Annotated in this window: 54 protein-coding genes (1 of these 54 running past the window's edge); 22 read left to right on the forward strand and 32 right to left on the reverse strand. The window is 63.5% G+C overall.

The genetic code is table 11. From position 1 onward, the window contains the following. Positions 1-135 precede the first annotated feature (135 nt). On the reverse strand, positions 136-2,400 hold the full coding sequence (locus ACP7B7_RS22555) for an OPT family oligopeptide transporter (protein WP_426078158.1): 2,265 nt from the start codon (positions 2,398-2,400) through the stop codon (positions 136-138). 187 nt (positions 2,401-2,587) lie between these two features. On the opposite strand from ACP7B7_RS22555, the gene ACP7B7_RS22560 reads away from it, so the two are divergent. Further along, entirely contained in the window at positions 2,588-4,915 is a 2,328-nt protein-coding gene (locus ACP7B7_RS22560) for a penicillin-binding protein 1A (RefSeq protein ID WP_426078159.1), read from the forward strand. Positions 4,916-4,963: 48 nt separating this feature from the next. On the opposite strand, the gene ACP7B7_RS22565 is transcribed toward ACP7B7_RS22560, so the two are convergent. Next, complete coding sequence (locus tag ACP7B7_RS22565) at positions 4,964-5,656, reverse strand: TetR/AcrR family transcriptional regulator (RefSeq protein WP_426078160.1); 693 nt, start codon at positions 5,654-5,656, stop codon at positions 4,964-4,966. A 130-nt stretch (positions 5,657-5,786) separates the two neighbouring features. On the opposite strand from ACP7B7_RS22565, the gene ACP7B7_RS22570 reads away from it, so the two are divergent. The 3 genes from ACP7B7_RS22570 to ACP7B7_RS22580 are packed head-to-tail and all read left to right on the forward strand — an operon-like array spanning position 5,787 to position 7,822. After that, positions 5,787-5,975, forward strand: coding sequence for a hypothetical protein (locus ACP7B7_RS22570; protein ID WP_426078161.1), 189 nt, complete (start codon positions 5,787-5,789; stop codon positions 5,973-5,975). Positions 5,976-5,985: 10 nt separating this feature from the next. Next, a complete protein-coding gene (locus tag ACP7B7_RS22575; protein WP_426078162.1) occupies positions 5,986-6,903 on the forward strand; it encodes a lipase family alpha/beta hydrolase in 918 nt (305 codons plus the stop codon). Between the two features lie 10 nt (positions 6,904-6,913). Continuing rightward, positions 6,914-7,822, forward strand: coding sequence for a lipase secretion chaperone (locus ACP7B7_RS22580; RefSeq protein WP_426078163.1), 909 nt, complete (start codon positions 6,914-6,916; stop codon positions 7,820-7,822). A gap of 8 nt (positions 7,823-7,830) precedes the next feature. Here the strand turns inward: ACP7B7_RS22580 and ACP7B7_RS22585 are convergent, their stop codons facing one another. The 3 genes from ACP7B7_RS22585 to ACP7B7_RS22595 form a co-directional block, all read right to left on the reverse strand. Further along, a complete protein-coding gene (locus tag ACP7B7_RS22585) occupies positions 7,831-10,581 on the reverse strand; it encodes an ATP-binding protein (protein WP_426078164.1) in 2,751 nt (916 codons plus the stop codon). A gap of 95 nt (positions 10,582-10,676) precedes the next feature. Further along, positions 10,677-11,453, reverse strand: coding sequence for a putative bifunctional diguanylate cyclase/phosphodiesterase (locus ACP7B7_RS22590; protein ID WP_426078165.1), 777 nt, complete (start codon positions 11,451-11,453; stop codon positions 10,677-10,679). Next, positions 11,453-13,030, reverse strand: a complete 1,578-nt coding sequence (locus ACP7B7_RS22595) for a methyl-accepting chemotaxis protein (protein WP_426078166.1) — start codon at positions 13,028-13,030, stop codon at positions 11,453-11,455. The genes ACP7B7_RS22590 and ACP7B7_RS22595 overlap by 1 nt, the downstream gene beginning before the upstream one ends. Here ACP7B7_RS22595 and ACP7B7_RS22600 point away from each other — a divergent pair. Continuing rightward, positions 13,002-13,412, forward strand: coding sequence for a hypothetical protein (locus ACP7B7_RS22600; RefSeq protein ID WP_426078167.1), 411 nt, complete (start codon positions 13,002-13,004; stop codon positions 13,410-13,412). The two genes, ACP7B7_RS22595 and ACP7B7_RS22600, sit on opposite strands and share 29 nt — an antisense overlap. On the opposite strand, the gene ACP7B7_RS22605 is transcribed toward ACP7B7_RS22600, so the two are convergent. After that, positions 13,409-15,121 carry a methyl-accepting chemotaxis protein gene (locus tag ACP7B7_RS22605; protein ID WP_426078168.1) on the reverse strand — a complete coding sequence of 571 codons (1,713 nt, stop codon included), beginning with the start codon at positions 15,119-15,121 and terminating at the stop codon, positions 13,409-13,411. The genes ACP7B7_RS22600 and ACP7B7_RS22605 overlap by 4 nt on opposite strands. A gap of 339 nt (positions 15,122-15,460) precedes the next feature. Here ACP7B7_RS22605 and ACP7B7_RS22610 point away from each other — a divergent pair, with 339 nt between their 5' ends. The 3 genes from ACP7B7_RS22610 to serB all read left to right on the forward strand — a co-directional run bounded on the left by ACP7B7_RS22610 (position 15,461) and on the right by serB (position 20,822). Further along, positions 15,461-16,405: a 5'-nucleotidase gene (locus ACP7B7_RS22610; protein ID WP_426078169.1), complete on the forward strand. Its 945-nt coding sequence runs from the start codon at positions 15,461-15,463 to the stop codon at positions 16,403-16,405. A gap of 87 nt (positions 16,406-16,492) precedes the next feature. Beyond that, a complete protein-coding gene (mfd, locus tag ACP7B7_RS22615) occupies positions 16,493-19,936 on the forward strand; it encodes a transcription-repair coupling factor (RefSeq protein ID WP_426078170.1) in 3,444 nt (1,147 codons plus the stop codon). 43 nt (positions 19,937-19,979) lie between these two features. Then, complete coding sequence (gene serB, locus ACP7B7_RS22620) at positions 19,980-20,822, forward strand: phosphoserine phosphatase SerB (protein ID WP_308925782.1); 843 nt, start codon at positions 19,980-19,982, stop codon at positions 20,820-20,822. A 9-nt stretch (positions 20,823-20,831) separates the two neighbouring features. On the opposite strand, the gene ACP7B7_RS22625 is transcribed toward serB, so the two are convergent. Beyond that, positions 20,832-22,289: a mechanosensitive ion channel family protein gene (locus ACP7B7_RS22625; RefSeq protein ID WP_426078171.1), complete on the reverse strand. Its 1,458-nt coding sequence runs from the start codon at positions 22,287-22,289 to the stop codon at positions 20,832-20,834. A 174-nt stretch (positions 22,290-22,463) separates the two neighbouring features. Between ACP7B7_RS22625 and ACP7B7_RS22630 the strand changes: the two genes are divergently transcribed. The 4 genes from ACP7B7_RS22630 to ACP7B7_RS22645 are packed head-to-tail and all read left to right on the forward strand — an operon-like array spanning position 22,464 to position 25,201. After that, positions 22,464-23,192 (forward strand): hypothetical protein, encoded by a 729-nt coding sequence (locus ACP7B7_RS22630; RefSeq protein ID WP_426078172.1) that lies wholly within the window; start codon positions 22,464-22,466, stop codon positions 23,190-23,192. Beyond that, complete coding sequence (locus tag ACP7B7_RS22635; RefSeq protein WP_426078173.1) at positions 23,189-24,118, forward strand: TIGR04222 domain-containing membrane protein; 930 nt, start codon at positions 23,189-23,191, stop codon at positions 24,116-24,118. Before ACP7B7_RS22630 ends, ACP7B7_RS22635 begins: the two co-directional genes overlap by 4 nt. Next, positions 24,108-24,947: a DUF692 domain-containing protein gene (locus ACP7B7_RS22640; protein ID WP_426078174.1), complete on the forward strand. Its 840-nt coding sequence runs from the start codon at positions 24,108-24,110 to the stop codon at positions 24,945-24,947. Before ACP7B7_RS22635 ends, ACP7B7_RS22640 begins: the two co-directional genes overlap by 11 nt. Next, positions 24,944-25,201 carry a hypothetical protein gene (locus ACP7B7_RS22645; protein ID WP_426078175.1) on the forward strand — a complete coding sequence of 86 codons (258 nt, stop codon included), beginning with the start codon at positions 24,944-24,946 and terminating at the stop codon, positions 25,199-25,201. The genes ACP7B7_RS22640 and ACP7B7_RS22645 overlap by 4 nt, the downstream gene beginning before the upstream one ends. A gap of 11 nt (positions 25,202-25,212) precedes the next feature. On the opposite strand, the gene ACP7B7_RS22650 is transcribed toward ACP7B7_RS22645, so the two are convergent. After that, entirely contained in the window at positions 25,213-27,072 is a 1,860-nt protein-coding gene (locus ACP7B7_RS22650) for a serine hydrolase domain-containing protein (protein WP_426078176.1), read from the reverse strand. Positions 27,073-27,158: 86 nt separating this feature from the next. Here ACP7B7_RS22650 and ACP7B7_RS22655 point away from each other — a divergent pair, with 86 nt between their 5' ends. Then, positions 27,159-27,518, forward strand: a complete 360-nt coding sequence (locus ACP7B7_RS22655; RefSeq protein WP_308921646.1) for a DUF4870 family protein — start codon at positions 27,159-27,161, stop codon at positions 27,516-27,518. Between the two features lie 39 nt (positions 27,519-27,557). Here the strand turns inward: ACP7B7_RS22655 and ACP7B7_RS22660 are convergent, their stop codons facing one another. From ACP7B7_RS22660 to phaC, 4 genes are all read right to left on the reverse strand, one after another. Then, on the reverse strand, positions 27,558-28,730 hold the full coding sequence (locus ACP7B7_RS22660; protein ID WP_426078177.1) for a cystathionine beta-lyase: 1,173 nt from the start codon (positions 28,728-28,730) through the stop codon (positions 27,558-27,560). Between the two features lie 96 nt (positions 28,731-28,826). Beyond that, positions 28,827-30,182 carry a 30S ribosomal protein S12 methylthiotransferase RimO gene (gene rimO / locus ACP7B7_RS22665; protein WP_426078202.1) on the reverse strand — a complete coding sequence of 452 codons (1,356 nt, stop codon included), beginning with the start codon at positions 30,180-30,182 and terminating at the stop codon, positions 28,827-28,829. 172 nt (positions 30,183-30,354) lie between these two features. Continuing rightward, the gene (phaR, locus tag ACP7B7_RS22670) at positions 30,355-30,921 is read right to left on the reverse strand and encodes a polyhydroxyalkanoate synthesis repressor PhaR (RefSeq protein ID WP_094445143.1); all 567 of its coding nucleotides are present in this window, start codon (positions 30,919-30,921) and stop codon (positions 30,355-30,357) included. A gap of 223 nt (positions 30,922-31,144) precedes the next feature. Beyond that, positions 31,145-32,887: a class I poly(R)-hydroxyalkanoic acid synthase gene (gene phaC, locus ACP7B7_RS22675; RefSeq protein ID WP_308921648.1), complete on the reverse strand. Its 1,743-nt coding sequence runs from the start codon at positions 32,885-32,887 to the stop codon at positions 31,145-31,147. Between the two features lie 80 nt (positions 32,888-32,967). Between phaC and ACP7B7_RS22680 the strand changes: the two genes are divergently transcribed. Further along, positions 32,968-33,177 carry a hypothetical protein gene (locus ACP7B7_RS22680; protein WP_374694195.1) on the forward strand — a complete coding sequence of 70 codons (210 nt, stop codon included), beginning with the start codon at positions 32,968-32,970 and terminating at the stop codon, positions 33,175-33,177. A 26-nt stretch (positions 33,178-33,203) separates the two neighbouring features. Here the strand turns inward: ACP7B7_RS22680 and pgeF are convergent, their stop codons facing one another. Continuing rightward, on the reverse strand, positions 33,204-33,986 hold the full coding sequence (gene pgeF / locus ACP7B7_RS22685; protein ID WP_308921649.1) for a peptidoglycan editing factor PgeF: 783 nt from the start codon (positions 33,984-33,986) through the stop codon (positions 33,204-33,206). Beyond that, positions 33,986-34,999, reverse strand: a complete 1,014-nt coding sequence (locus ACP7B7_RS22690; RefSeq protein ID WP_308921650.1) for an RluA family pseudouridine synthase — start codon at positions 34,997-34,999, stop codon at positions 33,986-33,988. Before ACP7B7_RS22690 ends, pgeF begins: the two co-directional genes overlap by 1 nt. Positions 35,000-35,100: 101 nt before the next feature. On the opposite strand from ACP7B7_RS22690, the gene ACP7B7_RS22695 reads away from it, so the two are divergent. Continuing rightward, positions 35,101-35,904, forward strand: coding sequence for an outer membrane protein assembly factor BamD (locus ACP7B7_RS22695; RefSeq protein WP_308921651.1), 804 nt, complete (start codon positions 35,101-35,103; stop codon positions 35,902-35,904). Between the two features lie 38 nt (positions 35,905-35,942). Here the strand turns inward: ACP7B7_RS22695 and yaaA are convergent, their stop codons facing one another. Then, a complete protein-coding gene (yaaA, locus tag ACP7B7_RS22700; protein WP_308921652.1) occupies positions 35,943-36,713 on the reverse strand; it encodes a peroxide stress protein YaaA in 771 nt (256 codons plus the stop codon). Positions 36,714-36,742: 29 nt separating this feature from the next. Here yaaA and ACP7B7_RS22705 point away from each other — a divergent pair, with 29 nt between their 5' ends. From ACP7B7_RS22705 to ACP7B7_RS22725, 5 genes are all read left to right on the forward strand, one after another. Next, on the forward strand, positions 36,743-37,180 hold the full coding sequence (locus ACP7B7_RS22705; protein WP_308921653.1) for a putative toxin-antitoxin system toxin component, PIN family: 438 nt from the start codon (positions 36,743-36,745) through the stop codon (positions 37,178-37,180). A 25-nt stretch (positions 37,181-37,205) separates the two neighbouring features. Then, positions 37,206-38,384 carry a pyridoxal phosphate-dependent aminotransferase gene (locus tag ACP7B7_RS22710; RefSeq protein WP_308921654.1) on the forward strand — a complete coding sequence of 393 codons (1,179 nt, stop codon included), beginning with the start codon at positions 37,206-37,208 and terminating at the stop codon, positions 38,382-38,384. A 101-nt stretch (positions 38,385-38,485) separates the two neighbouring features. Further along, a complete protein-coding gene (locus tag ACP7B7_RS22715) occupies positions 38,486-39,061 on the forward strand; it encodes a hypothetical protein (RefSeq protein WP_308921655.1) in 576 nt (191 codons plus the stop codon). Next, positions 39,051-39,674, forward strand: a complete 624-nt coding sequence (locus ACP7B7_RS22720; protein WP_308921656.1) for a type II toxin-antitoxin system MqsA family antitoxin — start codon at positions 39,051-39,053, stop codon at positions 39,672-39,674. Before ACP7B7_RS22715 ends, ACP7B7_RS22720 begins: the two co-directional genes overlap by 11 nt. Before the next feature lie 2 nt (positions 39,675-39,676). Continuing rightward, positions 39,677-40,141, forward strand: a complete 465-nt coding sequence (locus ACP7B7_RS22725) for a hypothetical protein (RefSeq protein ID WP_308921657.1) — start codon at positions 39,677-39,679, stop codon at positions 40,139-40,141. 240 nt (positions 40,142-40,381) lie between these two features. Here the strand turns inward: ACP7B7_RS22725 and ACP7B7_RS22730 are convergent, their stop codons facing one another. Beyond that, the gene (locus ACP7B7_RS22730; protein ID WP_308921658.1) at positions 40,382-41,488 is read right to left on the reverse strand and encodes an AAA family ATPase; all 1,107 of its coding nucleotides are present in this window, start codon (positions 41,486-41,488) and stop codon (positions 40,382-40,384) included. Positions 41,489-41,613: 125 nt separating this feature from the next. On the opposite strand from ACP7B7_RS22730, the gene ACP7B7_RS22735 reads away from it, so the two are divergent. Both ACP7B7_RS22735 and ACP7B7_RS22740 read left to right on the forward strand, forming a co-directional pair. Then, positions 41,614-42,459, forward strand: coding sequence for a histidine kinase (locus ACP7B7_RS22735; RefSeq protein ID WP_308921659.1), 846 nt, complete (start codon positions 41,614-41,616; stop codon positions 42,457-42,459). A 106-nt stretch (positions 42,460-42,565) separates the two neighbouring features. Then, entirely contained in the window at positions 42,566-43,363 is a 798-nt protein-coding gene (locus tag ACP7B7_RS22740) for an alpha/beta fold hydrolase (RefSeq protein WP_426078178.1), read from the forward strand. A 7-nt stretch (positions 43,364-43,370) separates the two neighbouring features. On the opposite strand, the gene ACP7B7_RS22745 is transcribed toward ACP7B7_RS22740, so the two are convergent. The 16 genes from ACP7B7_RS22745 to ACP7B7_RS22820 form a co-directional block, all read right to left on the reverse strand. Further along, positions 43,371-43,709 (reverse strand): hypothetical protein, encoded by a 339-nt coding sequence (locus ACP7B7_RS22745; protein ID WP_426078179.1) that lies wholly within the window; start codon positions 43,707-43,709, stop codon positions 43,371-43,373. Between the two features lie 50 nt (positions 43,710-43,759). Next, complete coding sequence (locus ACP7B7_RS22750) at positions 43,760-43,984, reverse strand: hypothetical protein (RefSeq protein ID WP_426078180.1); 225 nt, start codon at positions 43,982-43,984, stop codon at positions 43,760-43,762. A 93-nt stretch (positions 43,985-44,077) separates the two neighbouring features. Beyond that, entirely contained in the window at positions 44,078-45,178 is a 1,101-nt protein-coding gene (locus ACP7B7_RS22755) for a tetratricopeptide repeat protein (protein ID WP_426078181.1), read from the reverse strand. A gap of 14 nt (positions 45,179-45,192) precedes the next feature. Beyond that, positions 45,193-46,092 carry an ExeA family protein gene (locus ACP7B7_RS22760; RefSeq protein ID WP_426078182.1) on the reverse strand — a complete coding sequence of 300 codons (900 nt, stop codon included), beginning with the start codon at positions 46,090-46,092 and terminating at the stop codon, positions 45,193-45,195. Further along, positions 46,093-47,868, reverse strand: a complete 1,776-nt coding sequence (mshL, locus tag ACP7B7_RS22765; RefSeq protein WP_426078183.1) for a pilus (MSHA type) biogenesis protein MshL — start codon at positions 47,866-47,868, stop codon at positions 46,093-46,095. A gap of 16 nt (positions 47,869-47,884) precedes the next feature. Further along, a complete protein-coding gene (locus ACP7B7_RS22770) occupies positions 47,885-48,244 on the reverse strand; it encodes an MSHA biogenesis protein MshK (protein WP_308921666.1) in 360 nt (119 codons plus the stop codon). Continuing rightward, positions 48,241-48,978, reverse strand: a complete 738-nt coding sequence (locus tag ACP7B7_RS22775; protein WP_308921667.1) for a hypothetical protein — start codon at positions 48,976-48,978, stop codon at positions 48,241-48,243. Before ACP7B7_RS22775 ends, ACP7B7_RS22770 begins: the two co-directional genes overlap by 4 nt. Next, positions 48,975-49,784 carry an MSHA biogenesis protein MshA gene (locus tag ACP7B7_RS22780; protein WP_308921668.1) on the reverse strand — a complete coding sequence of 270 codons (810 nt, stop codon included), beginning with the start codon at positions 49,782-49,784 and terminating at the stop codon, positions 48,975-48,977. Before ACP7B7_RS22780 ends, ACP7B7_RS22775 begins: the two co-directional genes overlap by 4 nt. Continuing rightward, positions 49,781-50,722, reverse strand: coding sequence for an agglutinin biogenesis protein MshI (locus ACP7B7_RS22785; protein ID WP_308921669.1), 942 nt, complete (start codon positions 50,720-50,722; stop codon positions 49,781-49,783). The genes ACP7B7_RS22780 and ACP7B7_RS22785 overlap by 4 nt, the downstream gene beginning before the upstream one ends. Before the next feature lie 169 nt (positions 50,723-50,891). Beyond that, on the reverse strand, positions 50,892-51,329 hold the full coding sequence (locus ACP7B7_RS22790; protein WP_308921670.1) for a PilX N-terminal domain-containing pilus assembly protein: 438 nt from the start codon (positions 51,327-51,329) through the stop codon (positions 50,892-50,894). Further along, positions 51,326-52,225, reverse strand: a complete 900-nt coding sequence (locus ACP7B7_RS22795; protein ID WP_308921671.1) for a prepilin-type N-terminal cleavage/methylation domain-containing protein — start codon at positions 52,223-52,225, stop codon at positions 51,326-51,328. Before ACP7B7_RS22795 ends, ACP7B7_RS22790 begins: the two co-directional genes overlap by 4 nt. Then, positions 52,222-52,812 (reverse strand): prepilin-type N-terminal cleavage/methylation domain-containing protein, encoded by a 591-nt coding sequence (locus tag ACP7B7_RS22800; protein WP_308921672.1) that lies wholly within the window; start codon positions 52,810-52,812, stop codon positions 52,222-52,224. The genes ACP7B7_RS22795 and ACP7B7_RS22800 overlap by 4 nt, the downstream gene beginning before the upstream one ends. Continuing rightward, complete coding sequence (locus ACP7B7_RS22805) at positions 52,802-53,374, reverse strand: prepilin-type N-terminal cleavage/methylation domain-containing protein (protein WP_308921673.1); 573 nt, start codon at positions 53,372-53,374, stop codon at positions 52,802-52,804. The genes ACP7B7_RS22800 and ACP7B7_RS22805 overlap by 11 nt, the downstream gene beginning before the upstream one ends. Before the next feature lie 153 nt (positions 53,375-53,527). After that, positions 53,528-53,980: a type II secretion system protein gene (locus tag ACP7B7_RS22810; RefSeq protein ID WP_308921674.1), complete on the reverse strand. Its 453-nt coding sequence runs from the start codon at positions 53,978-53,980 to the stop codon at positions 53,528-53,530. A gap of 75 nt (positions 53,981-54,055) precedes the next feature. Beyond that, on the reverse strand, positions 54,056-54,580 hold the full coding sequence (locus ACP7B7_RS22815) for a type II secretion system protein (protein ID WP_308921675.1): 525 nt from the start codon (positions 54,578-54,580) through the stop codon (positions 54,056-54,058). Between the two features lie 8 nt (positions 54,581-54,588). Continuing rightward, on the reverse strand, positions 54,589-55,793 hold the 3' portion of the coding sequence (locus ACP7B7_RS22820; protein WP_308921676.1) for a type II secretion system F family protein. 28 nt of this gene lie beyond the right edge of the window; 1,205 of the gene's 1,233 nt are visible here — the last part of the coding sequence; the start codon falls outside the window, past its right edge — the gene reads right to left on this strand; its stop codon occupies positions 54,589-54,591.

A 55,793-nucleotide genomic window follows, 5' to 3' on the forward strand; every position in this document is an offset into this window, starting at 1 on the left:
GACCTTGGACAGCAACGCGCTTCAATAGTGCCCGCGGGAGAGGTAAGCAGAATGTGCCGCCCTAGAAAAAAACCGCCCGTATCAAACAATGATGCGGACGGTTTTCGTGACAGCAGCAATGATTCAATTAACCCATCAATCCTGCACGCCCTTCTTCTTCTCTCGCGCCACCACATACAGCAGCACGATCATCACCGCATACGGCAGCAGCGACAGCGCGTCCGAGCTGGCACCGGCGTAGAACGGGTTGCCATGCTCGGCCCAGTCGGCCATCATCTGGTCGAAGTGCGTCAGCACGCCCGCGGTAATGGCGATAATGATGCCGGCCAGGGCGCCGCCGGCGATATAGCCGGAAGCGAGCAGAACGCCCGAGCTGCGGTCGCCGGCCAGCTGGCGTTCTTCCTCGTTCAGCTTCGCGTTGTGTTCCAGCTTGTTGTTGCGGCGGTCTGCCAGCCAGCGGATCACGCCACCGACCATGATCGGCAGGGTCGACGACAGCGGCAGGTAGACGCCGACCGAGAACGCCAGCGAGGCGATGCCGGCCATCTCCAGCACCACGGCGATCATCACGCCGAACAGCACCAGCGTCCATGGCAGCTGCTGGTCGAGGATGCCCTTGATAATGTAGGACATCAGCACGGCTTTCGGCGCATCGTATTTTTTCACTTCCGAGCCGTCCGGGCGCTTGTTGTAGGCGCCGTTGATGCCCGGGTCGACCAGGTAGGCCAGTTGGCCGTCGTCCCTGACGAAATACTTGCCGGCCGGGCCGCCGACGGTATCGGTCTTCTGCCAGACTTTATAGGTGTTGTGGTCAGTTTCGGCCTGCGGGCCATGCAGCTCGCCCGTCACCGTCAGTTTGGATGCGTCGACCGTGAGGCCGGGCGCCACCTGCGCGGCCGGCACGTAGACGGTGCTGGCCTCGTTCAGTTTCAGCAGGATCGGGCCCAGAATCAATGCCGACGACAAGGCGCCCGCCAGGATCGCGTATTGCTGCAGGCGCGGCGTGGCGCCGATCAGGTAGCCGGTCTTCAGGTCCTGGGACGTCGTGCCGGCATTGCTGGCGGCGATACACACGATGGCGCCAACCGACAAGGCGGTGACGTAGTAGCGGCCACCGGTCCAGCCCATCAGCAAAAAGATCAGGCAGGTAAACAGCAGGGTGGCCACCGCCATGCCCGAAATCGGGTTCGACGAGGAACCGATCTCGCCGGTCAGGCGCGACGACACGGTGGCGAACAGAAAGCCGAACACCAGGATCAAGAGCGCGCCCAGCAAATTCATGTGCAGCGGGGTGGCGAAGGTGATCACGGCGATAATCGCCAGGCAGCCTATCATCACCCATTTCAGCGGAATATCCTGCTCGGTGCGCAAGGTCGCATTGGCCTTGCTGCCCTTGCCGATGCCGGCCAGGCCGGCCGACAGGCTGCGCCAGATCATCGGCATGGCGCGCACCAGCGAAATCAGGCCGCCGGCGGCGACGGCGCCGGCGCCGATATACAGCACATAGGCGCTGCGGATATCGTCGGCGCCCATCGCGCTGATCAATTTGGTACCGGGCGACAGCACGGTGGTGAGGTTATCGCCGAAAAATTTGATCATCGGGATCAAGAGCAGATACGACAGCACGCCGCCGGCCGCCATGGTGGCGGCGATGCGCGGGCCGATGATGTAGCCGACGCCCAGCAGTTCGGGCGAAATCTCGGCGCCGATCGAGCCGGCCTTCAGCGGTGCGCCGAATTCCACGCCCGGCGTATCCTTCCAGCCCTTGAACGAGATATTGAACACTTTATACAAGAGGCCGACGGCGAAGCCGCCGAAGATGATCTTGGCGCGGCGCTTGGCGTCCTTTGCGGCGGCCGAATCGGACGCTATGCTTTCGCCCGCGGCGATGCGCGATTCGTCGGTGGCGGCCGCTTTCAGCACTTCGGCGCAGGCCGTGCCTTCGGGGAATTTGAGTTCCTTGTGCTGGTCGACGATCATGGTGCGGCGCATCGGGATCATCATCAGGATGCCCAGCAAGCCACCCAGGATACCCACCAGCATCACGCGCGAGATTTCCAGGTCGAAGCCCAGGATCAGGATCGCCGGCATGGTCACGCCCAGGCCGAAGGCCAGCGATTCGCCGGCCGAACCGGCCGTCTGCGTGATGCTGTTTTCCAGGATCGACGAATCCTTGCCGCCCACTTTCTTGGCCAGGCCGAACAGGGTGATCGCGATCACGGCCACGGGAATCGAGGCGCTGACAGTCAGGCCCACCTTGAGCACCAGGTACAGCGACGACGCGCCAAATACCATGCCCAGGATGACGCCCATCAGCAGCGCGCGGAAGGTCATCTCGGGGAGCTGCGCGTCGGCCGGAATATACGGTTTGACCGTGCCCGGGTTTGCATCTTTCGACATAGGTTCCTCGTTATCTATAAACCAAAACAGCCCGGATTGGCGCCCGGGCTATTTTCTTGAAGCCGTGACTATCGCACAGCCGCGTTTCCCTGAAAAGGTTTTTTGCGTCGGCAGCCAGGCGCAAAGCCGCCGCTGTCATGGTCTATAATCGCTGCCACCGTGCCCTGCACGCTCATGCGAGACTGACTTGACTGCTAACCGATCCGGCTTCCCCTGGCCATCCCGCCGCGCCGTGGTGCGCGGCCTGCTCCTCACCGGCTGCGCCGCCCTGGCCTGCGCCATCGGGCTGGCCGTCTACCTGTTCCTGTATGTGAAACCTCGCCTGCCCGCGCTGGACGTGATTACCGACTACCAGCCGAAGATACCGCTGCGCGTCTATACGGCCGACAATGTGCTGATCGGCGAATTCGGCGAGGAACACCGCGACTTCGTGCCGATCGCGCAGGTGCCGGAAATGATGAAGAAGGCCCTGATGGCCATCGAGGACAGCCGCTTCTACGAACACAATGGCATCGACTTCGTGCGCGTCGGCGGCGCCGTGATGTCCAACCTGCGCCACGGCTTCGGCCATGGCGGCGGCTCCACGCTCACTATGCAGGTGGCGCGCAACTTCTTCCTCACGCGCGACAAGGTCGCCTCGCGCAAGCTCAATGAAATCATGCTGGCCCTGAAGATCGAGGCGGCCCTGTCGAAGGACCAGATCCTCGAGCTGTACATGAACCAGGTCTACCTGGGCCAGCGCTCGTTCGGCTTTGGCAGCGCGGCGCAGACCTATTTCGGCAAACCGCTGGGCGAACTGTCGATCGCCGAGATGGCCATGCTGGCCGGCCTGCCGCAAAACCCGTCGCGCCATAACCCGATCAGCAACCCGAAGCGGGCGCACGCGCGCCAGCAACTGGTGTTGAAGCGCATGCGCGACCTCGATTACATCAGCGACGGCCAGTACCGGCAAGCGCTGGCGCAGCCGCTGCGCTACAACACGCGCGGCAGCCAGGGCTTCGATACGCACGCCGAATACGTGGCCGAACTGGCGCGCCAGGCCGTGTTCGCGCAGTACAAGGAAGACAGCTACACCAAGGGCATCAGCGTCTACACCACTATCCTGAAAGCCGACCAGGATGCGGCCTATGCGTCCACCCGCCGCAACGTGATCGCCTACGACCAGCGCCACGGCTACCGCGGCCCCGAGACCTTTATCGAGCTGCCGCCGGAGCAGGAATTGCGCGACGACGCCATCGACGCGGCGCTGCAGAAACGCCCCGACAGCGACGGCCTGATCGCCGCCGTCGTGACCGATGTCGAAAATGGCAAGGTGACGGTCGATACGGGAGACGGCGAAGCGAAAGTCATCAGCGGCGCCGGCCTGCGCTTTGCCGCCCCTGCCCTGTCCGCCAAGGCGGCGGCCGGCATCAAGCTGCGCCCGGGCGCCGTGATCAGGGTCAGCAAGGACGCGAAAGACAACTGGACCATCACCCAAGTGCCGCTGGTGGCCGCCGCTTTCGTCTCGCTCGACGCCGACACCGGCGCCTACCATGCGATGGTGGGCGGCTTCGACTACAACCTGCAAAAGTTCAATCACGTGACGCAGGCGTGGCGCCAGCCCGGTTCGGCCATGAAGCCCTTCGTCTATTCGGCGGCGCTGGAAAAAGGCTTTTCGCCGGCTACCCTGATCAATGACGTGCCGCTGGAACTGCCGGCCGGCGGCAAGATCTGGTCGCCGCAGAATGACGATTTCAAGTTCGACGGCCCGATCACCATGCGCTATGCGCTGGCGCAGTCGAAGAACGTGGCCTCGGTGCGCATCCTGCGCGCGCTGGGCGTGTCGTACACCCACGACTTCATGGAAAAATTCGGTTTCGATCCGGCGCGCCAGCCGAGCAATCTGACCATGGCGCTCGGTACCGGTTCGGTCACGCCGGTGCAGATGGCCGGCGCCTATGCGCTGTTCGCCAACGGCGGCCACCAGGTCGAGCCGTACCTGATCGACCGCATCGTCGACGCCAAGGGCGTGGTGCTGATGCAGACCAAGCCGCCGGCTCCCGGCGACGACAAGACCCTGGCGCTCGATCCGCGCAACGCCTTCGTGATGGACAGCATGCTGCGCGAAGTGGCCCGTTCGGGCACGGGCGCGGGCGCCACCCGCAAACTGGGGCGCAGCGATATCGCCGGCAAGACCGGTACCACCAGCGACGCCGTCGACGGCTGGTTCGCCGGCTACAGCGGCGGCATCGTGGCGGTGGCGTGGATGGGCTACGACGAACCGAAGTCGCTCGGGGGACGCGAATTCGGCGCCACCCTGGCCATGCCGATCTGGATCGACTACATGCAGACGGCCCTGGCCAGCCGACCGCAAATCACGCGCGCCGTGCCGCCCGGCCTGAGCCAGATCGACGGTGAATGGATGTATGACGAATTCATCGACATGAATGCCGTCAGGACGCTGGACATGGACACCGAAACGCCGACCGATCCGGCGGCGGTGCCGGATGCGCTGCCGGTGGAAACGACGCAATAAATAAAAAGGCCGGGATCGCTCCCGGCCTTTTTCAATGGCGCGCGCCGATTACGCCGCCACGCTCAGATATCCGCGTACCGTGCGCACCGTGCTGTCGGCAAAATCATCGACGCTGACCTTGGCCGCGCGGTACTTCCAGCGTTTGACATACCAGTCCTGGAACAGCGCCAGGCAGTGCGAGGCGAGCATGGTCGCATCGCCCTGCGGCCGCGGGCTGATTTCAAGAATGGTATTGGCCAGCAAGGTCTGCACGTACAATTCGGACTGCTTGGCCATGCTGCGCTGCTCGACCTGCAGCACGCGCGAATCCATGTAGACAAAATAAAACCAGGGCTGCAGGATTTCGGACAGGTAGATCGACGAGCGTATCATCGCCTCTAACCGGTCCAGCGGCAACTTGACGTCGACGAACAGCTGCGGCAAGGCTTGCGTGGCGTGGCGCACCACGTCTTCGATCATTTCGGCCAGTTGATCCTTGCCGGTGATATAGCCATACAGGCCGCCCATCGACAGCCCCGTCTCGCGGCACAGGTCGCGCAAGCTCATGGCGCGAAAGCCCACGTCGTTGGCCAGTCTGAAGGTGGCGCCAAAGATGCGTTCCAGGTTTTCCAGCGCGGGCTTGCGGCGCTTGACGCCGATGCGGCCCGCATGGCGGTCGAGGATGTATTCCCAGATATTGACGCCATTCAAAGGCGTCATCTGCTGGAACTGTTCAAAGTTGAAATGGGTCGACAAGTGCATTCCCAAAAGACAGTGTAAAAACGGCGCCGCCGGGTAGTGCAACCATGACTGCAACCATGGCGGGTGCGCAAATCGGCCCTGATTATAGCGCAGCAAAATCGCCCTTGGCCGTTTCAATCCGGCCATGCCGATGAATCGCAACATCCCGGCAACAACCGTGCTCGTCATATTGCGCTGCAATATGGAATTGACAAGCTTTTCAGCCACGGCGGTGCTACATTTCAAAAACCGAGCGCTCGCTATATTAGCTGCAACACAGATTGCGGCGGATGGCGGCGCCGGTACCGCTACAGCATCGACATTTCCCATTAAAAAATAACGGAGACAAAATGAAGACTCGCTTCTGGCAATTGCTGTCCACCCTCGTCCTGGCCTGCTGCATCGGCCTGCCTGCCACCGCCGGCGCCGCCGGCTATACGCAAACCAAATATCCCATCGTGCTGGTGCATGGCCTGTTCGGCTTCGACAAGCTGGGCCCTGTCGAGTACTTTTACGGCATCCCCGCCGCCCTGCGCAGCGGCGGCGCCAATGTCTACCTGACCACCGTCTCGGCCGCCAACAGCACCGAAGTGCGCGGCGAGCAACTGCTGTCGCAGGTGCGGCAAATCCTGGCCGCCACCGGCGCGGCCAAGGTCAATCTGATCGGCCACAGCCACGGCGGCCCCACGGCGCGCTATGTGGCCTCCGTGCGGCCCGACCTGGTGGCCTCGGTGACCAGCGTGGCCGGCGTCAACAAGGGCTCGAAGGTGGCCGATATCCTGGCCGGCACGATACCCAATACCAGCGGCGCGCTGGGCACCGCCCTCGCCTCGCTGATCGGCATTATCTCCGGCAACCAGGGCTTGCCGCAAAACGCCGGCGCGGCGCTGGCCTCGCTGTCGACCAGCGGTTCGCTGGCCTTCAACAGCCGCCATCCGCAGGGCGTGCCGACCACCGCCTGCGGCGAAGGCGCCTACCAGGAACGCGGCGTCCACTATTTTTCGTGGAGCGGCGCCCAGCCCTACACCAATGCGCTCGACGTGGGCGACCCGGCGCTGGCCGCCATCAGCCTGGCCTTTGGCGGCGCGAAAAACGATGGCCTGGTCAGCAGCTGCTCCAGCCACCTGGGCAAGGTGATCCGCGACGACTACGCCATGAACCACCTCGATGAAGTCAACCAGTTCATCGGCATCGTCAACCTGTTCGAAACGTCGCCGGTCACCGTGTTCCGCCAGCAGGCCAACCGCCTGCAGGGCCTGGGCCTGTAAGGGAGCGGCCATGCGTACGCACACGACCCTGATCGCGGCCGGCGCACTGGCCGCCCTGGCGCTGTACTGGTCGCTGGCGCCCGGTGAGGCGCCGGCGCCGCCACCGCAAAAGGAAGACCCCGACCTGTTCGCGTTCGTGCGCTCGATGGAAGGCACGCGGCCCGACGGCAATCTCGTGGCTGCCGGCGAGACGCTGGTGGTCGATGCGGAACTGGGCCACCTGTTCGACTATTACCTGGCGGGCCTGGGCGAAAAGCCGCTGGCCGCGATCCGCAGCCAGATCGAGCTGGAACTGGAGCGGCGCCTGGCGCTGGCGCCGGCGCGCGAAGCGAAGCGCCTGCTGGGGGCTTATCTGGACTACAAGCAGGCGCTGGCCGGCATCGAGCAAGCCCTGGCGCCGTCTGGCGATGCGCTGCAGGCGGCGCAAGCGCGGCTGCAGGCCATGCGCGCGCTGCGCGCCACTTACTTCACGGCGCAGGAAAGCGCCGGCCTGTTCGGCCTGGACGACGCGCGTGATGATGACGCCGTGGCGCGCATGACGGTGCTGGCCGACGGCACACTGGGCGAAGAGGACCGGCGGCGCAAGCTTGCCGTGCTTGATGCGGCCCTGTCGCCGGCCCAGCGCCGCGAACGCGACGCGCCGCTGCAGGTCAGCGCGCTCGACGACGCGGTGCGCGCCCTGCGCGCGCAGGGCGGCGGCGACAACGAAGTCTACCGCCTGCGAGCGGCCACCTTCACGCCCGAGGCGGCGGCGCGGCTGGCCGAACTGGACCGCGAAGAATCGCACTGGCAGCAGCGCATCATCGCCTGGCGCGCGCAAAAGGCGGCGCTGGGCGCCGGCGATGCGGCGACCCTGCAGCAATTGACCAATACGCTGTTTTCGCCGGACGAGCAACGCCGCCTGGGCGCCTATGAGTAGTCGAGCGCTCATGCCAGCGCCGCCAGCAAGGCCGCCGCCGCCATCACGTCAGCGCTGGCGTGGCCCTGCGTGTAGCGGCCATGCACCGGCAGCAGCAGCGCGCGTGCTTCGCCGCTTTGCCCCTGCGCGCACATGACGGCCGCCAGGCTGGTGGCGCAGCGCAGCTCCCAGCCCAGCGCGCGCTGCGTGCCGGCCAGCCGCAAAGCCTCGTCCAGCAGCCGGCGCACCAGTTCCAGTCCTTCCGCGTCGCCGGCGCGCAGGCCATGCCAGCGGCGCAGCGCGGCGCGGCGCAGCACTTCGGGCGCGCTCCATGGCGCCTCGCCGGCGCGTGCGCGCCGCAGCGCTTCGCCGCTGGCCGCCGCGTCGAACAAGGTGGCCATCACATCGGCCTGCAGCGGCCAGGCCGAGGCCGCGCCTGACTGGCCGCCGCCGTCAAGCGCCGCCTGGTAGCTGCTGCCCCAGCCATGCCAATACAGCAAGCCGTGACGCGCCGCGTGCTCGCACAGCACGCCGGTCCAGGTGCGCGCCAGCGCGTGCTGGCCGCACCACAGGGCGACGGGGATGGCGCTGAAGGCCAGCGCCACGCACAGCGACACGCCGTTGTGGGCAAAGCCCAGTTCGACCGCCTCGCGGGCAATCTCCAGCGCATCGTCAGGGCGGCCCATCAGCCACAGGCAACGTGCCAGGTTGCCGCGCAGGCAGACCTGGTGATCGGCCAACAAGGCGTTGTTCAGGCTGCGCTGGCCGGCGCCATCGGGGTGATCGAGCACCAGGCGCGACAGCACCGCCGCCTCCGCATGCCGACCCTGCAAGTGTTCGCCGGCCGCCAGCATGCGCGCGCGCACCAGTTGCATGGCGGTATCGCCGTCGCGCTCGCACAGCGCCGCAAATTGCGCCGCGCAGGCGTCGGCGGCACGAAAGTCCGCCAGCGCCATCTGCGCGATCCACAGGCCGCACAGGGCTTCGGCGCACCCGCCAGATTCGCCCGCCGCCGGCGCCAGCCTGCTGGCGCGCTGGAATTGCGCCAGCATGGCGCCGCTCACGCCTTCGGTATGCAGCAGCAGATGGCCGAGCGACGCGCGCAGCCGCAGCTCGCTGGCCGCGTCATCGGCGCCCTGCTCGGCCATCCGCGCCAGCGCATGCTCCACCCGCAAGCGGTATTCATCCATCAGCGACAGCTGGTAAAACAGGGTGTGCGTGGCCAGGGTCAGCGCCACCCCCAGCGCCAGGTCGCCGTGCGCGCCAAAGGCCCAGTCGATGGCGGCGCGCATGTCGTCCACATGCCGCCGGTACGAGGCGCTCCAACTGGCGGCCGGCAGGCGTTCCCAGTCGGCGGCGATGCAGCGCGCCAGCGCCAGGCAATGCAGTGCGTGGCGGCGAAACACGGCCGCCTGTTCGCCGGCCAGCGCCAGGTGCGCGCAAGCATAGGCGCGCGTGGTTTCCAGCAGCCGGTAATACACGCGCTCGCAGCAGGTCTCGACGCTGACCAGCGACTTCGACGCCAGGTCGGCCACCGTGTCATACACGTCGCGGCCGGCCACGGCGATCGCCGATTCGAGCCGGAAGCGGTTCTTGAACACGCTCAGCGCCTGCAGCACGCTGCGCTCTTCCGCGTCAAGCAGGCCATAGCTCCAGTCCAGGGTGGCGCGCAGGGTCTGGTGGCGCAGCGGCGCGTTGCGCGGACCGCGCACCAGCAGGCGAAAACGGTCATCGAGCTGGCGCCGCAAGCCGTACAGGCCGAAATGGCCGATGCGCCCGGCCGCCAGTTCCAGCGCCAGCGGAATGCCGTCGAGACGGCGGCAGATCTCGACCACCACCGGCAGGTCGGCGTCGGCCAGCACGAAGCTGGCGTCGACGGCGGCGCAGCGTTCGGCAAACAGCTGCACCGCCGCGTAATGGCGCAGCGCCGCATCAAGCGGCGGCAATTCCAGCACGGGCAGGCGCAGCAACTGCTCGCACGAGATGCGCAGCGGTTCGCGGCTGGTGGCCAGCACCTGCAGTGCCGGTGCGCCCTTGAGCAGCATGTCGGCCAGGGCGGCGGCGGCGGCGATCACATGTTCGCAATTGTCAAACACGATCAGCATCTGGCGCTGGCGCAGATAGGCCAGCAAGGCCGGCATCGGGTCATGCGCCGGTACCGCCACGCCCAGCGCCGTGGCCAGCGCCAGCGGCGCCAGCTGGCCCTCGGCCACCGGCGCCAGGTCGACAAAGCAGACGCCATCGGCATGGCGGCGCAGCACCCGCATGGCCAGCGCCACGGCCACCGTGGTCTTGCCGATGCCGCCCGGGCCGACGATGCTGAGCAAACGCACCTGCAGCAACTGGCCGGCCATCGCCTGCACGATGTCGCCGCGCCCCATCATGCGCGTCAGCAGCACCGGCAGGTTGTGGCGCACCTCGGCGACGGCCGTGCCGGCGGCGGCCGCCTCGCCCGCGCGCGCCACCGGTGCCAGGAAGCCGTAGCCGCGGCCGGCCACGGTGGTGATATAGCGCTGGCCATCGCGCCCGTCGCCCAGCACCTTGCGCAGCGCCGCCAGGTGCACGCGCAAGGTGGCGTCGTCGACCACCGCATTGGGCCAGACGAGGGCCAGCAATTCATGCTTGTCGACGATGTCGCCGGCGCGCTCCAGCAAGGCCAGCAACAAGTCCATGGCGCGGCTCCCCAGCCTTACCGCACGTTCGCCTTCCAGCAGCCGGCGTTCGAGCGGCAATAGGCGAAACGGGCCGAAGACATAGGCCGGGACAGAGCTGTTCATCATGGTGCTTGGTGGAGAATGGTCTCAGGACATGCGGTGTGCCAGGCATTTTACGGAAATTCTGCGCGCCGCCGGCATGGCGCCATGTATGACCGCTGTTACATATGGCAATCAGGCGAAGCGCGCGCGGCGTCCAGCAAGGCCCGCACCTGCGCCTCCGGCGCGGGCCGGTGCAGGTAGTAGCCCTGTACCTGCCGGCAGCCCAGGCTGCGCAGCATGGCCAGCTGCACGCCATCTTCGACGCCTTCGGCCAGCACCTGCAGGTCCAGGCTGCGCGCCAGCGCGATGGTCGAGGCGACGATGATGGCGTCCTTGCCGTCGCTGCCGATGTCGGTAATGAAACAGCGGTCGATCTTGACCGTGTCGACCGGCAGCATCTTGAGGTGATGCAGGCCCGCATAGCCGGTGCCATAGTCGTCGAGCGCAATGCGCACGCCCAGCGCGCGCAGCTTCGACAGCACCGCGCACGCTTGCGCCGTGTCGTCGATCTGGCCGCTTTCCGTCACTTCCAGTTCCAGCAAGGTGGCCGGCACATCATGCTGGCGCAAACAGCGCTGCACGGTGGCCAGCAGGCGCGGATCGCTCAGCTGCTGCACCGACAGATTGACCGCCACCGGCACCAGCGCCAGCCCGGCGGCGCGCCACTGCGCCAGTTGCCGACAGGCGGTGGCGATGCCCCAGTTGCCCAGCTCGACGACGGTGCCGCGCCGCTCGGCCAGGGCGATGAACTCCTGCGGAAACGTCAGGCCGCGCCCGGGCTGCTGCCAGCGCAGCAGCGCTTCCAGGCCCACCAGGCGCAATTGCGCCGTATCGAACTTGCCGTGGTAGTGAAAGCAGAATTCATTGTTGCGCAGGGCGCTGGCCAGGCCAGCCACTAGGCGGACAGCCGCAGCACGGACTGCGCGCCGGACTGCCGTGCGGGCGGCAGGCGGGCAGGCTCCTGGTGCAGGCGAAATACGCTGACCACCTGCTGCAGCCGCGCCGCCTCGCTTTCGAGCGACTGCGAAGCGGCCGCCGCCTCTTCCACCAGCGCGGCATTCTGCTGCGTCACCTGGTCCATCTGCACCACCGCCTCGCTGATCTGGCCGATGCCGGTGCCCTGCTCGGCGCTGGCGGTGGTGATGTCGCCGACCATGCGGCTGACCCGTTCCACCGCCCGCACCACGTCCTGCATGGTGGCGCCGGCCCGCGTGACGAGCGCCGAACCGGTTGACACCTGCTCGCTGGAGGTGGCGATCAGGGCGCGGATATCGCGCGCGGCCGACGCGCTGCGCTGCGCCAGGTTGCGCACTTCCGTCGCCACCACCGCAAAGCCGCGTCCCTGCTCGCCGGCGCGTGCCGCTTCCACCGCCGCATTCAGGGCCAGGATATTGGTCTGGAAGGCCAGCATGTCGATCACGCCGATAATGTCGGCGATCTGCGCCGAGGAACTGCTGATCGCTTCCATCGTGCTGATCACCTGCCCGACCGCCTCGCCGCCGCGGTTGGCGATCTGCGCCGCTTCCAGTGCCAGGGAGCTGGCCTCGCGCGCATTGTCGACATTCTGCTGCACCGTGGAGCTCAGTTCCTCCATCGCCGACGCCGTCTGTTCCAGCGAACTGGCCTGCTCTTCGGTGCGGGCCGACAAGTCCACATTGCCGGCCGCGATCTGGGTCGAGGCGGTGGCGATGGTATCGGTACCGCTGCGCACCTGCCGCACGATATCCTGCAGGTTGCCGTTCATGACAGCCAGCGCGTCGAGCAGCCGGCCGGTTTCATCGGTGGCATGCTGGCCGAAGGTGGAACTGAGGTCGCCGGCGGCCACCGTCTGCGCCACGCCCAGCGCATGCTGCAAGGGGCGCACGATGCTGCGCGTGACCAGCCAGGCCGTGATAATGGAAAACACGATGGCCGCCGCGCTCAGCGCCAGCACCATGGCGCGCGCCGCCAGGTATTCTTCGCGCACGCGCTGACCCGCTTCCACCATCAGCTGGTGCTGGTGGTTGATCAGCGTTTCCAGCGCGGCCATGTAGCGCAGCTGGTCGGCGCGCACCGTTTGCAGCAGCAGGGCCGACGCTTCGTCGCGCGCGCCGTCGTACAGCAGCGCCAGCACCTTGTCGCGGCCCGCATTGAAGACGCCGCGCGCCTCTTTTACAGCCAGCATCATTTCCTTGCCTTTGACGGAATCGACCATCTTGTCCAGCTCGCCCAGCTTCTGCTCGGTCGTGGCGCTGGCCCTGGCGATGGTATCGCGCTCCTGCGCCACCTGATCCAGCTCGTACATCAGGAACAGATTGCGCGACGAACGCGCGATCACGTTGACCTGCTTGATGATGTCATTGGCCAGCACGGTTTTCGGATACTCGCTGTCGACCACGCCGCGCATGCGCTCGTCCAGCGAGGACAGGCGCAGCAAGCCCAGCGCGGCAGTGGCCAGCAACAGCATGGTCAGCACCGCGAACGACCAGCGCAAGCGCGTTCCGATATTCATATTCGCCATATTTCTCGCATTCTTCAAGGTGAGGCTGATCGCCATGGCTGCCGCCGCCCGCCGTGCGGGACGACAGGACGAAACAGGCTGCAGGGTCGGCCGGGAGTGGGCAAAGGCAGGAGCGAAGATGGCATGCGCCGTCATCCGCGCCAGGGCGCATGATGCTACGGCGGCCAGTGTGAGTTATCCGACAAGCAATGTCGCGTTAATTTTTGCAAAATTTTGCTTAGATAACAAAACATCCATTTTCATAACACTGTTTTCCTGGCAAGGGCCGGCATCGCCAGGCTGGCGTGCGGCCATGCAAAACGGCCGCACAAAGGCGGCCGTCCGGTTCGACAACAGGGCGATGCCGGCAGCTTAAAACTCTTCCCACTCGTCGTGCGACGGCGCCGCCTTGCGCGCGGCGGGCGCCGCTTTCAAGGCCGGACGCGCAGGGACAGCGGCGACGGCGGCACGCTGCACCGCGCGCACTGGCGCAGCCTGCACGCCATCGAGCCTGAACACGCTGACCACCTGCGACAAGGTGCCCGCCTGTTCCTGCAGCGAGGCGGCCGCCGCCGCGGCTTCTTCCACCAGCGCCGCGTTCTGCTGCGTCACCTGGTCCATCTGGCCGATGGCCTGGTTGATCTGATCGATGCCCGAGCTTTGCTCCTGCGTGGCCAGGCTGATCTCGGCCATGATATCGGTCACGCGCTGCACGCTCGAGACGATGTCGGCCATGGTGCCGCCCGCCTCCGCCACCAGCTTGCTGCCGGCGTCCACCGCCACCACCGAGTCGCCGATCAGGGTCTTGATTTCCTTGGCGGCAGCCGCGCTGCGCTGCGCCAGGTTGCGCACCTCGGTGGCGACCACCGCAAAGCCGCGCCCCTGCTCGCCGGCGCGCGCCGCCTCCACGGCCGCATTCAGGGCCAGGATATTGGTCTGGAAGGCGATGCCGTCGATCACGCTGATGATGTCGACGATCTTGCGCGAGGCATCGTTGATGGCGTCCATGGTGCGCACCACTTCCCCCACCACGACGCCGCCCTTGACGGCCACGCCGGAGGCGGTGCGCGCCAGCGCATTGGCCTGCTGGGCGTTGTCGGCGTTCTGGCGCACGGTCGACGTCAGTTCTTCCATCGACGACGCGGTTTCCTCCAGCGAGCTGGCTTGCTCTTCCGTGCGCGAGGAGAGGTCCAGGTTGCCGCTGGCGATCTGGGTCGAAGCCGTGGCGATGGTTTCCGTGCCGCCGCGCACCTGGCCGACGATGGACACCAGGCTGGCGTTCATGTCGTGCAGGGCCCGCAGCAGCTGGCCCGTCTCCTCGGTGATGGTCACGACGATGCGGCTGGTCAGGTCGCCGGAGGCCACCGTCTGCGCCACTTTCACGGCCTCGATGATGGGCCGCGTGATGGCGCGCGTGATGAAGGCGGCGCAGGCGATGCCGGCCACCGCGGCCAGCAGGCCGAGGATCACCATCAGGCTTTCCGAGCGCACCACCGCGGCGCCGCCAGCCTTGACGCTGGCGTCGGCGATCTGGTTATTGAGCGCGATAATCTGGTTCAGCGAGGCTTCGGCCTTGCCGAACAGGCCGCGCGAGTCCAGATACTGTTTGTAGAAGTCGACAAACAGGTCTTTCTGCTTTTGCTCGTCGGCGTTTTTCGCCAGCGCGTCGAGCACGCTGCCGACCTTGTCGTCGCTGCTTTTCCAGGCCGCCCATTCGCCCTGGAAGCGCTGCCACAGCACGGCCTCCTCGGGCGTCTGCGGCAGCGGCTCGTACAGCTTGCGGCCGGTTTCGATGCTGGCCCAGGCCCTGGCCCGCAACTGCTGCGCTTCGCGGAACTTGTCCTGCGCCTGGTAATTCGTTTCATAGATGGCGGCGCTCAGGGTACCGGCCGCCACCGCCGTCTGGCCTTCGCTCATTTGCAGCAGGCCCTGGATCGACGGCAGGCGCACCACGCCGATTTCATTGACGGAATTGCCCACAGTGGCGATGCCGGCATAGCCGCTGATGCCGACGACGATCAGCGCCGCCATCATGACGGCCACCAGAACCGCCAGTTTCCATTTGATCAGTAGATTCTTGAACATGTTATTACCCCTAATTGAGACCGATACAAGCCAGGCAAGTTCGTGCTGGCGGGTTCGGATGGAACGGCTGGCGCTTGCAGAACGCTTGCGGGGATGGGGCAAACACGTCGTGACATTTGGCGAGATTTATATGTCGCCAGCATAGAGGAAAAGTCGCGCCCTGGCAGTGTCATACCTGATACAAACCGGCTTTTAATCGCGGCCTGTGGCGTATCAGAAACAGCTGTGCCCTCGAATGGTGCAGAAATAAAATTCTGTAAATATTTTCCCGGAAAGGGATGGCTGGTCGCGCAATTGATATTCGTCTAAGATGGACGACAAGACCACAGCGGAACCACCATGGCTTATCTTATCGAACAAAAACTGGTGATCGGCGTCGCTTCGAGCGCGCTGTTCGACCTGTCCGAATCGCACCAGGTGTACCTGGACAGCGGCCCCGAGGAATACCGCAAGTACCAGGAAACCCACCTGGACACGGTGCTGGGCCGCGGCGTGGCCTTCCCCTTCATCCGGCGCTTTTTGAACATCAACAAGCACCATCCGCACGAGGCGCCGGTGGAAGTGGTGCTGTTTTCGCGCAATTCGCCGGAAACGGGCTTGCGCGTGATGCACTCGATCGCCCATTATGGCCTCGATATTTCGCGCGCCGCCTTCATGACCGGCAAATCGCCCTACCCCTACCTGCCGGCATTCAACGCCTCGCTGTTCCTGAGCGCGAATGAAGACGATGTGCGCGGCGCGCTGGCCTGCAATTTTCCGGCCGGCCTGGTGCTGCCGTCGCGCACCGAGGACGACGAGGCCGACGACGAGCTGCGCGTCGCCTTCGACTTTGACGGCGTGATCGCCGACGACGAGGCGGAAACCGTCTTCAAGCGCAATAACGATGTCGACGAATTCCACGCCCATGAAACCCTGAACGTGGGCACGCCGCACCGCCCCGGCCCGCTGGCCGCCTTGTTCCAGAAACTGGCCACCATGCAGCGGCTGGAAGAGCGCGCGCAAAAACGCGACCCGGCCTACAAAAAGATCCTGCGCATCGCCATCATCACCGCGCGTAACGCGCCCTCGCACGAACGGGTGGTCACCACCCTGAAAAGCTGGGGCGTGGCGGCCGACGAGACCTTCTTCCTGGGCGGCATGGACAAGTCGCGCGTGCTGGCCGTGTTCAGGCCGCATATCTTTTTCGATGACCAGCTGAGCCATCTGAAGTCAAGCGGCGGCACCATCCCCATGGTGCATGTACCGTTCGGCATAGCGAATGTGCGCGCGGGCGATGGTCTATAATCGTGCCTGCTGGCGCCGTCATGAAGGGCGCCGCGCGCAATACAGTCTTTCCTGTCAACTGCCTCTGTCACCAGTGTCATCGCCTGCATGTCCTTAGCCCTGAAAAAATCGCTCCCCAAGCCCGGCAACCGCTACGCGCTGCCCGCCCTGTATGGTTCATCCGACGCCTATGCGCTGGCACTGGCCGCTTTGGAATTGAAGTCGCGCGGCCAGATGCTGGCCGTGGTGGTGGCACAGGCCAGCGACGGCCAGCGCCTGCTCGATGAAATACCGTGGTTCGGCGGCAAGGAACTGCGCTGCCATCTGCTGCCGGACTGGGAAACCCTGCCCTACGACGCGTTTTCGCCGCACCAGGACCTGGTCTCCGAGCGCCTGGCCACGCTGCACGAAATCCGCAGCCGCCAGTGCGACGTGCTGATCGTGCCGGCCACCACCGCGCTGGTGCGCCTGGCGCCGCCCTCGTTCCTGGCGGCCTACACCTTCTTTTTCAAGAAGGGTGAAATCCTCGATGAAGCGCGCCTGAAGTCGCAGCTGACCCTGGCCGGCTACAGCCATGTGTCGCAGGTGATGTCGCCCGGCGAATACTCGGTGCGCGGCGGCCTGCTCGACCTGTTCCCGATGGGCTCAGCCCTGCCCTACCGGCTCGACCTGTTCGGCGACACCATCGAAACCATCCGCACCTTTGACGCCGACACCCAGCGTTCACTCTACCCCGTGCACGAAGTGCGTTTGCTGCCGGGCCGCGAATTTCCGATGGACGAAGCGGCGCGCACCACCTTCCGCAGCCGCTGGCGCGAACAGTTCGAAGGCGATCCATCGCGCTCGGTGGTCTACAAGGACATCAGCAGCGGCATCGCCTCGGCCGGCATCGAATACTACCTGCCGCTGTTTTTCGAGGAGACGGCGACCCTGTTCGACTACCTGCCGCCGGACGCCTCGCTGGCCCTGGTGGGCGAGATCGACGCGGCCATCGGCCGCTTCTGGACCGACACGCAGTCGCGCTACCGCTTCCTGAAGGCGGACCGCGAGCGCCCCATCCTGCCGCCCGAGTCGCTGTTTTTAGGCGACGAACAGTTCTTTGCGCTGGCCAAGCCGTATGCCCGCCTGGCCATTACCAAGTCGAACGATGCGCTGGCGTCCGAACTGTCGGCGCCCTTGCCCAACATCGCCGTGAACCGCCGCGCCGACGACCCGCTGGCGAACTTGCGCAGCTTTTTGCTGCAGCCGGGCCGCAGGGTGATGGTCTGCGCCGAATCGAACGGCCGGCGCGAAACGCTGCAGCAGTACTTTGCCGAATACGACCTTCACCTCACGCCGGTGGAAGGCAGCGACGGCTTCCTGCAGTCCGACGCGAAACTGATGCTGGGCGTGGCGCCGCTGCATGCGGGCTTCGAGCTGTACACGGACGAAGGCAACCTGGCGTTCATCACCGAGACCGAGCTGTATGCGGGCTCGGGGCGCCGCGTCGGCAAGAAGAAACAGGAAGGCGTGACCCAGGTCGAATCGATGGTGCGCGACCTGTCGGAGCTGAAGATCGGCGACCCGGTGGTCCACATCAACCACGGCATCGGCCGCTACATGGGCCTGACCAGCATGGACCTGGGCGAAGGCGAGACGGAGTTTTTGCATCTCGAATACGCGAAAGACACCAAGCTGTATGTACCCGTGTCGCAGCTGCACGTGATCTCGCGCTATTCGGGCGCCTCCCCCGAAGACGCACCGCTGCATTCGCTCGGTTCGGGCCAGTGGGAAAAAGCCAAGAAACGCGCGGCCGACCAGGTGCGCGACACGGCCGCCGAGCTGCTCAACCTGTATGCGCGCCGCGCGCTGCGCCAGGGCCATGCCTTCGAGTATTCCTCGCACGACTACGAGCGCTTTGCCGACAGCTTCGGCTTCGATGAGACACCGGACCAGGCCGAGGCCATCCACAACGTCATCAAGGACATGACCTCGGGCAAACCGATGGACCGCCTGGTATGCGGCGACGTCGGCTTCGGCAAGACCGAAGTGGCGCTGCGCGCGGCCTTTATCGCCGTCATGGGCGGCAAGCAGGTGGCCATCCTGGCGCCCACCACCCTGCTGGCCGAACAGCACGCGCAGACCTTTGCCGACCGCTTCGCCGACTGGCCGGTGCGCATTGCGGAATTGTCGCGTTTCAGGAGCGGCAAGGAGATCACGCAGGCGTTCAAGGGCATGGCCGACGGCACGCTGGACATCATTATCGGCACCCACAAGCTGCTGTCCGACGACGTGAAATTTACGCGCCTTGGCCTGGTCATCATCGACGAGGAACACCGGTTCGGCGTGCGCCAGAAAGAAGCATTGAAAGCCTTGCGCGCGGAAGTCGATGTGCTGACCCTGACGGCCACGCCGATTCCGCGCACCCTGGGCATGGCGCTGGAAGGCCTGCGCGACTTTTCGATCATCGCCACGGCGCCGCAAAAGCGCCTGGCCATCAAGACATTCGTGCGCAGCGAAGGCGAAGCGATCATCCGCGAAGCCTGCCTGCGCGAGCTGAAACGGGGCGGCCAGATCTACTTCCTGCACAACGAGGTGGAGACCATCCAGAATCGCCTGGCGATGCTGACCGAGCTGCTGCCCGAGGCGCGCATCGCCGTGGCACACGGCCAGATGCACGAGCGCGACCTGGAAAAAGTGATGCGCGACTTCGTCGCCCAGCGCTTCAATATTTTGCTGTGCACCACCATCATCGAGACCGGCATCGACGTGCCGACGGCGAACACCATCATCATGCACCGCGCCGACAAGTTCGGCCTGGCGCAGCTGCACCAGTTGCGCGGCCGCGTGGGCCGTTCGCACCACCAGGCCTATGCCTATCTGCTGGTGCACGATGTGCAGGGCCTGACCAAGCTGGCGCAGCGCCGGCTGGACGCGATCCAGCAGATGGAAGAGCTGGGCAGCGGTTTTTATCTCGCCATGCACGACCTGGAAATCCGCGGCGCCGGCGAAGTGCTGGGCGAGAGCCAGTCCGGCGAAATGACGGAAATCGGCTTCCAGCTGTATTCGGACATGCTCAACGAGGCGGTGCGCTCGCTCAAGGCCGGCAAGGAGCCCGACCTGGCCGCGCCGCTGGCCTCGACCACCGAAATCAACCTGCACGTGCCGGCGCTGCTGCCGGCGGACTTCTGCGGCGACGTGCACGAACGCCTGTCGATCTACAAGCGGCTGGCCAACTGCGCCACGCAGGACAAGATCGACGATATCCAGGAGGAGCTGATCGACCGTTTCGGCAAGCTGCCCGACCCGGTGAAAGCGCTGATCGAGACGCACCGCCTGCGCATCGCGGCGAAAACCGTGGGCATCGTCAAGATCGACGTGCATGGCGAAGCCGCCACCCTGCAATTCATGGCACAGCCGCCGATCGACCCGATGCGCATCATCGAACTGATACAGAAGAACCGCCATATCAAGCTGCACGGCCAGGACAAGCTGAAGATCAGCGCCGCCATGCCGGACCTGGCGGCGCGCGTGACGCAAATCAAGACCACCATCAAGCAATTGACCGTTTAGACTTTTACCGCAGGCTACCATGACCAATACCTCTTCCATGACCATGAATCTGATACTGCAGGGCGTCGACGGCGACCCGGCGCGCCTCGAGCGCATCGCCGCGCTGGCCGCGCCGACCGGTATCACGCGCCTGGGACCGCATGCGCTGCGCTGCGAAAAAATCAGCTACTCCAAGGCGTTGCTGCCGACCATCGAGGTGGCGGCGCAGGCGGCGCAGCTGGACGCCACCTACCTCATGGGCCGGCGCACGCTGAGCGAATTCAAGCTCGTCGCAATGGACATGGATTCGACCGTGATCACCATCGAGTGCATCGATGAAATCGCCGACATGCAGGGCCTCAAACCGCAGGTGGCGGCGATCACCGAAGCGGCCATGCGCGGCGAACTCGATTTCGCGGCCAGCCTGACCCAGCGCGTGGCGCTGCTCGAAGGCCTGGACGCCTCCGCCCTGCAGCGCGTCTACGACGAACGCCTGAAACTGTCGCCGGGAGCCGAAAAAATGCTGGCGGCCGTGAAAGCGGCCGGCCTGAAAACCTTGCTGGTGTCGGGCGGCTTCACCTTCTTCACCGAACGCCTGAAGGAACGCCTGGGCCTGGACTATACGCACGCGAATGAACTGGAAATCGTCGACGGCAAGCTGACCGGCAAGGTCATCGGCGGCATCGTCGATGCGGAAGAAAAACAGCGCACCGTCGAACGGGTCTGCAAGGAACTGGGCATCTCGCCGGCGCAGGCCATCGTCATGGGCGACGGCGCCAACGACCTGAAAATGATGGGCATCGCCGGCCTGTCGGTGGCCTTCCGCGCCAAGCCCGTGGTGCGGGCCCAGGCCGACGTGGCGCTCAATTTCGTCGGCCTGGACGGCATCCTGAACGTGCTGTCCTGATGCCGGGAATCAGCCGCGCCCGAGCCTGAAAAACTCGCGGATGCGGTCCAGCATGCCCGGCGTTTCCGGCACGCCCGCAGGCGTGCCGGCCGGCCGCTGCAAGGCATCGTCGTTGATGCCGCGGCGGGCCTCGATCAATGCGGCAATTTGCCCGGCCAGCGCGGGATTGCACTGGAAGATGCCGGCCATGGTATGTTTGGCAACCTCGAATGTCACGCTCGCTTCTCGGGCGCGCACATGGGCCGAACGCGGCTCGCCGGTAAACAGCGACATCTCGCCCACGCAGTCGCCCGGCCACAGGCGCGCCACCTCAAGCGGGCCATGCGGCCCATCGATGACGACGTCAAGACTGCCTTCCAGTACCACGAACATGCTGTCGCCAGGGTCGCCCGCTGTCAGCAGCGCCTGGCCTGCGGCAAGGCGCGCCGTGACGGTATCGGCCGCAATCACGGCCAGCTCCGCCGGCGACAGCGCCGACAGGTAGCGCGCGCTGCCCAGCACGCCCATGCGCACCGCGGGCTGGTCCAAATGATGCTGGGCGGGGCCGCCATGGCGGCTCCACTCCACGTGCTCGCTGCGCGTGAGCGCAATGCCGGCCGCCTTCAGGAACTGCGCGCCATAGTGCAGCGCCATGTGGCTGTAGCTGCCTGGCGACCTGGCGCCCACTTCGACGAAATACACCATGCGGTAAGCGGCCACGCCGTCCTTCAGCGACGCCACCTGCACATACGGCGGCGGCTGCGCGGCCAGCACGCCATCGTGCACGGCGCGCTCCAGGGCGTTGCCCAGGATCGCCAGCACCCGCGCGGTATCGTGTTCGGCGCCCAGCTCCAGCACGCAATCGTATTTGGACAAGGCATTGGGGCGAGAACGGTTGGTCACCATCACGCCGGCGAATTCGCCGTTCGGTATCAGCACGATATTGTCGGCGCGGTCGGCCAGCACCACGGTGCGCCAGGCGAAATCGAGCACCTTGCCCGACATGTCGCGGCCACGATATTGCAGGTCGACCCAGTCGCCGACATTGATCGACGCGTCCAGGTGCAGCGCGATGCCGGAAAACACGTCGGCCACCAGGCCACGCAGGCCGAAACCCAGAATCAGGCCGATCACGCCCGAAGCGCCCAGCATGGCCGTCATCGAGACCCCGAACACCTGGTTCAGCACACCGCAAAAAAGCAGCCCATAGATCAGGAAGGTGACGATCTGCAGCGCCAGGCGCGGGATCCGCGTCGCTGGTCCCGCGCCTGAACGGCGCGCGGCCAACGCCCACATCAGCTGATCGGTGAGCATCGCCAGCGCAATCAGTTGCAGCAGCGGAATGCCGTGACCAACGAGCAGGCCAGCCGCCTCGCGCCCCGGCGCGCTCCAGCCGAACGGCGCGCCCAGTAATTCATTCGACACCAGCACCAGCAACACGCTGGCCACGACCAGCAATCCGCTCCTTGCCCAATACCTGTCCACCATGATGCTCCGTCGTTGACAACCGCAGGCACGAATTTGCCTATCATCCATCGTAACGGCCAATCATGACGCCCTCATGACAGTGCGGTAGCAGGCCGCGCGCGCCCGAATTATTATATTCTTGCTATATTGCAAAATACCAAATCAGCCAGCCAGACCACCGTGAAAGACGCCCCCATGCCGCCATCGCTTCCGCCCGATATCGAACGCCATCTGCAGTTGTTTGTCGCCGCCGCACAAAACGCCTTCGGTTCCGATCTCGCCGCCGTGGTGCTGTTCGGTTCGGCCGCCGACGGCCAGCTGCGCGCCACTTCCGATGTCAACCTGCTGCTCCTGCTCAAGCACTTCGCGCCTGCATCGGCCGATGCCCTGCGCGCGCCGTTGCGCATGGCGCATGCCGCCATCGACCTGCAGGTGATGTTCCTGCTCGAGAGCGAACTGGCCGACGCCGCCGACGCGTTTGCCGTCAAGTTCAGCGATATCGTCGCGCGTCACAGGGTGCTGCTGGGTAGCGATCCGTTCGCCAGCCTGCACACCAGCCGCGAGGCCGTGCTGCGGCGCTTGCGCCAGGTGCTGCTGAACCAGCAGCTGCGCATGCGCGAACGGTATCTGCTGGTCAGCCTGCATGAAGAGCAACTGGCCGCCGCCATTGCCGATGCGGCCGGTCCTTTGCGTTCGGCAGCGGCGTCGCTGGCGCAGCTGGACGGCCACCCGCCGCTAGCCGGCAAGCAGGCGCTCGAAGCATTTGTCGATACCTTGCAGGACCCGGCCCTGCACACCGCCTTGCAGACCATGTCGGCGGCACGGGAAACGGCGCGCCTGGCGCCGGGTCTGGCCCTGCCGGCGTTCACCGGCCTAATGACGATTACCGAACGTTTGCGTGATCATGCGGAGCAGCTGCGGTGACCGGCGCCAATCCCTTTTACTGGACCGGGCCGTGGTTCCTGGCCGCCTACCTGGCCTTCGGCCTTGTCGTGTACTACGGCGTGCGCGAACTGCTGCTGCGCCAGGAGCTGCGCAATCCGCATGCGCAGCTGACCCTGGCCGACGACCCGTACCGCATCGCCTTTTTGCGCGGCGGCGCGCTCGAAGCGGTCAAAATCGCCGCCATCGTGCTGGTCGACCGCGGCCTGCTGCGCGCCGATGGGCCGCTGCTGGAAACCACCAGCGCCGACAGCCTGCGCTTTGCCGGCCATGACATCGAACGCGACGTGCTGCGGCTGTACCTGGGCCGCCAGGGCCACAGCAAGGAACTGGCGGTGCAGGCCGACGCTTTCCCGTCCTGCCAGGCTTATTTGCAATCGTTGACGCAGCAGGAGCTGCTGGTCGGCGCGCCGCTGCTGCGCCGACGCGAACGGGTCACCTGGGTCGCGCATTATGTGCTGCTGACGGTGGCCCTGGTCAAGGCCATCATCGCGGTCAGCACCGGCCATTACAACCTGCTGTTCCTGGCGATCATGACGGCCGTATTTCTGCTGAAGCTGCGCGGCCTGCGCACCCGCAATACCAGCTTCGCGGCGCAGCGGCTGCTGTCCGACCTGCGCATGCTGTTCAGCCGCCTGAACATGCGCTCGTCACGCCTGCAGGCCGGCAACGGCAGCGCGGACATGGCGCTGCTGGCCGCCATTTTCGGCATCGGCGCGCTGCCGCTGGCGGTCTACCCCTATCTGGTCGACCTGTATCCGCTGCCGCGCCAGACGTACAGCGGCGACTCGTCGTCCGGCAGCTCGGGCGACTCTTCTTCCGGCGGTGACGGCGGAGGCGATAGCGGGGGTTCGTCCTGCGGCAGCGGCTGCGGTGGTTGCGGCGGCGGTGGCGGCTGTGGCAGCTGATCGCGTCGGTCTTGGCTGGCGCGGCGAACTGGCGGCGGGCATCCTGTCCAACCTGGCACAGATCGATGTGCTGGAAGTGATCGCCGACGATTATTACCGCGCCTCGCGCGCCGGCATGGATGCGCTGTGCAGCCTGGCGCGCCAGGTGCCGGTCAGCCTGCATGGCGTGGGCATGGGACTGGCGTCGACCATCCCCGCCGAGCCGCGCCGGCTGCACGCGATGGCGCGCCTTATAAAGACCGTGCAGGCCGAATCGTGGTCAGAGCACCTGAGTTTCGTGCGCGCCGGCGGGATCGAGATCGGCCACCTGGCCGCGCCGCCGCGCACGCCAGCCAGCGCGGCCGGCGCCGTGGCCAATATCGCGCTGGCCAGCCGCATCGTCGGCAGCGCGCCGCTGATGGAAAATATCGCCACCCTGGTCGAACCGCCGGCCAGCACCCTGGACGAAGCCGAATGGCTGGCGCAGATCATCGAGGGCGCGCGAGTGCCGCTGCTGCTCGACCTGCACAATCTGTATGCGAACGCCGTCAATGGCGGCCAGGACCCGCAAGCACTGCTGCTGCGCTTGCCGCTGGCCACGGTGGGCGCCGTGCACCTCAGCGGCGGCCACTGGATAGACGAACCGGGCGGCACGGGCCGACGCCTGCTGGACGACCATCTGCACGATGTGCCGCCCGAAGTCTTCGAGTTGCTTGCCTTGCTGGCGCGCCATGCGCCGCAGCCGCTGACGGTCATCCTTGAGCGCGACGGCAATTACCCCACTTTCGACCATGTGCTGGAGCAGCTGGCACTGGCGCGCGCCGCCTTGCGCGCAGGCAGGGCGGCATGAGTTCGCCGTCGCTGGAAGCCTACCTGGCGAAACTGTACACGGACGACGCGCTGCGCCAGGCGTTCCTGGACGCCCCGCAGGCGCAGTCCGTGCTGCATGGACTGACCCCGCAGGAAGCCGAAGCGATGGCGGCGATCGACCGCATCGGGCTGCAGATGGCGGCCGCCAGTTTTCAGCACAAGCGCGCCGCGCATGGCGCACACGCCAAGCCTCGGCAAGGCTGGTGGCGCCGGTTGGTGGAACGCTGGCGCTGAGCTGACCTCGACTACAACTGCCACATGCGCAGCGGCAGCAGCCCCCACCAGGCCAGCACCAGCAGCAATTGCAGCGCCGCCAGCAAAGGTATCCAGTCCAGTTTTTCCACCGTGCCGGTGCCGCGCGTGCGCCAGCATCGGGCCAGGCCAAAGGCGATTGCCAGCGGCAGCGCGCCCGTCGCGATGGCGGCCAGCACGCTGGCAACCGTCACGTCGCCGAGGCGCATGAACGACTGCCACCAGAAGAACGGCAGCGGCAGCAACAGCGCCAGCAAGGACAGGAGCGGCGCGAACAAATGGTCGCGCCGGCCCAGCTTGCGGCCGGCGGCACGCCACAGGCCCACCAACAGCACGTACAGCAAACCGATCACGCCCAGCGCCAGGCTGCCCCACAACACCAGCATGCGCAGCATCGACGCGCGCTCATAGCTGTGCAGGCCATCGCTGAGCACATGGCGGCCATCGGCCTGCAGCAGCACGTGCGAGGGCGCGCTGCGGTCGCTGGCGCGAAACAGGAAGCCACCGACCGGTTCGAGTTCCTTCGGTTCGCCCTGGAACGGAATCAGAAACAGCGAATCGCCATCCCATTTCACGCGCACGAAACCGAATACCGCGTCGAGCCAGGCCATGCTGGCCATCGGGCTCGGCGCCGGCACATACACGCCCTGCCAGTTTTCCACCGTCGGCGCAGGCGTGCCGTGCGCGGCCGGCGGGCGCAGCGGCAGCTCCAGGTCGCGCATCAGCAGGCGGTTGAAGCGTTCATAGTCGGCGCTTTCGGCATCGGTATTGAAGCCAATGAAGAACGCGCTTTTCTGCTCGGGATAAATGCACAGCATGGCGCGAAATCCGGCGGTGGTGCCGGGGTGGCATTCCCCGACCACATTGTGGCGGTCGCGCACGGCCAATACCAGGCCGTGGCCGGCATCGAGCCCCGCTTGCGAGGCCTCGGTACCCGCCGGGCGCGACAGCATCTGCATCAGGGCCGGTGCGATGAAAGGCGCGCCCTGTGCGCTGCCGTCGCCCAGCAGGAATTGCGCCAGCTTGCCCATGTCGTGCGCGGTGGTGGTCAGCTGGCCGGCCGGGCGCAGGTACATCGGCGTGGCCGCATGCGTGACGCCGTGCTCGAAGTGGCCCATGGCCAGGCGATCGTCCGCGCCAGGCTTCGCGCCGGTCTGCGTGACGAAGGCAAAGGTACTGTCACGCATGCCCAGCGGCGCCAGCACCTGGGCATCCAGGTAGCGCTCATAGGGCTGGCCGGTAATTTTTTCGATCACCATGCCGAGGATGCCATAGCCCATGTTCGAATACGCATAGCGGCTGCCCGGACGGTCGCGCACGCGCAGCAGATTGCCGCTGCCCTGGAAGGCTTGCGCCAGCGGCGTGTCGGCCGCGGCGTTGCTGCTGAAGGCCTGCCAGAAGCGCACATTGTCCAGCCCCGAAGTATGGTCGAGCAAATGGCGGATGCGCACCGGATCGCTGCCCTGCCAGGGATTCTTGAGCTTGAGTTCGGGCAGCGCCTGCGCCAGCGGCGTATCGAGCGCCAGCCTGTTTTCCGTCACCAGGCGCAGCACGCCCAGCGCCACGCCGACCTTGGCCACCGAGCCCACTTGCACCTTGCTGTCGGCCTGCATGGCCGTCTTGCTGGCGGCGTTCCTGAGACCGGCGGCGCCGGTGCTGATCGCGCCATCGTCGCGCACCTCGCTCCACACGGCGCCGGCCAGGCCCTCTTCCTGCAAGCTGGCAGCGATATCACCGGCCAGGGCATCACCTGCGGCCTGCGCCGAATGCGCCACGGCGCACAGCAGCAGCAGCGCCTGGCAAGCGCGGCGCAGATAGCGCCCCAGGGTACTCGAATTGTTTATATATTGCACTGATCGCACTCTCTTTCTTTGCATGGCGTACCCCCTGCACAATTTAGCTTGCTACAATCAAAACCTTTGCAAGCGAGGGAGCACACATGTCACAACAACTTATTCTGGATAACAATGTCCAACAAGCCAAGACCCTGGCCTGGTGGTTGTACCTGGTGCATGGCGCCAGCTTCGTGTTTTCGCTGGGCGCCTTGTCCTTCATTCCGCTGATCGTCAATTATCTGAAACAGGGCGAATCGGCCGGCACTTTTGTACACAGCCATCACAGCTGGCAGATCCGCTCGTTCTGGTGGTACGTGTTCTGGGTCGTGGTCGGCGCCATCATGTGGGTCACCCTGATCGGCATCCCGGTGGCCCTGCTTGTGTGGGGCCTGGCCTGGCTGTGGAAGGCCTACCGGCTGGTGCGCGGCTTTATCGACCTGAACAACAATAATCCGATGCCGTAATCGTTTGCGCGGCAGGCCAGCCGGCCTGCCGCCGTCCATCTACATCGACATCGCCGCGAACGCCTGTTCGATATCGGCAATCAGATCCTGCGGCGCTTCCAGTCCCACGTTGAATCGTACCAACTGCCCAGCCTGCCGCCAGCCCTTGCGCATGGCGGGCATGCGATACGGCATCACCAGGCTGTTGGCGCCGCCCCAGCTGTAGCCGATCTTGAACAATTTCAAGGCGTCGACAAAGCGGTCGGTCTGCTCTTCCGTATAGCTGGCGTCGAACAGCACGGAAAACAAGCCACCCGCGCCCGTAAAGTCGCGTTGCCAGATGGCGTGGCCAGGGCAATCCTCGAAGGCCGGGTGCAGCACGGTGGCAATTTCGCGGCGATCCTTGAGCCAGCCGGCCACCTTGCGCGCGCCCGCATCGTGCGCATCGAAACGCAGCTTCATGGTGGGCAGGCCGCGCAGCACCAGGTAGGCGTCATCCGCCCCCACCCCCATGCCAAGGCGCATGTGCGCCAGCGCCAGCCGTTCGTGCAGGGCCCGGTCGCGCGTGATCAAGGCGCCCATCAGCACGTCCGAGCCGCCGGATTGGTATTTGGTCAGCGCCTGCATGACGATGTCGACGCCGAGGTCAAAACCACGCAAGGCCAGGCCGGCCGACCAGGTATTGTCCAGCGCCACCAGCACGCCGCGCGCATGGGCGGCGGCGCAAATGGCCGGCAAGTCCGGCACTTCCATGGTCACGGAACCTGGCGCCTCGGTCCAGATCAATTTGGTATTCGGCTGTATCAGCTCGGCAATCCCGGCGCCGACCAGCGGATCGTAATAGCGCGTGCTGATGCCAAAGTCCTGCGACAGCCAGCGCCCCAGTTCACTATTCGGGTAATACACGTTTTCCGGCAACAGCACGTCGTCGCCGCTTTTCAGCAGGGCAAAGTCGGCCATGGCGATCGCCGCCAGGCCCGACGGCGCCAGCAGGCAAAAATTGCCGCCTTCGATGTCGGCCAGCCGCGCCTCCAGCGTAAAGGTGGTGGGCGTGCCGTGCAAGCCATAGGTATAGGCGTTCTTGTCCTTCCAGTTGCCCGAACGCATGGCCGCCACATCCTTGAACAGCACGGTGGACGCATGGTGGATGGCGTTGGGAAAGGCGGCAAAGCCTGGCGGCGCCTGGTAGTCGCTGTGGATCAGCGCGGTTTGCACGGATTTTTTTGTCGTCATGGCATGGGCAATAAAAAAAGGCGGCCCCGCACATTGCGAGTCCGCCTTGATTGTAAGGGCTAGCGCCCTTGCCTGCCGTACTGTTGTTACACCTGCTTACTCGGCAGCGCCCCAGAGATCGTGCGCATCGGCGGAGGTAATTTTGACATCGACGAACTGGCCGACGGCAAGTTTACGGTGCGGCTCATACGGCGGCTTGACATACACCACGCCATCGATTTCCGGCGCATCGGCGCTGGAACGGCCCACGCCGCCGGTGCGGGTGACTTCGTCGATCAGCACGCGCACGGTCTTGCCGACCTTGGCTTGCAGGCGCTTCTTCGAGATTTCTTCCTGCAGCAGCATCACGCGGCCACGGCGCTCTTCACGCAGCTCTTCCGGCACCGGATTGGCGATGGCGTTGGCGGTCGCGCCTTCCACCGGCGAATAGGCGAAGCAGCCCAGGCGGTCGATCTGCGCTTCCCTGAGGAAGTCCAGCAGGTATTCGAATTCGGCTTCCGTTTCGCCAGGGAAACCGGCGATAAAGGTCGAGCGGATGGTCAGGTCCGGATTGATGGCGCGCCAGGCCTGGATGCGGTCCAGGTTTTTCTCGCCGCTGGCCGGGCGCTTCATGCGCTTGAGCACATCGGGATGCGCATGCTGCATCGGAATGTCGAGGTAAGGCAGGATATGGCCGCCGCTCATCATCGGAATGATCTGGTCCACATGCGGGTATGGATAGACATAGTGCAGGCGCACCCAGGCGCCGTAGGACTTGGCCAGTTCGCCCAGCGCTTCGGTCAGCTGCGTCATATGGGTTTTCACCGGACGGCCATTCCAGAAACCGGAGCGGAATTTCACGTCCACGCCATAGGCCGAGGTATCTTGCGAAATCACCAGCAATTCCTTGACGCCGGACTTGAACAGGTTTTCCGCTTCGATCATCAGCTCGCCGATCGGACGCGACACCAGGTCGCCGCGCATCGATGGAATGATGCAGAAGCTGCAACGGTGATTGCAGCCTTCGGAAATTTTCAGGTAGGCATAGTGCTTGGGCGTCAGCTTGACGCCTTGCGGCGGCACGAGGTCGAGGAAAGGCGCGTGCGGCTTTGGCAGGTGCAAGTGCACCGAATCCATCACTTCGGCCAGCGCGTGCGGGCCCGTCACGGACAACACTTTCGGGTGCACCTTCATGATGATGTCGTCGCCGGCAGCATCTTTCTTGGCGCCCAGGCAACCGGTGACGATCACTTTGCCGTTTTCGGCCAGCGCTTCGCCGATGGCGTCGAGCGACTCTTGCACGGCGGCATCGATAAAACCGCAGGTATTGACGATCACCAGATCGGCGCCCGCATAGGATTTCGCCGTTTCGTAGCCTTCGGCGCGCAGTTGGGTCAGGATTTGTTCGGAATCGACCAGCGCTTTCGGGCAGCCGAGCGAGACAAAGCCCACTTTCGGCGCCGCACCTGGCATGGCCAGCATGGCCTCTGGCTTGGCGGAAGGAACAGGAATACGGTGAATTTCAGACATAGTTGGCAGCTGGGAAATGGTGAGGCGAATCGGCTATTGTACCCCGAGCCGCCCCTTGCCTGCACAACTATGCTGCGAATACAACTACAAGGCGGCACAAACCGCCCTGGCCAGCCTATTTCTTGTCGGTCGGCGGCACCACCGGCGGCACGAACGGGAAGTTGCCGAACAGGCTTTTGCTCTGGTTTTGCATTTGCTCCTGCATCTGCACGAACAGGCTCTTGCTCTGGTCGATATAGTTATTCATCATGCCTTGCATCATGGGGCCCTGCACGTTCATGAACTGGGTCCACATTTCAGGGCTGAACGGCTTGCCTTCGAAGCTGCCGGCCGAGGTGCCTGTGAACTTGTGCTGGATATCGGTGAACGCTTGCACGTTCTTTTCCAGGTAGGAACCCATCATGCCCTGCATGGCGTGGCCATAGTAGCGGATGATTTGCGACAGCACGCCGCTCGAGAACATCGGCACGCCACTGGCCTCTTCTTCCAAGATGATCTGCAGCAGGATGCTGCGCGTCAGGTCTTCGCTGGATTTGGCATCGACCACCGTGAATTCTTCATTGTCCAGCACCAGCTGCTTGACGTCCGTCAGCGTGATGTAGGAACTGGTTTGGGTGTCGTACAGCCGGCGGTTAGGGTATTTTTTAATCAGGCGGTCTATACTTTTTTTTGCACTGCTCATCAGAAGTTCCACTTATTGCGCCGCAACGCATACTGAGTTGATCCGAAAAAAAAGCGAACGCGAGGTTCGCTTTCGCACCTGCCTACTTTTTGCATTATAGAGTGGAAAACGGCGACATTGCACATTCGGGCCGAAGTTTCCGGGTTTTATTGCAACGCAACTAAAAGTAGGTTCTTGACAAGGCCGGCGTCCATCCCGGCCTTACAGCCCCCGTGGCAGCCGCTCAGTCCGCCCTGACTTTCACGTAGCGGCCCGGCGCCGACTCGATCGACGGATAGCGCTTGTTGCCGGGCTTGGCGGGCGCTTTCACGTCCGCGCCGCCATGCTGAGCCAGGAAGGCGGCCCATTCCGGCCACCAGCTGCCCGCGTGTTCGGTCGCGCCGTCCATCCATTGCTCGGCGCTCAGGACCTTGGCCTTGGCGCGCGCCGAGGTCGGCTGGTCATTGCTCCAGTAGCTGCGTTTTTTCTTCGAGGCCGGATTGATCACGCCGGCGATATGGCCCGAGGCGCCCAGGATAAAGCGGTTGGCCTTCGGTTTTTTCGGGTTCAGCAGCGCCGTGCTGGCGTAAGCCGCGCCCCAGGGCACGATATGGTCTTCGCGCGAACCGTAGATGAAGGCCGGCGCGTCAATGCTGGAGAGGTCGACCTTTTCACCGGCTACCGTCAGCTTGCCCGGCACCTTCAGGCTGTTTTCCAGGTAGGTATTGCGCAAGTACCAGCAGAACATGGGGCCGGGCAAGCTGGTGCCGTCGCCATTCCAGTACAGCAAGTCAAACGCCGGTGGCTCCTTGCCTTTCAGATAGTTCGATTGCACGTAGTTCCATACCAGGTCGTTCGGACGCAGGCTGGAAAAGGTGCTGCCCAGGTCGCGTCCCGACATCAGCCCGCCCTTGGCCAGGGTCTGCTCGCGCAGCGCCACCTGCGGCTCGTCGATGAACACTTCCAGCGCGCCCGTGTCGCAGAAATCGAGGAAGGTCGTCAGCAGGGTCAGGCTGGCGGCCGGATCCTGCCCGCGCGCCTTCAGCACAGCCAGCGCGGTCGAGACGATGGTGCCGCCCACGCAAAAACCGAACATGTTCAGCTTTTCCTGGCCCGAGATATCCTGCGTGACCCCGATCGCCTCGATCACGCCCTGCTCCACGTAATCGTCCCAGGTGACGTGCTGCATGCTCATGTCGGCATTGCGCCACGACATCAAAAACACGGTATTGCCCTGCTCCACGGCATAGCGCACCAGCGAATTTTCAGGCTGCAAGTCAAGGATATAGAATTTATTGATGCATGGCGGCACCATCAGCAGCGGGCGCTGGTGTACTGTGGCGGTCGTCGGCGTGTACTGGATCAGCTGGAACAAGTCGTTTTCAAACACCACCGTGCCGGGGGTGGTGGCCACGTTGCGGCCCACCTCGAACGCCTTTTCGTCGGACTGCGAAATACGGCCCTTCTGCATGTCGGCCAGCATGTTCGTCAAGCCCTTGGCCAGGCTTTCGCCCTTGGTTTCGATCAGGGTTTGCTGCGCGTCCGGGTTGGTGGCCAGGAAATTGGCCGGCGACATGGCGTCGACGATCTGCTGCACCGCGAAGCGCAGCTTCTGTTTCTGGTGCGGCGTCGCGTCCACCGCTTCGGCCATCGAGGTCAGGAATTCGCCATTGAGCAGGTAGGCGGCGGCATTGAAGGCCGACAGCGGGCTGGCGTGCCAGGCCGGCGCGGCAAAACGGCGGTCCTTCACTTCGGGTACCTTGCCAGCCATAAAGTCGGTCCACAAGCCCGTCAATTTGGCCATATAGGCGTTTTTCAGTTGCTCGATCACTTCCGGCTTGATGCTGGCGCCCGCATCCTGCAAAATGCCGGCAAGCGGATTGCTTGCCGGCTGCGGCACCATGTTGAACCACGTCTTCCAATGGTTCGGGTCGCTGATCTGCGCCATCCACTCCTTGGTCATTGCTTGAGGATCGGGCATATTCATATGGTTAAGTCCATTCAAGAATTTAAAAAGTCGTCGCTACCTGGGCCCTGCATGCAAACTTTTACGGATAATCTTTACTGATGATGCTGATGACCGCCATCGCCTGGATCTACGTCGTCGGCCTGATGGCGCTGACGGAACCGTCGGTCGTCGCCGGCCTGATGACGTTTTTGCTGTACTGCGTGGTGCCGCTGTCGATCCTATTCTATCTGACGGGTTCGCGGCGGCGCAAACGCAAGGCACAGCGACTGGCAGAGACAGACGATAAAACAAAAACGGCAGACACATAAGTGTCTGCCGCTCTGGTGCGTCAAGCTTATTTGCGCCAGATCAAACTGGCCTGCCGTCCCGTGACGCCGTCGCGCCGGTACGAGTAAAACCGCGCGGCATCGCTGACGGTGCAATATTCGCCGCCCGCCACCTGCGTCACGCCCTCGCGCGCCAGCATCAAACGCCCCAGCGCGTAGAGATCGGCCAGGTATTTGTCCGGCTTGCCGGCGATCGCCTTGAACGCGTTTTGCAAGGCTTGCCGTTCCGCCGCATTCACGGCGCCATCGAGGAACGTTTGCAGCACATCCTGCCCCACTTCAAATTGCCGTGGACCGATGGCGGGCCCCAGCCAGGCCAGGATCTCGGTCGCGCCCCGCTCGCGCATGGTTTGCACCGTGCGCTGCAACACGCCGTTCGCCAGGCCGCGCCAGCCCGCATGGGCGGCGGCCACCACCTGGCCGTCGTTTGAACTGAACAGCACCGGCAGGCAATCGGCCGTCATCACCAGGCAGACCACGCCAGGCTCGGAAGCCACGCTGGCGTCGGCGTCCGGCACCCTCCCGGCCAGGCTGGCGGCATCCGCCACCGCCACACCATGCACCTGGTTCAGCCAGGCAGGCTGCGCCGGCAGCATTGACGCCAGCCGTGCCCGGTTCTGCGCCACGTGCGCGGCATCGTCGGCCACATGCACGCCCAGGTTCAGGCCGCCACCACCCTGCCCGTCATCATATGGCGCCAGGCTGACGCCGCGCGCGCGCGTGGTCGACAAGGCGCCCACGTTGGCGGGCAGGCCGGGCCAGTGCGGAACGATGGCGGGCAAGGCAGCCATCAGACCTGTTCCGGCTCGGGTATGCCGGCCGTGGCCAGCAGCTCGGCAAAGTCGTCGGCCACCGGCACGATCCACTCGCACGGCTTGCCGCTGCCCGGATGCACCAGGCCCAGGCGGCGCGCCTGCAGCGCCTGGCGCGGGAAGACCGACACCAGGTGCTGCTTGCCGTAGACGGCGTCGCCGACCAGCGCAAAGCCCAGGTGCTGCATGTGCACGCGGATCTGGTGGGTGCGGCCCGTTTCCAGACGGCACTGCATCAGGCTGACAGGACGGCGGTCCAGCTCACCGGTGTTCAGCAGCTCGTAGTGGGTGATCGCCGGCTTGGCCGTGAAATTTTCGGACACGGCCATCTTCACGCGGTCGCGCGGGTGGCGCGCGATTGAGGCGTCGATGGTGCCGGCCGGTTTCGGCGTGCCCCACACCAGCGCAAAATATTCGCGCTTGACGGTGCGCGCCTGCAACTGGCGCACCAGGTCGGTCTGCGAGGCCAGCGTTTTGCCGACCACCATCAGGCCGCTGGTATCCTTGTCCAGGCGGTGCACGATGCCGGCGCGCGGCACGCCGGCCAGTTGCGGGCAATGGTGCAGCAGGCCGTTGAGCAAGGTGCCCGACCAGTTGCCTGGTCCCGGATGCACCACCAGTCCGGCCGGTTTGTTGATGACGATGATATGCTCGTCTTCGTGCACGATGTTCAATTCCATCGCTTCAGGCTTAAAAGCCTCGTCTTCCGGCGCGCTTTGCGGCAGAATGACGATCTTTTCATCGCCATAGGCGGTCATATTGCGCTTGGCAACTTTTCCATCGACGGTGACGAATCCAGCCTCCACCCACAGCTGCAAGCGGCTGCGCGAGTACTGCGGCACCAGCTTGGAAATGACTTTGTCGAGGCGTTGGCCACAGGCGTCCGGCGTCAGTTCCAGTTCGATCGGGGCCATGTCGTCGATGATCTCGTCGGCGGCAAAATCACCGTCGAAGACGTCTTCGGCGTCATGTTCAGAAAGGGAGTCAAACACGGGGTCAGCCAAATTAGGCTTCGGAGTTAATATCACAGCATTCCCATCGGCTATAATCAGCCTATTGTAAAATCTTGGTTAAAACCTTCTTGCAAAACGTCATGCAAAAAAAATTATCGTTGGTAGTCGCTTCAGTCGTTCTGCTCGGCATGTCCGCTTGCAGCTTGTTGCCGGAAAAAGTGGATGAGACCAAAAACTGGTCTGTTACGAAATTATACTCGGAGGCGCGTGAAGAAATGTCCGGTCAGCACTATGAGGCTGCAATCGGACTGTTCCAGAAGCTGGAGGCTAACTACCCTTTCGGCAACTACGCTCTGCAAGCGCAGATGGAGATCGCTTACGCGTATTATAAGTCGGGAGACCAGGCGCAGGCACTGGCCGCTGTCGAACGCTTCATCAAGTTGCATCCTAACCACGCCAATGTGGATTATATGTACTACTTGCGGGGCCTGATCAGCTTTAATGACCAGATCGGTTTCCTGAACTTCCTGTACGAGCAGGATCCGACCGAACGCGATCCGAAAGCCACGCGCGAAGCGTTTGCGGCCTTCAAGCAGCTGGTCGACAAGTTCCCGAACAGCCAGTACACGCCCGATTCGCTGGCGCGCATGAACTACCTGATCGACGCCATGGCCAAGTACGAAGTCCATGTGGCGCGCTATTACTACCGCCGCGGCGCCTACCTGGCAGCGGCAAATCGCGCGCAAACCACCGTCAGCGACTTTGCCGCCTCGCCGGCGATCGAAGAAGCGCTGTTCATCATGTACCGCTCGTACGACAAGCTGGGCCTGACCGACCTGCGCGACGACACCCTGCGCGTGCTGACCAAGAACTACCCGACCACCGCCTTCCTCAGCCCTGAAGGGGTGAACAAGGAACGCAAGTGGTGGAAGTTCTGGCAGTAAGCAGCATCAAAAAAACCGGGCTCGCCCGGTTTTTTTTCTTACTCGGCAACTTTGCGCCGGAACACCCAGCTGCTGTCGTTGGACGCCTCCGGCACATAGGCATAGCCATCGACATCGAACTGCTTCAGTTGCTCGGGATCACGGATCTGATGCACGGCCGCGTAGCGCGCCAGCATGCCGCGCGCGCGCTTGGCGTAGAACGAGATGATTTTATACTTGCCGTTCTTCCAGTCCTCGAACACGGGCGCGATCACCGGCACCGTGAGCTGGCGCGGCCTGACCGATTTGAAGTATTCTTCCGACGCCAGGTTGACCAGCACCCTGGCTTTATTCTCGCTGGCGGTGCGGTTCAGGGCGTCGGTGATGGTGTCGCCCCAGAACGCGTACAGGTCCTTGCCGCGCACGGTCGACAGGCGCGTGCCCATTTCCAGCCGGTGCGGGTGAATCAGGTCCAGCGGACGCAGCAGGCCGTACAGGCCCGACAGAATGCGCACCTGCGACTGGGCATAGTCGAGCTGCGCAGGCTGCAGGGTGCGCGCCTCGAAACCGGCGTAGACGTCGCCATTGAAGGCCATGATGGCCTGGCGCGCTTCGGTCAGTTCTGGCGTCCACGAGGCGTAGCGCGCCACGTTGAGGCTGGACAAGGCGTCGGAAATGCCCATCAGGCTGCCCACCTCACTGGGCGAAAACTGGCGCATGCGCTCGATCAGCTGCGCGGAATGGTCGAGAAAATCGGGGGTGCTGTGCAACGAGGTGGTTGGCGGCGTCTCCAGGTCGAGACTCTTGGCGGGCGAAAGCACGATCAACATAATGTTCACTACAAAATAGAATTGCCGACATGATACCTGCTCCACAAAAACTCGTCCTCGACACCAATGTCTGCCTGGACCTGTTCGTCTTCAACGATCCACGCTGGGCCGGCTTGCTGGCCGCCATGGAAAGCGGCGCGGTGCAAGCCATCACGCGCGAAGATTGCCGCGCCGAATACCTGGTGGTCCTGCACTACAAGCACCTGCCGCTCGATGAAGCCAGCCGCGCGGTGGCCGCCGCCCGTTTCGACGCCCTGATCACGGTGGTGGCGCCAGCGGTGTCCGGCGTGCGCCTGCCGGTCTGCACCGACAAGGATGACCAGAAATTCCTGGAACTGGCGCGCGACGCCAGCGCGGATGTCTTGATCACCAAGGACAAGGCGCTGCTGAAACTGGCGCGCAAGACGGCCAGGGCCGGCATGTTCAAGATCATGGTGCCGGAAGGCTGGCATGCTGCGCTAGAATAAGCAACGTTTCCACTTCCGCACAACCATGAATCCATCTTCGCATCCCATCCTGACCCCGGTCCTGCAAACCCGCCTGCCCGCTGTCGGCACGACCGTATTTACCCGCATGTCGGCCCTGGCGGCCCAGCACGGCGCCGTCAACCTGGGCCAGGGCTTTCCCGACTTCGCCTGCGAACCGGCACTGGTCGAGGCCGTCAGCGAGGCTATGCGCGCCGGCCACAACCAGTACCCGCCGATGACGGGCGCGGCGCCCTTGCGCGAGGCGATTGCCGCCAAGATCGCCAGCCTGTACGGCCATGAATACGACGCCGCCACCGAGATCACGGTCACGGCCGGCGCCACCCAGGCGCTGACCACGGCCATTCTGTGCTGCGTGCACCCGGGCGACGAAGTCATCGTCATCGAACCGGCCTACGATAGTTACCTGCCGGCCATCGCGCTGGCCGGCGGCATACCGGTACTGGTCGCCATGGAAGTGGACGAGCGCGGCTACAGCGTGCCGTGGGACAAGCTGGCGGCGGCCGTCAGCGCGCAAACGCGCCTGATCATCATCAACACGCCGCACAACCCCACCGGTACCATTTTGCGCGCCGCCGACATCGAGAAACTGGCCGAGATCGTGCGCGGCACGCAGATTTTATTGCTGTCCGATGAAGTGTATGAACACATGGTGTACGACGGCGTGCCGCACGCCTCCTTGAGCCGCCACGCGGAACTGGCGGCGCGCGCGTTTATCGTTTCCAGCTTCGGCAAGACCTATCACGTGACGGGCTGGAAGGTCGGCTATGTGGCCGCGCCGTCGACCATGACGGCGGAGTTCCGCAAGGTGCACCAGTACAATGTATTTACCGTCAATACGCCGATGCAGCACGGCCTGGCCAGCTACATGATGGATCCGCAGCCGTATCTGCAACTGCCCGCGTTCTACCAGCGCAAGCGCGACCTGTTCCGCGCCGGCCTGGCCGGCAGCCGCTTCGAACTGTTGCCAGCCGACGGCACCTACTTTCAATGCGTGAAATATGCCGCCATCTCGCAGGACAGCGAGGCGCAGTTCGCCGAGTGGCTTACCACCGAACTGAAGGTGGCGGCGATTCCCGTCTCGGCGTTCTACGCGCAGGCAAAAGAGTCGGGCATCGTGCGCTTCTGCTTTGCCAAGAAGGACGAGACGCTGAACCTGGCTTTGGAGCGGCTGCGGACGATTTGAGCTAGTAGCAACAAGCAACGACGAGAATGTAATCATAGCGGATGTGTCACAATGCAGAGCAAGCAAAGCTCGATCCTTGCCCATCATTATCAAGCTGATTGTTGAAATCCACACAATCCCGTGAATTCGTCAAGCAAATTGTAAAAAACCTTGCGGGAACTACCTTAATGGTAAATACTAGCCTTCTCATGCACGAAAATCCATACGTCCGAGCACGCCCCAAACTTCCTTGGCCACCACCACAGCATGGCGACGATCAGATGCATACACGTTTGATCGATGGGAAAATCTGGGATTTGATGTCTATACGGCAACTAGCTCAGCAGGTTATCAACGGGGATGGCTCTTCGCTTAAAGCGATTACCAAAGATTGCAGAAGCGATATGCAGCGATTGCAGATGGACGATCAGTACGCGGCTAGGTTGTTGCTTTTACTTAATGAAAAAGATCATTATATAAACTCCAGATGGTGCCATACTGGCGCAAACATACCGAACAAGCCTGCCGTGGGATGGGTACCATGTGACGCTTATAAAGTAGCTGTTGAGGACGATTACGACAGCGGCGAGACACTAACAATTACCTATTACATCAAGTTCTGTTTGAGCCCATCTGGCTTGATGGTATTACTGATATCACTCCATGAATCCGATAAGGACACCCCATATGACTGTTAATGAAATTTGCCCGATTTGCTGCGAAGGGCATCTTATCAAGTCAAAAACCTCGACTCAACTTACCGTCAAGTCCACGGAGATAAATGTTGAGCAATCCGGCCACGCTTGTAATGTTTGCGGAACTGAAATCGCGACTGCCGATGATTTGAGATTTAATGCACGCGTTTGCAGGGAAGCCCAGTTACATGCGACTGGACGCATGACCGGCACTGACATCAAAGCATTGCGGTCAAAATTGCATATCTCCCACAAACTGGCTGGACAACTTTTTGGCGGCGGTCCAGTAGCCTTTTGCAAATACGAAAACCACGAGATTTCGCCAACTGATGCGATGGATAATCTTTTGTGGATCGCTGATATGTTTCCTTCTGTTGTTAATGCCTTAGCTGAACGACATCAAATTACCATTCCCAATGTACAACCCGCAGCTCCGCAAATAAAATTGGATATAAGTGCACTTGATGAAAAAATTGTGCCTGAATACATGGCAAATGCTGCCGTGAGAACTAATAGTGGCTACAAAATGTGGGAGCATGTCCCCATCAATATGCATCAATTCCAGCATGCATCAAATGAAATGACCGTTAACTTTGAATCTGCGATCGCAGCCTGATTATGAATATTGCCCCCCTGCAACCAAGAGGAATTATCTTCGAAGAAGTATCAATAAAAGTTGCACCCGACCAAAATAACAACCTTTTCTTCGCTGATCAATTTGATTTTGGTGGAGTAAATATTAGATGCGATGTTGGTCATGTACAAGTAAAAGACGATCATGGTAATGTTTCCGAAAACAGTTTTTTAGTGGGAGTCGATCTTTTCATCACTAATGAAATAGGAAAAAGAGCACCTTACTCCATTCATGTTGGCGCGAAGGGTTTCTTTGATTGGGTTGGGGTCAAGAAGGAGCCTGCAGAGATGTTAGATCTCATTGTGGTGAATGGTGCAAGCATGATCTACGGTTCAATCCGAGAAATGATCTCAAACGTGACATCACGTTCGATGGCGGGCCCGCTCCTTTTGCCAAGCCTCAGCTTTATTGACAGTAAACCCTCACTGCAGAAATCAGGGCGCAGTTAGCTGGGCAGTGAATGAAAGCTTTGTCGGGCATGGCCAGATATCCGAATGATCTGATAGACAGACATACTACATAGCAAAACACAAGGGACAAAAACAAACCCAAGCAGTTACATTTAATTTTTCGTGACTGTTCAGTTGCTATGGTAGCTGTACTAAGGCTGGGCGGCTGCTTCGCGGTTAGCCCTTCATGGCCGCAAGAATACGTTTCGAAGGGCGCTCTGCGCACTATCGTTGATATTTTCAGGCGCTGCGGTACTGCGTGCCTCCCAACAAATTCTTCTTCCACAACTCTCCCAGGCTGTAGTCGCTCAGCCATTCAGAAAATGCGTTGCCGTCCGGCCGATTGAAGGCAGAGGCTCCACCGCGCTTGTCGACCACGATCAGGTCTTCGACGTCAAATTCGTTGACCAATTCCACGGATTGTGTCGATACGATCAACTGATGATGCTGGGTTGCCGACTTGATCAGGCCGGCGAGCACCGTGATGGCAAACGGATGCAGGCCCAGCTCCGGCTCGTCGATCAGGACGGCCTTGGGCATGAATTCCTCCGGCTGCAACAAGACGGTCGCCAGGCAGATGAAGCGCAGCGTGCCATCGGACAAGGCGCTGGCTGAAAACGGTTCATCTTGTCCTTGCTCCGTCCATTCAAGCTGTATCCGCTCTTTGTTATCGACCGTGGGACGCAGCAGAAAGTCGCCGAAAAACGGTGCGACCAGGCGGATCGCCTTGACGATGCGTAAGTAGTGTTCGGCATGATGATTCTTCAACCGCCACAAAAATGCCGCGAGATTACGGGCATCGTCGCGCAGGAATGCATTGTCGCTGATGCCGTGAATCTGCTTGACCAAGGCGGTACTGCTGGTGTCATGGAAATGGTACAGGCGCCAGCTGAGCATCGCCGGAACAACGTGTCCCCAGATGGGGCCGTGTATGCCACGCTCCTTGTACAGCGTTTCAAAATGGCCAGAACCGGGATGCCAGTCGCCGTGCTGATTCCACCAGAGTGCCTCGGTATAAAACATCAGGCGGTTATCCTGGGTTGGCCGCAGGCTGAAACGATAGACATTGTTACCAAAATACAGCTCCGCCCGAAGCTCTTCGGTTTTCTTGCGTCCGAAGTGCAATACGGCGTCCGGTCCACCGGCCTGTCCCACAGCAACCTGCAATTGCTGCTCCAGAATACGATTAATCAAGCGGAAGAAACCGATGAAATTGGATTTGCCGGCACCATTGGCGCCAATCAGCACATTCAGGCGCCCCAGTTCCAGATCGCATTCCGCGATGGACTTGTAGCCGCGCAGGACCAGGCGAGAAATCTGGTCGGTATCGTTGACTTTTTTTATCATGTTCCTATCCCGTTCATGATGACAGTATAGCCGTTACCCGCACGCCGACAACAGGACGCCGCGGCCAGGTCAATCCGCGATCATAATTGCTCGCCAGTAAAGCAACTGGTCGCTACACTACGCCCATGACCGGAAAAACCACCTTGCTCCAGGGCTGGCGCTCGCTATGGGAGCTGCGCCCGCATCATGATGTTTCGCTTGCCGCGCGCCTGCTGGTGGCGTCGCTGATCGCCATCGCCCTGGCGCTGGGCCTGATGGCCTTTGTCGCGATTTTCGGCCGGGTCGACCGGCCGGGCTGGTGGTGGGCTTCCCTGCTGCCCAATATCGGCATCTGCCTGTGCATCGTGCATACCCTGTTCGGCGTGCTGCGTCTGGCCGAGCGGGTGCTGCCGGCGCCGCTGGTCGCACGCATGTCGGAGGTGCGCGATATCCGCGCCGGCATGGCCTTGAGTTCCCTGTCACTGGCGGCGATCATCCTCGGCATGACCATCGGCTTTACCATCGTGCCCGCGCTGGTGGGCTTCAATGTGTGGGGCATGTTCATCTCGCTGCCGGCCGCGCTGACCAAGTTTGCCGTCTTTATCCTGTTCGTGCTGGGCGTCAACTGGGCCTGGTGGCGTTCGCGCCTGCGCCAGCAGCAACTGCTGGGCGAAGTGACGCAGGCCCGCTTGCGCCTGCTGCAGGGACAGATCGAGCCGCACCTGCTGTTCAACACCCTGGCCAATATCCAGAGCCTGATGGACTACGATCCGCCGCGCGCCAAGCGGATGCTCGAAACCTTTTCCAGCTATCTGCGCAGCAGCCTGTCGCAGCTGCGCCAGGGCGACAGCACACTGGAGGCGGAACTCGATATGGCGGGACAATACCTGTCGCTGCTGCAGATCCGCATGGAAGACCGGCTGCGCATGCGCGGCCACGCCGGCGAGTTGCCGGTCAGCCGCGCTTTCGTGCATCTGTTCAAGGCCATGTAGACGGCGCCGGCTTACCATCCGTCGCGCTGGCTGTCGATTCGTCGCACGGCGGCTGCGCGCGTCGATGCCGTCGGCGATGCTGGCGTTTTCATTGCCGGAGACGCCCATGTTCAAATTCCTCACGATCACCCTGGCCTGCATCGCTGCCGCCGGTGCCGCACGCTGCGCGCCGCAGATCGACACCATCGCCGGTCGCCAGGTCGAGTCAATGACCGTGCGCCATCCCTCGTCGCAGGACATCGTCGTGTTCGAAGGCGGCTCGCGCGGCACCATCGCCAAGTGGGGCACGGTGCCGGAACGGCTGGCGGCCGACGCATCGGTGTTCGTGTATAACCGGCCCGGCTATGGCAACAGCGAGGCGGCCGCCACGCCGCGCGACGGCCTGACCATCGTCGAGGAACTGCGCGCCCTGCTGCGCCACCAGGGCTTGCCGCCGCCCTATGTGCTGGTCGGCCATTCCCTGGGCGGCCTGTACATGCAGCTGTTCGCCAGGGCCTATCCGCAGGAGGTAAAAGGGCTGGTGCTGATCGATTCGCTCTACCCTCGCATGATCAAGAAGACGCAGGATTTCCCCTTATGGAGCCGCCTCGCGGGCCAGCTGGCGTTTTCGCGCCCCGTGTGGCGCGAAATCGAGCAGATCGACGAAACGGGCGAGATGATCTTGCGCCTGCCCGGCATCGACGACAAGCCGATCGTGCGGCTGGTGAATCAACCGGCATCGAACACCGCGATCGCGGTCGACTTCGGCGCCTTCCGGATGGACCAGGCAACCCGGGACGCGGTGCGCGCCCTGTATCCGAAGGCCACCAGGATCGTCGCCGATTCCAGCCACCAGATGCCTTTGACCTCGCCCGAGATCGTGCTCGACGCGATACGGCGGGTGCTGCCGGCGGCCGGTCACTGAGTTGCCGTCAAGCGCAGGCAGACTGGTAGCACTCCGGCTGCCGGCCATGCAGCTCGGCGTAGCGGCGCATGATTTCAGCGCGTGGCAGCGGCATGCCTTGCGCCAGGCGCTCGATATGAGGAATCAGCCAGGATGACTGCGTGATGTCGAAATGCGCCCGCCATGCCGGCTGCAACGCGTCGACGGCGGATACGGCACAGCCGGCGGCGCCATGGCCGACGCCTTCGCTGAACGTGACGGGATGCGGCACCGGCTCGAAACAGAGATCGATATCGAATGGCCAGGGAAAGTTCGCCGCATGCGGCAGCGGCTTGATGCCATGCGCCAGATTGAAGTACAGGGCCATGGCTAATCGATCAGTTTGTTGTGGTTTGAGGTCGCTGCCAGGCGCAGCGGCTACGAACGATCCGGCTTGCGCGCCACCGGCACCCTGCTTTGTTTCGCCAGCAAGTACAGCCCAAGAAGCTCAAGCCCGAAACAGGCGCCCAGCCAGAGGCCGTGCACCAGATCGTTGTCGATCAGGGCAGGATGCTGCACATGCAGCATGATCTGATAGGCGGACATGCCGAGCAGGCCGCCGAAGACCAGGATGCGGGCGCGCAGTTGCGGGAGGTTTTTCATGGGATGCCCTGTCAAGTATCAGTCGGTGACTGTCAGAATACACGCTATCGACGCCTCTTTACAATATCTCTCGACACGCCGTGCAGCTTGTCTTTACTTGCCAGCCGCCAGCTGCACCAGTTTGCGTTCGACAAAGGCCTGCAATTGCGGCGACAGGGTCTGCAGGCCTTTCGCCCGCTCGAATGCCGCGCGCGCCGGCGCCGCCTGGTTGTCGGCCTGCAAGGCGATCCCCAGGCCCATCCACCAGACGCTGTTGTCGGGCGCCGCCTGCAAGGCCAACTGGTATTGCTCGGCCGCTTCGCGGTAGCGCTGTTCGCGCTGCAGCACGCCGGCCAAAAAGGCGCGGTAGTCGAGATGGTCAGCCGCGAACGGCAGGCTGCGCTTGAGGGTGTCGAGCGCGGCCGCGCCGCCACCGTTTTTATCGAGCTGCAAACGGGCCAGCATCATCGCCTGCGCCGGCTGTTTCGGGTCCAGCGCCAGGCTTTGCTGCAACTGGCGCATGGCTTCATCGGGCCGCTGCGCTTCGAGCAGCAGGCGCACCAGCGTTTCGCGCGCGCCCTGGTGGCGCGGATCGCGCTGCAAGGTGCGCTGCAAGCCGACGATGGCCTCGTCGACGCGGCCATCCTGCAAGTCGCCAAGTGCGCGGCGATAAGTATTGTCGATGCTTTGCTGGGGCGTGACCTGCTTGCCTTCGATGATTTTTTCTCTGGCGGCCGGGACCGGAATCGGGACCGGCTTGACGGCGCGCGCCGGCGCCGCCTCGGCGATGCGGCGCGGTTCATGCTGGCGCACTTTCTCCGCTGCCTTTTTCTCACGCACGGCTGGCGGCGCGGCGGGCGGCGCCACGAATGCCGGCTCAGGTTCGGCAACCGCCGCCGCGACAGGAACGGCCACCGGTTCAGGAACCGGCGCCGGAACCGGGACCGGCGCAGCAACTGGCACAGCAACCGGGACCGGGACCGGAACCGGGGCCTGCGCCACATTCACCAGCACCGGCGGCACGTCAGGCCGCTTCAGGTAGAGCCAGCCCAGGGCGATGGCGATCGCCGTCAGGCCGGCGGCGCCGCCGAACACCGCCGCGCGCGGCAGGCCGCGCTCGCGTTCCGGCACCGAGCGGATGCCGCCCGTGTCAGCGCCCTGGCCGGGTGTGCTGCGGGCATCGAGATCTTGCAACATCTTGTTAATCAGGCTCATCTACAATCTCGTCTTCATCGGTTCAGTAAGGTCCAGCTCAGGGTGCAGGCGGCGGCCAGTACGCCGGCGCCGGCCAGCCACGGCCAGCGCGCGCGCCAGGGTGTTCTGCTGGCCACCGTATCGCTGGCGGCCAGCGCCACGTGGCCGCGGCTGACCTGCTGGCGCCCCTCGCCATACGCCACCATCAGCGACTTGTGCGCCATGATATTGACCAGGCGCGGAATGCCGCCGCTGGCGCCGTACAGCCGCGCCACCGCGCCCCGGCTGAACAGGCGCGCACCGTCGAAACCGGCCACGCGCAGGCGGTGCGCCACATAGAACTCGACATCATCGCGCGATAGCGGCCCCAGGTGGTAGTGAAAGGTGATGCGCTGGGCCAATTGCCGGATTTCCGGCCGCGCCAGCTTGTCGTCCAGTTCCGGCTGGCCGAACAGCACGATCTGCAGCAGCTTGCGCTTTTCCGTTTCCAGGTTGGTCAACAGGCGCAGCGCTTCCAGGCTGTCGACGGGAATCGCCTGCGCTTCATCCAGGCACAGCAGCACCTGCTTGCCCTGCGCCGCCAGGTTCAGCAAGCGCAGGTTGATCGATTTCAACAGCTGGTGCTGGTCTGCCTCTTTCGGCAACAGCACCGCCAGTTCGTCGGCCAGCGCCAGGATCAGCGCCTGCGGCGGCAGGTTGGGATTCGGAATATAGGCGGTGACAAAACCGGGCCCCAGCGACTGCATGAACTTGCGGCATAAAAACGTCTTGCCGGTGCCCACTTCGCCGGTAATCTTGATAAAGCCCTCGCCATTGCGCGCCGCCACCAGCAGGGTGTTGAGCGCCTTTTGCGACTGCGGGCCATTGAAAAAGAAACTGGTATCGGGCGTGAGGCCGAACGGCGCCTCGCGCAAGCCGAAATGGGCCTGGTACATTTAACGCCGCTCCGCCGGCCGGCGCGGGTCGAGCGCCTCGATGCGCTTGCCCGAATCGAGCAAATCCTCGTTCCAGCTGTTGGCGCCTTCGACGATGGTCGGCTTGATCAGCACCACCAGTTCGCGCTTCTGGACGGTCTGGCCGGTATTGCGGAACAGCGCGCCGAGCAGCGGCACATTGCCGGCTCCCGGCACTTGCGAGCGGTCATTGGTGGTCGACTGGCGCATCAGGCCACCGATCGCCACGATGCGCCCGTCCTGGCTGCGCACCATGCTGTCCATCTCGGAGGTACTGGAGGCGGCCAGCGGCAGCTTCAACGATCCCGCGCTGCCCAGGTCGACATCCTTGGTGACGGTGGTGACCTGGCTGACGGACGGGTGCACGTGCAGGATGATATTGCCGTTTTCATCGATCTGCGGCGTCACATCGAGCACCACGCCGGAAAAGAAAGGCTGCAAGGTGACGTTCGGGCTGGAGGTGTTGCCGCCGGTGGTGCCGGTCGAGGTGACGGTGGTGCTGACACCGGTGACGAAAAACTCGTCGGTGCCGATCTTCAGCACGGCTTTCTGGTTGTTCATGGTGGCGATGCGCGGGCTCGACAGCACATGCACGCTGCCTTGCGATTCCAGGAAGGAAATCATGGCGGCGAAATTGCTGGTCTGCAGCGCCAGGCCGAACATCGAACCGGCCGCCGAGGCCGCCGAACTGAGGCCGAAGCCGGTGCTGGCCGTGATGCCGCTGGCGCCATTGGTGATCGTCGGCGGCTGGCCGCCGGCGAATGGCAGCGGCGCCAGGCTGCTGCCCGGCGCCAGGAAACCGGTCGAAATGCGGTTCGTGTGGCCGCTCTTGATGGAGGCGAACGAGGCCCAGTTGACGCCGGTCTGGAAGTTGTCGTTCAGTTCCACTTCGATGATCTTCGCTTCCAGGATCACCTGGCGGTCGACCGACAACTGGGTCGCCTTCAGATACGCGTCGACATTGCGCAACTCTTCCGGCATGGCACGCACCACCACCACGCCCGACTGCGGGCTCAGCACCACCTTGCGGCCATCGGCGTTGCCGCCGACGATGGCGACCAGCGACTCCTTGAGTTCCTTCCAGAAATCGCTGTCGGAACTCATGCTGACGTTGGCGCTGTCCTGCACCTGCCCGCCCTGTCCCGGCTGGCCCGGTTGCGGCTGGGGCTGCGACTGGCTGTTGCCGCTGCCCGAACTCTGGCCGCTGGTGCTGGTGCCGGCACTGTTGACGGAAGTCGACGAAACGCGCAGGTTGGAGCTGCCCTTGCGGTTGCCGGTCAGGTAATTGACCTGGAACATGCGCGTCTGCATGGTCAGCGGGCGGATCGAAATGCGCGTGCCCTCGACCTTGTAATCGTAGCCATACATCTCGCGCACGGCGTCGAGCGCCTCGAACAGGGTCACGTCCTTCAAGTTGGCCGAGACATTGCCCTGCACATCAGGGTGGACCAGAATGTTGTAGCGGGTGCCGGTGGCGATCGAATTATAGAACTGGCGCGCCGAGACATTGTTGAAAGCCACGTTGAAGCGTTCGTCGAGCACCGCGCGCGCTTTCGGCAACTGGGTGGCCAGGGTGGCGACGGGCGGCAGCAGGGCGTTGTCGACCGCCTCCGATTGGGTGGCGGCGTTGGTGGTGGCGCTGGCGGTCGCCACTTGCGCCTTGATCGCGTCATAGGTATCGCGCTGGGCCGGTGCGACACAGGCGCACAGGCTGGCGGACAGGCCCAGCGCCGCGGCCATTCTGGTTAACTTGAGCATGCTCGCCTTGTCTTGATTAATGTGCATATGCTTGCTTCTTCCCTGCATTGTTTCGCTCTGCGGCTTTCGGATACAGCCTGATGGTTTCCAATGTCTTGCCACGGCGCAGCGTGACCGTCGTCTCGCCGATGCCGTCCACGCTGGCCCCGCCTATCTTGTCGCCCACGCGCACCGTGCGCCCGTCGATCACCGCCACCCGGCGCCCGCTGCTGGCCACCAGCACCGATTGCAGTTGCGGCACGGCACGCTCGGCAATGACGCCGGCATCATTGCCGGGCAGCGGCGCATCGGGCGGCCGGGTCGGATCGACCAGTCCTTGCGCACTCGCCGGCGCCGACAGCAGGGCCACCAGCAGCGCCAGGACACCCGCCTTCATAATGAAATCCATTTGTCGTCCAGGCTCAGGGTAAACAGGGTCAGGCGCAGGCTGGCGTTGGGATACTGTTCCACTACCAGGCTGGCGTCGCCCCAAAAAACACGCGTCGGCATCGCTTCGAGCGCTTCCATGTAGTTGACCATATCGATATAGCTGCCGCGCAGCACCACTTCCACGCCATGGCGGTACAGCAGCGGCGAGGTCTTGATGGCGGGCGCCGGCGGCACGGCCACGGCCGGCGCGGCTGCCGGCGGTACTGCCGCCAGGGCAGGCGCAGCAGCGGGGGCGGCGCCGCCCATCGGTGCGGACGGCAAGGTCTTGAGCGACTCCACGCGCAGCCTGGCGTGCTGGCGCAGCAGGCGTTCGAGCAGGAATACGATACGGTCCGGCGACACCAGCCCACTCTGGGCGGTGCGCAAGGTCGTGCTCAGGCCCGCCATTTCCTGGCGCAGGCGATCGAGCGCCTGGCGGTCCTGGGCATCCGGGTCGACGCCATTGCCGCGCATTTTCAGCACGATCTCGGCGTCGATGGTGATCATCGTCTGTTGCTGCTGCGCGATGGAGTCGTTGAGCATCTTCTGTTTGGCAAACAGCGGATTGAGCAGCAAGGAAAACAGCAGAAAAACCAGCAGCGCGGCGCAGGCGCCAAACGCCATCACGCGCTCGCGCAAGGTCAAGGCATCGATCTTGGCGGCCAGCTTGTGCCAGCCCTGTTTCAAGCTTTCGTCTTTCATGGTGTCGGCGCTCCCGCTTCGGCTGGCGTGGCCATCGATTGCAAGTCAAATTCCACATACGACAAGGGCAGCCGCCGCGCGGCCGGCGCCACCGGGGCCGCTGGCGTGGCAGTGGCCTGGTTGCCGGACGAACCCAGCGCCTGCAACAGCTCCGGCGGCAAACCGGCCAGCGCCGGCAGCGCCGACAGCGGCGCCGACGGTGCGGCAGGAGCAGAAACAGGTGCAGGCTGGGCAACGGCCGGGTCCGGTGTTTTCGGCACGCCGGCGGCGATATCGAGCCGCGCAAACGATTTGCCGCGCAAGACAGGATCCTTGCCCAGCGCATTGATATACGCCGGCACCAGCGCCGGCTGCAAGGCCCTGCCCTGCAAGCCGATATGACCGCCCGCGCCAGCGATACTGGCGCCGGTCAGCCACAAGCCGTCGACACGGGCCCGGGCAAAGGCGCGAAAATAGGGGGAATAACCTTGCGTATTGCCCAGGCTGCCGCCGGAGAGAATTTTTTGCGCTTCCAGCAAGGCGGACCGGTCGGCCTCGCCCTGCGCCAGCGCCTGGCCCACGGCCGGGTCCTTGACGCGCACCGGATACTCGGCCAGCACCGTGGTACGGCGCGCCTCGCGCGAAGCCAGCAGTTCGGTCGATTGCGCCGCCGCGTCTTCCAGCAAGCGCACCTGGCGCGCGCCATACCAGTACAGGCCGGCGCCTGTCAGCGCGATCAGCAGCAGGCCCTGGGCCATGGTGGCGGCCGCCAGCACCTGCTTGCGTTTCTCGAAAGCGGGATTGAACAGATTGATCTGCTGGCTCATGGCGCGGCCGCTTCCTGGCGCAACGCGGCGCCCAGGGTCAGGAAAAAGCGCGCCTGGCCGGCCGCATCCTGCAATGGCGGCAGGTCGGCGAAGTCGAACACGGTGACCAGGTCCAGCACCTCGACCGGCATGTACAGATTGTCGGCCAGGTAGCCGTGCAGGCCGTCCGTACCGGTGGGCGCCAGCACCAGCTTGATCACATTAATGAAGTGAAACTGACGGTCGAAATGGTCGAACGAGCGCTGCAGTTCAAGCGTGATCTTGTCGTAATACTGGTGTTTCTGATCGTCGCTGCCTTCGGCCAGCTGGGCCAGCTTGACGTCGATGCGGCGCGACAGATACAGCTCCGCATTGAAATTGACCGTCAGCAGGCCGCCATCGCCGTCGAACGACAGCATGGCCAGGCCGCGCCCCGGCGTTTCCAGCAGGGCGGCAATATTACGCTGGGCCATTTCAGGAATATCGATCACCGCCAGGCTGATCTTGGCGGCCGCATAGATGCCCTGGCGCTGGGCCACGGCGCTGTTTCTCGCCGCCACGGCAAACACCGACTGGCCGCGCACCGGCGCATTCTGGTCGGGCCGGATATCGAACACGTCGATGGTGGCATCGGCCAGCGGAAAGTCCAGCATGTCCTTCAGGCGCCAGCCCACCGCCGTCTTCAATTCCTCGGGCGGCACATTGGGCGCCTCCAGCGACAGCAACTGGTAGTCGGCCGCGCCCAGCAAGGTGGCGCAGCGGTAAGACGACGCCTGCATTTCCTTGCCCAGCTTTTCCATGGCCGGTGCCGCCGCTTTTGCGCCGGCATGCCACATGACGGCCTTCACTTGCGGCTTGTCGCCGGTGCGCGGCTGGACGAGCGCGGCGCACACTCCCTCGTTCGTCCATGCCGTGGCCAGCAATCCTTCCCGTTTTTTTGCTCTTGCGAATAAACCCATGCGACCAATCCACGATGAAAAGTACCGGCGGCGATGTTGCCACCAGAATAATGCATTGAATCAATTTTAATTCATCGCACCGCGTTGCAGTCTAAAAAATTAACAATTGACAATAAATATTCCAAAAACACCAAGCAAAATCAAGCGCTTGCGCAACATGCGCCCTGCGCTAGAACTCCGCCTGCAACCTGCGCCGCACATAATCCGTGCTGTTGCTGGTCGCCGCCGCCGTGCATGCGCCATTGACCGGCTGGTTGCACGCGACGGCCACCACCTGATAGCGCTTCAAGGCGCCGGGCCCGACGGTCAGGATGCATTGCACCGTCACCGTGAAGCCATTGGCCGGCACCACGAAGCTGCTGGGCGCCGCGCAACTATTGTTGCGCAGCTGGCGGTACAAGCCCCATTCGATGCCGGCGCGCGCCGCCTGGTAGGCGCGCGCACCCTGGATATCGAGCGAGGACGTGGTCTGCTGCACCGTGGTCAGGTTGACCAGCGCGGCGCCCAGCCCGGTCAGCACCACCAGCAGGAACACGGCGGTGACGATGCCGAAACCGCGGGCGGGCCGGCAGATGCGCTGGCGGTGGGGATGAAATCTGGTCTTCATGGCGTGTTGTTGACCTGTGCTTGCTGCTGCAAGGTGATCAGGCCGCCGCCGCTGCCGGCCTTGCCCAGCACCAGATTGATGGACACCAGGCCGCGCTGGACGTTGGCCAGTTCGGTGAAAATAAATCGGCAGTCGCTTACCTGGCCCGCCAGCAAGGCGCCGACGGGGGCATTGGCGAGGGGCTCGGCGCCCGCATTGACCGGTTGTGCTGGCTGGATCGCATAGCCCGAAAAGCGCCGCAAGGTGCCGCCGCCGTTGCCATCGGGTGCGCAAAAATAGGTGACGGGCGTGGTCACCACCTGGAAGCGGTTGCCTGGCGACGGTATCGACAGCGTGCTGGCATCGCTGACCAGGAAAGGATTGTCCGCCAGGGTGATATTGTTGCCGTTGACGGCAGTCACCGTGCCCCGGTTGCATTTGGTATTGCAATAATAGGCATCGACCGGCGAGGTGCCGCCACCGAGATTGTTGACCACGATAAAGTCACCGGGCACGATGGCTTGCGCACCGGTGGGCGCGGCGCCGACGATGGTGAAGACATTGGCGGGGGGTGGCGGCAAGGGATCGGTATCGAAGGCGAGCACATTGCCGGCCGTGTTGTCGTTGACGGACAGGTAGCGCCCGCCGGTCTTGGTCAGCAGCAGCTCCAGGTAACGGCCGCTGGGATCGACGCGCACGCTGTTGGGCAGCGCCAGGCGTACGTCGCGCGCGATGCGGCGCGTGGCCGTATCGGCGATATCGGCCAGCTCGACACGCGCGGCCGTATCGATATAGCTGCGCACCGGCACGGTGACAAACACCGCCACCATGCTGGACACGATGCCGAGGATGACGATCACCACCACCAGTTCGACCAGGGTAAAGCCGCGTGCGCGGCGCAAATGCAGGCGGCTCATATCAGGTTGGGCGCATAGCGCGTGCGGTAGCCGACCAGGGTAATAGACTGGTTGCCATACTTGACGACCACCGTGATGCGCAGCGCATTCATGTTGGCCGGCGTGGCGTCGGCCGGCGAGATTTGGGCGCCGGCGGGGCCCAGCGCCGCTTCGGGCGCCACGGCCACAGTCACCTTATATTGGGTCGGAAATTTGATATTCGAGGCATCCCGGTCATACTCCAGCGGCGTATTGAACGCGCGTACATAGTCAGTCACATTGTAATAAGGACGACCTATCGTCGATGACGCAGCGCCAACATTCTGCGGCACGGTGCAATCAGCCACACTGGCGGCCGTCTCCACCGCCGGGTCTTGAATCGGGTTGCAAAAAGTGTAGCGCGCCAGTTGCACTTCTTCCAGCATGGATTCGGCCAACACCAGCGCCTGCTTGCGCAGCTGCGGATCGGCGCTGTTGGCGGTGGTAAAACTGATCACCCGCAGCACGCCCAGCACGGCCACGCTGACAATCACGATAAACACCGTCAGCTCGATCAACGTGAAGCCGCTTTGCGCACCGGCCAACGCTCGCTTGCAGCTAGTGGACATAGCCGGTCTCCGCTTCGACCACCACGGTGCGCGTATTGCCGCCACCGGCAATCGCGATGGTCAGGCCCGCGAACGTCGACACCGGATCGACATTTCCGCTCAGGAAGGGCCGTCCGAGGGCATTGAAATACATCACCGGATTGACCGGCTGCATGGTGTAGCTGACGTTATTCGGCCGGCCTTCGCAAAACCAGGTGGCTGCCGTGCCGCATTGCGCCACAGTCGCGCTGCTGCGCGAATTGGCGCCGGCCGGCGCCAGCACGAGGTTGGCCTCATCGCAGGCGGCGTTGAAACACAGGGCGATGCGGTTGGCGCCGAGCACGGCAAACACGGGCCGGCCCTGTGCGATCGCCAGCTTTTGCGCATAGCGCAGCATGTTCAGGTTTTGATCGGTAAAGGTGCGCGCGTCGAAGGATTCATTCTGCACGAAACGCGGCGCGGCAAAGGCGGCCAGTATGCCGACGAGCACGATCACGGCCACCAGCTCGATCAAGGTGAAGCCGCGCGCATGAGCATGCGTAATTACAATCCGATCTCGCAAGGCCGTAGGATACGCCATCATGCAACCCGTAACGATTCAGCGGCGGCCGCCGGGCCAAGCCGGCGGCGCCCATAAAAAAGCCCAACAGACACATAGCGTGTTGGGCTCCATCTGCACCGCACCCGCATCACGCAGGCGGCGCGCATCCATTCTCAGGACGCGCGCAAGGCGCCATTAACAGCCACTCTCATTTTTCGCAAAGCCTGGCATGCCAGTCGTCGCTCCTGTGGCATTCGACGCTGCCGTATATGTGATGCTGCAATTAGTACGGCCGTCCACCAGATACAAGCCAGGCGTCGTGTTTGTGTAGCCGGACATGTTCACTGCCTTACCGATCGTGTCGACAGTCGGGTAACCTGCCGTGATATCAACGTCTTCGCCTTCCATCTTGATCGGCGAGACGTTGCTGCCCAACGCCAGCCACTGCGCGTGGGCCAGCGAAGCGCCACTACGCAATGCGCCTTCTGCCGCATTCAGGCTGGCGACACGCGCTTGCTTGCCCATGTCGATAAACTTGGGAATGGCGGTAGCGGCCAGAATGCCCAGGATCACAATCACAACGATCAGTTCGATCAACGTAAAACCCGCTTGGGCACCTTGTTTGAAACTGCGTAACGACTTATTCATGCGGATCTCCAAAATCAATGTAAATGTTTCACCCACAAACAGAAAGCTGCTTGCATTTAAGTACTAATTACCACTTTACGGCACGTTCCTGCTGACCAGCGGCACCAATTCGACCCTTGCGGTGTCCCGGGCATGCGTGATTTCCGCTCCCTGCGACAAGCTTACCTTGAATTGCAGCAAGTCGAAACCCTGAGCATCAAAAGTATTGCTCTTATTTAACAAATATACCAATTTTCCATCACTCCTGTCAAAAAACCAATTGCCTGAGACAAGTTTTTTTACATCGGGGGAATAAATTTCTCCCAGATAATTGGGCGGCTTCTGCGCCAGCCAGTTCATGGGATTCTGGCCGGCCAGCGCGGGAATCTCCTTCTGCCGGCCGGCGATCATCAAGGCATACGTCTGCAACTGCACTTCCGTGCGCAGGGCCGTCAGCGTTTGCTCATAGGCCAGCCGCTCGGCCTCGTCGCGGTAAAAAGCCATTCGGCTCAGCAGTACCACGATGAGGATGCCTATCACCGACACCACCACCGCCAGTTCGAACAGCGTAAAACCCCGCCCTGCCCGGCGGCCACGTACCACCTTTTCCGAGATCGGCATACACCCCGTCATTTGTTCATGGCCACGCGACCCAGATCCCAGATCGGCAGGAAGATGCCCAGCGCCAGCACCAGCACCATGGCGCCCAAAAATGTGATCAGGATGGGTTCGATCTGCGCCGACAAGGTTTTCAACTCATAATCCACTTCGCGCTCGTACATGGCGGCGATTTCATCCATCAGCTCATCGAGCGACCCCGACTCCTCGCCGATGGCGATCATCTGCAGCACCACCGGCGTGAAGACGCCGGCCGCCACCGAGGTACGCAAAATGCTTTCGCCCCGTTCGACGCCATCGCGCATCTGCTCCACGCGCGCGCACAGGTAGGCGTTGTCCACCGTCTGCGACACCACCGTCAGCGCCTGCACGATGGGCACGCCGCTGGAGCTGGACAGGGCAAAGCTGCGCGCGAAGCGGGCCATGGTGCCCTTGAGCAAAATCTTTCCGGCGAGAGGAAAACGCAGTTTCAAGCGATCCCAGTTATAGCGGCCAGGCACCGTGCGCAGCCATGCCTTGAAGCCGGCCACCCCGGCCACCATCACGGCCAGCATGGCTGGCCAGTAATTGACGGTAAGCGACGAGGTGCCGATCAGGATGCGCGTCATCGGCGGCAGCTCGGCCTTGAAGCTGGCAAACACCTGTTGAAACTGGGGAATCACGAAGATATTGACGACCGCCATCGCCAGTATCATGGCGACAATCACAAAGGTCGGGTAGCGCGTGGCCGACTTGACGCGGGCGCGCATGTCGCGGTCGAACTCCAGGTGGTCGAACAGGCGCAGGAAGACGTCATCGAGGCGGCCCGTCATTTCGCCCACGCGCACCATCGACAGGTAAAACGGCGTAAAGACGGCCGGGTGGCGCGCCATGGCGGCCGACAGTTCGCGCCCGGCGTCGAGCGACTCGCGCACGTCCTTGATGACGCGGCCAAATGCGGGACTGACGGCCGACTCCTGCAGACCGGCCAGGCCGCGCATGATGGGCACGCCGGCTTTCAGCAGGGTGTACATCTGGCGGCTGAACAGTTGCACGTCCATCGAGGTGACTTTTTTCTCGGAAAAGCGCTGCCACAGGCTGATATCGCTGCTGGCCGTCACCGCCTTTTTGGTCTGCACGATATCGACCGGCGTGGCGCCGGTGGCGAACAGCTGGTTGGCCACCGCGCCGCTGTCGGCGCCCTCCATCACGCCCTGCAGCAGTTCGCCGCTGGCGT

Origin of the sequence: Janthinobacterium sp. PSPC3-1 (genome assembly GCF_049896105.1) — a bacterium.
GTDB lineage: Bacteria > Pseudomonadota > Gammaproteobacteria > Burkholderiales > Burkholderiaceae_D > Janthinobacterium.

Bases quoted from the DNA above. Each gene is read 5' to 3' on its own strand.
- ACP7B7_RS22555 (WP_426078158.1), bottom strand. From the start codon at position 2,400: ATGTCGAAAGATGCAAACCCGGGCACGGTCAAACCGTATATTCCGGCC.
- ACP7B7_RS22565 (WP_426078160.1), bottom strand. From the start codon at position 5,656: ATGCACTTGTCGACCCATTTCAACTTTGAACAGTTCCAGCAGATGACG.
- ACP7B7_RS22570 (WP_426078161.1), top strand. From the start codon at position 5,787: ATGAATCGCAACATCCCGGCAACAACCGTGCTCGTCATATTGCGCTGC.
- ACP7B7_RS22575 (WP_426078162.1), top strand. From the start codon at position 5,986: ATGAAGACTCGCTTCTGGCAATTGCTGTCCACCCTCGTCCTGGCCTGC.
- ACP7B7_RS22580 (WP_426078163.1), top strand. From the start codon at position 6,914: ATGCGTACGCACACGACCCTGATCGCGGCCGGCGCACTGGCCGCCCTG.
- ACP7B7_RS22585 (WP_426078164.1), bottom strand. From the start codon at position 10,581: ATGATGAACAGCTCTGTCCCGGCCTATGTCTTCGGCCCGTTTCGCCTA.
- ACP7B7_RS22600 (WP_426078167.1), top strand. From the start codon at position 13,002: ATGGTCAGCACCGCGAACGACCAGCGCAAGCGCGTTCCGATATTCATA.
- ACP7B7_RS22605 (WP_426078168.1), bottom strand. From the start codon at position 15,121: ATGTTCAAGAATCTACTGATCAAATGGAAACTGGCGGTTCTGGTGGCC.
- ACP7B7_RS22610 (WP_426078169.1), top strand. From the start codon at position 15,461: ATGGCTTATCTTATCGAACAAAAACTGGTGATCGGCGTCGCTTCGAGC.
- mfd (WP_426078170.1), top strand. From the start codon at position 16,493: ATGTCCTTAGCCCTGAAAAAATCGCTCCCCAAGCCCGGCAACCGCTAC.
- serB (WP_308925782.1), top strand. From the start codon at position 19,980: ATGAATCTGATACTGCAGGGCGTCGACGGCGACCCGGCGCGCCTCGAG.
- ACP7B7_RS22625 (WP_426078171.1), bottom strand. From the start codon at position 22,289: ATGGTGGACAGGTATTGGGCAAGGAGCGGATTGCTGGTCGTGGCCAGC.
- ACP7B7_RS22630 (WP_426078172.1), top strand. From the start codon at position 22,464: ATGCCGCCATCGCTTCCGCCCGATATCGAACGCCATCTGCAGTTGTTT.
- ACP7B7_RS22645 (WP_426078175.1), top strand. From the start codon at position 24,944: ATGAGTTCGCCGTCGCTGGAAGCCTACCTGGCGAAACTGTACACGGAC.
- ACP7B7_RS22655 (WP_308921646.1), top strand. From the start codon at position 27,159: ATGTCACAACAACTTATTCTGGATAACAATGTCCAACAAGCCAAGACC.
- ACP7B7_RS22660 (WP_426078177.1), bottom strand. From the start codon at position 28,730: ATGACGACAAAAAAATCCGTGCAAACCGCGCTGATCCACAGCGACTAC.
- rimO (WP_426078202.1), bottom strand. From the start codon at position 30,182: ATGCCAGGTGCGGCGCCGAAAGTGGGCTTTGTCTCGCTCGGCTGCCCG.
- phaR (WP_094445143.1), bottom strand. From the start codon at position 30,921: ATGAGCAGTGCAAAAAAAAGTATAGACCGCCTGATTAAAAAATACCCT.
- phaC (WP_308921648.1), bottom strand. From the start codon at position 32,887: ATGAATATGCCCGATCCTCAAGCAATGACCAAGGAGTGGATGGCGCAG.
- ACP7B7_RS22680 (WP_374694195.1), top strand. From the start codon at position 32,968: ATGATGCTGATGACCGCCATCGCCTGGATCTACGTCGTCGGCCTGATG.
- pgeF (WP_308921649.1), bottom strand. From the start codon at position 33,986: ATGGCTGCCTTGCCCGCCATCGTTCCGCACTGGCCCGGCCTGCCCGCC.
- ACP7B7_RS22695 (WP_308921651.1), top strand. From the start codon at position 35,101: ATGCAAAAAAAATTATCGTTGGTAGTCGCTTCAGTCGTTCTGCTCGGC.
- yaaA (WP_308921652.1), bottom strand. From the start codon at position 36,713: ATGTTGATCGTGCTTTCGCCCGCCAAGAGTCTCGACCTGGAGACGCCG.
- ACP7B7_RS22705 (WP_308921653.1), top strand. From the start codon at position 36,743: ATGATACCTGCTCCACAAAAACTCGTCCTCGACACCAATGTCTGCCTG.
- ACP7B7_RS22710 (WP_308921654.1), top strand. From the start codon at position 37,206: ATGAATCCATCTTCGCATCCCATCCTGACCCCGGTCCTGCAAACCCGC.
- ACP7B7_RS22720 (WP_308921656.1), top strand. From the start codon at position 39,051: ATGACTGTTAATGAAATTTGCCCGATTTGCTGCGAAGGGCATCTTATC.
- ACP7B7_RS22725 (WP_308921657.1), top strand. From the start codon at position 39,677: ATGAATATTGCCCCCCTGCAACCAAGAGGAATTATCTTCGAAGAAGTA.
- ACP7B7_RS22730 (WP_308921658.1), bottom strand. From the start codon at position 41,488: ATGATAAAAAAAGTCAACGATACCGACCAGATTTCTCGCCTGGTCCTG.
- ACP7B7_RS22735 (WP_308921659.1), top strand. From the start codon at position 41,614: ATGACCGGAAAAACCACCTTGCTCCAGGGCTGGCGCTCGCTATGGGAG.
- ACP7B7_RS22740 (WP_426078178.1), top strand. From the start codon at position 42,566: ATGTTCAAATTCCTCACGATCACCCTGGCCTGCATCGCTGCCGCCGGT.
- ACP7B7_RS22745 (WP_426078179.1), bottom strand. From the start codon at position 43,709: ATGGCCCTGTACTTCAATCTGGCGCATGGCATCAAGCCGCTGCCGCAT.
- ACP7B7_RS22750 (WP_426078180.1), bottom strand. From the start codon at position 43,984: ATGAAAAACCTCCCGCAACTGCGCGCCCGCATCCTGGTCTTCGGCGGC.
- ACP7B7_RS22755 (WP_426078181.1), bottom strand. From the start codon at position 45,178: ATGAGCCTGATTAACAAGATGTTGCAAGATCTCGATGCCCGCAGCACA.
- ACP7B7_RS22760 (WP_426078182.1), bottom strand. From the start codon at position 46,092: ATGTACCAGGCCCATTTCGGCTTGCGCGAGGCGCCGTTCGGCCTCACG.
- mshL (WP_426078183.1), bottom strand. From the start codon at position 47,868: ATGCTCAAGTTAACCAGAATGGCCGCGGCGCTGGGCCTGTCCGCCAGC.
- ACP7B7_RS22770 (WP_308921666.1), bottom strand. From the start codon at position 48,244: ATGAAGGCGGGTGTCCTGGCGCTGCTGGTGGCCCTGCTGTCGGCGCCG.
- ACP7B7_RS22775 (WP_308921667.1), bottom strand. From the start codon at position 48,978: ATGAAAGACGAAAGCTTGAAACAGGGCTGGCACAAGCTGGCCGCCAAG.
- ACP7B7_RS22780 (WP_308921668.1), bottom strand. From the start codon at position 49,784: ATGAGCCAGCAGATCAATCTGTTCAATCCCGCTTTCGAGAAACGCAAG.
- ACP7B7_RS22785 (WP_308921669.1), bottom strand. From the start codon at position 50,722: ATGGGTTTATTCGCAAGAGCAAAAAAACGGGAAGGATTGCTGGCCACG.
- ACP7B7_RS22790 (WP_308921670.1), bottom strand. From the start codon at position 51,329: ATGAAGACCAGATTTCATCCCCACCGCCAGCGCATCTGCCGGCCCGCC.
- ACP7B7_RS22795 (WP_308921671.1), bottom strand. From the start codon at position 52,225: ATGAGCCGCCTGCATTTGCGCCGCGCACGCGGCTTTACCCTGGTCGAA.
- ACP7B7_RS22800 (WP_308921672.1), bottom strand. From the start codon at position 52,812: ATGTCCACTAGCTGCAAGCGAGCGTTGGCCGGTGCGCAAAGCGGCTTC.
- ACP7B7_RS22805 (WP_308921673.1), bottom strand. From the start codon at position 53,374: ATGATGGCGTATCCTACGGCCTTGCGAGATCGGATTGTAATTACGCAT.
- ACP7B7_RS22810 (WP_308921674.1), bottom strand. From the start codon at position 53,980: ATGAATAAGTCGTTACGCAGTTTCAAACAAGGTGCCCAAGCGGGTTTT.
- ACP7B7_RS22815 (WP_308921675.1), bottom strand. From the start codon at position 54,580: ATGCCGATCTCGGAAAAGGTGGTACGTGGCCGCCGGGCAGGGCGGGGT.